54 protein-coding genes (1 of these 54 running past the window's edge) are annotated in these 57,671 nt (G+C 54.8%); 20 read left to right on the top strand and 34 right to left on the bottom strand.

From position 1 onward, the window contains the following. The 6 genes from AC1AY0_RS07380 to AC1AY0_RS07355 form a co-directional block, all read right to left on the bottom strand. Window positions 1-204, bottom strand: partial view of an O-acetylhomoserine aminocarboxypropyltransferase/cysteine synthase family protein gene (locus AC1AY0_RS07380; RefSeq protein WP_476523658.1) — the start only. 1,107 nt of this gene lie to the left of the window's left edge; only the first 204 of its 1,311 coding nucleotides appear in the window; the start codon lies at window positions 202-204; its stop codon lies off the left edge, out of view. A gap of 63 nt (window positions 205-267) precedes the next feature. Next, window positions 268-1,500 (bottom strand): trans-sulfuration enzyme family protein, encoded by a 1,233-nt coding sequence (locus tag AC1AY0_RS07375; protein ID WP_476523659.1) that lies wholly within the window; start codon window positions 1,498-1,500, stop codon window positions 268-270. A 137-nt stretch (window positions 1,501-1,637) separates the two neighbouring features. Then, a complete protein-coding gene (locus AC1AY0_RS07370) occupies window positions 1,638-2,543 on the bottom strand; it encodes a cysteine ABC transporter substrate-binding protein (protein ID WP_476523660.1) in 906 nt (301 codons plus the stop codon). A gap of 124 nt (window positions 2,544-2,667) precedes the next feature. Further along, entirely contained in the window at window positions 2,668-3,522 is an 855-nt protein-coding gene (locus AC1AY0_RS07365) for an amino acid ABC transporter ATP-binding protein (protein ID WP_476523662.1), read from the bottom strand. Continuing rightward, on the bottom strand, window positions 3,515-4,189 hold the full coding sequence (locus tag AC1AY0_RS07360; RefSeq protein ID WP_476523663.1) for an amino acid ABC transporter permease: 675 nt from the start codon (window positions 4,187-4,189) through the stop codon (window positions 3,515-3,517). Before AC1AY0_RS07360 ends, AC1AY0_RS07365 begins: the two co-directional genes overlap by 8 nt. Continuing rightward, on the bottom strand, window positions 4,176-4,835 hold the full coding sequence (locus tag AC1AY0_RS07355) for an amino acid ABC transporter permease (protein ID WP_476523664.1): 660 nt from the start codon (window positions 4,833-4,835) through the stop codon (window positions 4,176-4,178). Before AC1AY0_RS07355 ends, AC1AY0_RS07360 begins: the two co-directional genes overlap by 14 nt. A 212-nt stretch (window positions 4,836-5,047) precedes the next feature. Between AC1AY0_RS07355 and AC1AY0_RS07350 the strand changes: the two genes are divergently transcribed. Then, window positions 5,048-5,698, top strand: coding sequence for an alpha/beta hydrolase (locus tag AC1AY0_RS07350; protein WP_476523666.1), 651 nt, complete (start codon window positions 5,048-5,050; stop codon window positions 5,696-5,698). Here AC1AY0_RS07350 and AC1AY0_RS07345 read toward each other — a convergent pair. After that, on the bottom strand, window positions 5,686-7,890 hold the full coding sequence (locus AC1AY0_RS07345; protein ID WP_476523667.1) for a GTP-binding protein: 2,205 nt from the start codon (window positions 7,888-7,890) through the stop codon (window positions 5,686-5,688). The two genes, AC1AY0_RS07350 and AC1AY0_RS07345, sit on opposite strands and share 13 nt — an antisense overlap. 257 nt (window positions 7,891-8,147) lie before the next feature. Here AC1AY0_RS07345 and AC1AY0_RS07340 point away from each other — a divergent pair, with 257 nt between their 5' ends. Both AC1AY0_RS07340 and AC1AY0_RS07335 read left to right on the top strand, forming a co-directional pair. Then, window positions 8,148-9,515 carry a hypothetical protein gene (locus AC1AY0_RS07340; protein ID WP_476523669.1) on the top strand — a complete coding sequence of 456 codons (1,368 nt, stop codon included), beginning with the start codon at window positions 8,148-8,150 and terminating at the stop codon, window positions 9,513-9,515. Window positions 9,516-9,654: 139 nt separating this feature from the next. Further along, window positions 9,655-10,359, top strand: coding sequence for a 3'-5' exonuclease (locus AC1AY0_RS07335; protein ID WP_476523670.1), 705 nt, complete (start codon window positions 9,655-9,657; stop codon window positions 10,357-10,359). Between the two features lies 1 nt (window position 10,360). On the opposite strand, the gene gmk is transcribed toward AC1AY0_RS07335, so the two are convergent. From gmk to AC1AY0_RS07290, 9 genes are all read right to left on the bottom strand, one after another. After that, entirely contained in the window at window positions 10,361-10,951 is a 591-nt protein-coding gene (gene gmk, locus AC1AY0_RS07330; protein ID WP_476523671.1) for a guanylate kinase, read from the bottom strand. 102 nt (window positions 10,952-11,053) lie between these two features. Continuing rightward, a complete protein-coding gene (pyrF, locus tag AC1AY0_RS07325; protein ID WP_476523673.1) occupies window positions 11,054-11,992 on the bottom strand; it encodes an orotidine-5'-phosphate decarboxylase in 939 nt (312 codons plus the stop codon). Continuing rightward, window positions 11,992-15,375: a carbamoyl-phosphate synthase large subunit gene (carB, locus tag AC1AY0_RS07320; protein ID WP_476523675.1), complete on the bottom strand. Its 3,384-nt coding sequence runs from the start codon at window positions 15,373-15,375 to the stop codon at window positions 11,992-11,994. Before carB ends, pyrF begins: the two co-directional genes overlap by 1 nt. Before the next feature lies 1 nt (window position 15,376). Then, the gene (gene carA, locus AC1AY0_RS07315; protein WP_476523826.1) at window positions 15,377-16,585 is read right to left on the bottom strand and encodes a glutamine-hydrolyzing carbamoyl-phosphate synthase small subunit; all 1,209 of its coding nucleotides are present in this window, start codon (window positions 16,583-16,585) and stop codon (window positions 15,377-15,379) included. Window positions 16,586-16,820: 235 nt separating this feature from the next. Then, on the bottom strand, window positions 16,821-17,336 hold the full coding sequence (gene nusB / locus AC1AY0_RS07310; protein WP_476523677.1) for a transcription antitermination factor NusB: 516 nt from the start codon (window positions 17,334-17,336) through the stop codon (window positions 16,821-16,823). A gap of 56 nt (window positions 17,337-17,392) precedes the next feature. After that, window positions 17,393-17,956 (bottom strand): elongation factor P, encoded by a 564-nt coding sequence (gene efp, locus AC1AY0_RS07305; protein WP_109057339.1) that lies wholly within the window; start codon window positions 17,954-17,956, stop codon window positions 17,393-17,395. A gap of 153 nt (window positions 17,957-18,109) precedes the next feature. After that, the gene (locus tag AC1AY0_RS07300; RefSeq protein ID WP_476526136.1) at window positions 18,110-18,802 is read right to left on the bottom strand and encodes a L,D-transpeptidase; all 693 of its coding nucleotides are present in this window, start codon (window positions 18,800-18,802) and stop codon (window positions 18,110-18,112) included. Window positions 18,803-19,028: 226 nt separating this feature from the next. After that, complete coding sequence (locus tag AC1AY0_RS07295; RefSeq protein WP_476523680.1) at window positions 19,029-21,719, bottom strand: FtsX-like permease family protein; 2,691 nt, start codon at window positions 21,717-21,719, stop codon at window positions 19,029-19,031. 20 nt (window positions 21,720-21,739) lie between these two features. Next, window positions 21,740-22,441 carry an ABC transporter ATP-binding protein gene (locus AC1AY0_RS07290; RefSeq protein WP_476523682.1) on the bottom strand — a complete coding sequence of 234 codons (702 nt, stop codon included), beginning with the start codon at window positions 22,439-22,441 and terminating at the stop codon, window positions 21,740-21,742. Between the two features lie 197 nt (window positions 22,442-22,638). On the opposite strand from AC1AY0_RS07290, the gene AC1AY0_RS07285 reads away from it, so the two are divergent. The 7 genes from AC1AY0_RS07285 to AC1AY0_RS07255 all read left to right on the top strand — a co-directional run bounded on the left by AC1AY0_RS07285 (window position 22,639) and on the right by AC1AY0_RS07255 (window position 30,931). Beyond that, on the top strand, window positions 22,639-23,292 hold the full coding sequence (locus AC1AY0_RS07285; RefSeq protein WP_476523683.1) for a TetR/AcrR family transcriptional regulator: 654 nt from the start codon (window positions 22,639-22,641) through the stop codon (window positions 23,290-23,292). Between the two features lie 19 nt (window positions 23,293-23,311). After that, on the top strand, window positions 23,312-24,175 hold the full coding sequence (locus tag AC1AY0_RS07280; protein WP_476523685.1) for a LysR family transcriptional regulator: 864 nt from the start codon (window positions 23,312-23,314) through the stop codon (window positions 24,173-24,175). 100 nt (window positions 24,176-24,275) lie between these two features. Further along, complete coding sequence (locus tag AC1AY0_RS07275) at window positions 24,276-24,977, top strand: sugar O-acetyltransferase (RefSeq protein WP_476523686.1); 702 nt, start codon at window positions 24,276-24,278, stop codon at window positions 24,975-24,977. Window positions 24,978-25,088: 111 nt separating this feature from the next. Beyond that, entirely contained in the window at window positions 25,089-25,796 is a 708-nt protein-coding gene (locus AC1AY0_RS07270; protein WP_476523687.1) for a LytR/AlgR family response regulator transcription factor, read from the top strand. Beyond that, a complete protein-coding gene (locus AC1AY0_RS07265) occupies window positions 25,793-27,205 on the top strand; it encodes a sensor histidine kinase (protein ID WP_476523828.1) in 1,413 nt (470 codons plus the stop codon). Before AC1AY0_RS07270 ends, AC1AY0_RS07265 begins: the two co-directional genes overlap by 4 nt. A 191-nt stretch (window positions 27,206-27,396) precedes the next feature. After that, window positions 27,397-30,345 (top strand): glycoside hydrolase family 3 protein, encoded by a 2,949-nt coding sequence (locus tag AC1AY0_RS07260; RefSeq protein ID WP_476526134.1) that lies wholly within the window; start codon window positions 27,397-27,399, stop codon window positions 30,343-30,345. Between the two features lie 139 nt (window positions 30,346-30,484). Beyond that, entirely contained in the window at window positions 30,485-30,931 is a 447-nt protein-coding gene (locus tag AC1AY0_RS07255) for a GNAT family N-acetyltransferase (RefSeq protein ID WP_476526132.1), read from the top strand. Between the two features lie 71 nt (window positions 30,932-31,002). On the opposite strand, the gene AC1AY0_RS07250 is transcribed toward AC1AY0_RS07255, so the two are convergent. Beyond that, complete coding sequence (locus AC1AY0_RS07250; RefSeq protein ID WP_476523830.1) at window positions 31,003-33,726, bottom strand: ABC transporter ATP-binding protein/permease; 2,724 nt, start codon at window positions 33,724-33,726, stop codon at window positions 31,003-31,005. A gap of 279 nt (window positions 33,727-34,005) precedes the next feature. On the opposite strand from AC1AY0_RS07250, the gene AC1AY0_RS07245 reads away from it, so the two are divergent. Both AC1AY0_RS07245 and AC1AY0_RS07240 read left to right on the top strand, forming a co-directional pair. Then, the gene (locus AC1AY0_RS07245) at window positions 34,006-34,698 is read left to right on the top strand and encodes a response regulator transcription factor (RefSeq protein ID WP_476523692.1); all 693 of its coding nucleotides are present in this window, start codon (window positions 34,006-34,008) and stop codon (window positions 34,696-34,698) included. After that, a complete protein-coding gene (locus AC1AY0_RS07240; RefSeq protein WP_476523694.1) occupies window positions 34,685-35,776 on the top strand; it encodes a HAMP domain-containing sensor histidine kinase in 1,092 nt (363 codons plus the stop codon). Before AC1AY0_RS07245 ends, AC1AY0_RS07240 begins: the two co-directional genes overlap by 14 nt. A gap of 215 nt (window positions 35,777-35,991) precedes the next feature. Here the strand turns inward: AC1AY0_RS07240 and AC1AY0_RS07235 are convergent, their stop codons facing one another. The 6 genes from AC1AY0_RS07235 to AC1AY0_RS07210 all read right to left on the bottom strand — a co-directional run bounded on the left by AC1AY0_RS07235 (window position 35,992) and on the right by AC1AY0_RS07210 (window position 41,303). After that, entirely contained in the window at window positions 35,992-37,290 is a 1,299-nt protein-coding gene (locus AC1AY0_RS07235; RefSeq protein WP_476523695.1) for a ferric reductase-like transmembrane domain-containing protein, read from the bottom strand. A gap of 56 nt (window positions 37,291-37,346) precedes the next feature. Then, window positions 37,347-37,970 (bottom strand): flavodoxin, encoded by a 624-nt coding sequence (locus AC1AY0_RS07230; protein WP_476523697.1) that lies wholly within the window; start codon window positions 37,968-37,970, stop codon window positions 37,347-37,349. 165 nt (window positions 37,971-38,135) lie between these two features. Beyond that, entirely contained in the window at window positions 38,136-38,858 is a 723-nt protein-coding gene (locus AC1AY0_RS07225) for a hypothetical protein (protein ID WP_476523699.1), read from the bottom strand. Next, a complete protein-coding gene (locus AC1AY0_RS07220) occupies window positions 38,855-39,961 on the bottom strand; it encodes a sensor histidine kinase (RefSeq protein WP_476523701.1) in 1,107 nt (368 codons plus the stop codon). Before AC1AY0_RS07220 ends, AC1AY0_RS07225 begins: the two co-directional genes overlap by 4 nt. Window positions 39,962-40,014: 53 nt before the next feature. Continuing rightward, a complete protein-coding gene (locus AC1AY0_RS07215; RefSeq protein ID WP_476523703.1) occupies window positions 40,015-40,689 on the bottom strand; it encodes a response regulator transcription factor in 675 nt (224 codons plus the stop codon). Between the two features lie 38 nt (window positions 40,690-40,727). Continuing rightward, window positions 40,728-41,303: a hypothetical protein gene (locus AC1AY0_RS07210; RefSeq protein WP_476523705.1), complete on the bottom strand. Its 576-nt coding sequence runs from the start codon at window positions 41,301-41,303 to the stop codon at window positions 40,728-40,730. Between the two features lie 267 nt (window positions 41,304-41,570). Between AC1AY0_RS07210 and AC1AY0_RS07205 the strand changes: the two genes are divergently transcribed. After that, window positions 41,571-41,945 (top strand): hypothetical protein, encoded by a 375-nt coding sequence (locus AC1AY0_RS07205; protein WP_476523706.1) that lies wholly within the window; start codon window positions 41,571-41,573, stop codon window positions 41,943-41,945. Between the two features lie 70 nt (window positions 41,946-42,015). On the opposite strand, the gene AC1AY0_RS07200 is transcribed toward AC1AY0_RS07205, so the two are convergent. From AC1AY0_RS07200 to AC1AY0_RS07190, 3 genes are all read right to left on the bottom strand, one after another. Then, entirely contained in the window at window positions 42,016-42,498 is a 483-nt protein-coding gene (locus AC1AY0_RS07200; protein ID WP_476523707.1) for a flavodoxin, read from the bottom strand. A 71-nt stretch (window positions 42,499-42,569) separates the two neighbouring features. Then, a complete protein-coding gene (locus tag AC1AY0_RS07195; RefSeq protein WP_476523709.1) occupies window positions 42,570-43,562 on the bottom strand; it encodes an aldo/keto reductase in 993 nt (330 codons plus the stop codon). 235 nt (window positions 43,563-43,797) lie between these two features. Beyond that, window positions 43,798-44,124 carry a type II toxin-antitoxin system HicB family antitoxin gene (locus AC1AY0_RS07190; RefSeq protein WP_476523710.1) on the bottom strand — a complete coding sequence of 109 codons (327 nt, stop codon included), beginning with the start codon at window positions 44,122-44,124 and terminating at the stop codon, window positions 43,798-43,800. Between the two features lie 141 nt (window positions 44,125-44,265). On the opposite strand from AC1AY0_RS07190, the gene AC1AY0_RS07185 reads away from it, so the two are divergent. The 4 genes from AC1AY0_RS07185 (at window position 44,266) to AC1AY0_RS07170 (ending at window position 47,012) form a co-directional block, all read left to right on the top strand. Further along, complete coding sequence (locus AC1AY0_RS07185; protein WP_476526130.1) at window positions 44,266-45,501, top strand: hypothetical protein; 1,236 nt, start codon at window positions 44,266-44,268, stop codon at window positions 45,499-45,501. 21 nt (window positions 45,502-45,522) lie between these two features. Then, window positions 45,523-45,777 (top strand): DUF4160 domain-containing protein, encoded by a 255-nt coding sequence (locus AC1AY0_RS07180; RefSeq protein ID WP_476523712.1) that lies wholly within the window; start codon window positions 45,523-45,525, stop codon window positions 45,775-45,777. Then, on the top strand, window positions 45,693-46,043 hold the full coding sequence (locus AC1AY0_RS07175; protein WP_476526128.1) for a DUF2442 domain-containing protein: 351 nt from the start codon (window positions 45,693-45,695) through the stop codon (window positions 46,041-46,043). Before AC1AY0_RS07180 ends, AC1AY0_RS07175 begins: the two co-directional genes overlap by 85 nt. Before the next feature lie 84 nt (window positions 46,044-46,127). Beyond that, complete coding sequence (locus tag AC1AY0_RS07170; RefSeq protein ID WP_476523715.1) at window positions 46,128-47,012, top strand: LysR family transcriptional regulator; 885 nt, start codon at window positions 46,128-46,130, stop codon at window positions 47,010-47,012. A gap of 115 nt (window positions 47,013-47,127) precedes the next feature. Here the strand turns inward: AC1AY0_RS07170 and AC1AY0_RS07165 are convergent, their stop codons facing one another. The 4 genes from AC1AY0_RS07165 to AC1AY0_RS07150 all read right to left on the bottom strand — a co-directional run bounded on the left by AC1AY0_RS07165 (window position 47,128) and on the right by AC1AY0_RS07150 (window position 51,424). Then, entirely contained in the window at window positions 47,128-47,988 is an 861-nt protein-coding gene (locus tag AC1AY0_RS07165; protein ID WP_476523716.1) for an aldo/keto reductase, read from the bottom strand. A 62-nt stretch (window positions 47,989-48,050) separates the two neighbouring features. Then, window positions 48,051-49,034, bottom strand: coding sequence for an aldo/keto reductase (locus AC1AY0_RS07160; protein WP_476523717.1), 984 nt, complete (start codon window positions 49,032-49,034; stop codon window positions 48,051-48,053). Window positions 49,035-49,300: 266 nt separating this feature from the next. Then, window positions 49,301-50,275, bottom strand: coding sequence for an NAD(P)-dependent alcohol dehydrogenase (locus AC1AY0_RS07155; protein ID WP_476523718.1), 975 nt, complete (start codon window positions 50,273-50,275; stop codon window positions 49,301-49,303). Further along, the gene (locus tag AC1AY0_RS07150) at window positions 50,276-51,424 is read right to left on the bottom strand and encodes a lipocalin-like domain-containing protein (protein WP_476523719.1); all 1,149 of its coding nucleotides are present in this window, start codon (window positions 51,422-51,424) and stop codon (window positions 50,276-50,278) included. A gap of 160 nt (window positions 51,425-51,584) precedes the next feature. Here AC1AY0_RS07150 and AC1AY0_RS07145 point away from each other — a divergent pair, with 160 nt between their 5' ends. Continuing rightward, window positions 51,585-52,214 carry a TetR/AcrR family transcriptional regulator gene (locus AC1AY0_RS07145; protein WP_476526126.1) on the top strand — a complete coding sequence of 210 codons (630 nt, stop codon included), beginning with the start codon at window positions 51,585-51,587 and terminating at the stop codon, window positions 52,212-52,214. 49 nt (window positions 52,215-52,263) lie between these two features. Here the strand turns inward: AC1AY0_RS07145 and AC1AY0_RS07140 are convergent, their stop codons facing one another. Further along, window positions 52,264-53,652 carry an MATE family efflux transporter gene (locus AC1AY0_RS07140; RefSeq protein ID WP_476523723.1) on the bottom strand — a complete coding sequence of 463 codons (1,389 nt, stop codon included), beginning with the start codon at window positions 53,650-53,652 and terminating at the stop codon, window positions 52,264-52,266. A gap of 217 nt (window positions 53,653-53,869) precedes the next feature. Between AC1AY0_RS07140 and AC1AY0_RS07135 the strand changes: the two genes are divergently transcribed. Next, on the top strand, window positions 53,870-54,430 hold the full coding sequence (locus AC1AY0_RS07135) for a TetR/AcrR family transcriptional regulator (protein ID WP_476523724.1): 561 nt from the start codon (window positions 53,870-53,872) through the stop codon (window positions 54,428-54,430). A gap of 206 nt (window positions 54,431-54,636) precedes the next feature. Next, on the top strand, window positions 54,637-56,016 hold the full coding sequence (locus AC1AY0_RS07130) for an ATP-binding protein (protein WP_476523725.1): 1,380 nt from the start codon (window positions 54,637-54,639) through the stop codon (window positions 56,014-56,016). A gap of 101 nt (window positions 56,017-56,117) precedes the next feature. On the opposite strand, the gene AC1AY0_RS07125 is transcribed toward AC1AY0_RS07130, so the two are convergent. From AC1AY0_RS07125 to AC1AY0_RS07115, 3 genes are all read right to left on the bottom strand, one after another. Next, entirely contained in the window at window positions 56,118-56,573 is a 456-nt protein-coding gene (locus AC1AY0_RS07125) for a dehydroquinate synthase/iron-containing alcohol dehydrogenase family protein (protein WP_476523726.1), read from the bottom strand. Then, complete coding sequence (locus tag AC1AY0_RS07120; protein ID WP_476523727.1) at window positions 56,506-56,826, bottom strand: iron-containing alcohol dehydrogenase; 321 nt, start codon at window positions 56,824-56,826, stop codon at window positions 56,506-56,508. Before AC1AY0_RS07120 ends, AC1AY0_RS07125 begins: the two co-directional genes overlap by 68 nt. Before the next feature lie 67 nt (window positions 56,827-56,893). After that, window positions 56,894-57,493 (bottom strand): MFS transporter, encoded by a 600-nt coding sequence (locus AC1AY0_RS07115; protein ID WP_476526124.1) that lies wholly within the window; start codon window positions 57,491-57,493, stop codon window positions 56,894-56,896. Between the last annotated feature and the right edge of the window lie 178 nt (window positions 57,494-57,671).

Below are 57,671 nucleotides of genomic sequence, written 5' to 3'. Positions count from 1 at the left end.
GTCAACAGTGGGGTTGGCTACACGTGAATATTCAAATCCGTCGATAAGGCCGCCGGCAAGAGCGTCGCCTCGTACCGCATTCTCCAAGTCGAATGCGGCGGAAGCGTAGATAGGAGGTACCACCGCATGACCGTAGTCTGCGGGAGCATACCCTGCATGAATCGCTCGTGTGGCAAACTCGCCATTCGCGGACGTAAAACTCATATGTCTGTCAACCCCAATTCATGAACGCGGTGACCTGGCAGAACACCGGCAGGTTATATCACGTTAGGCGAATGCTTCTTCCGTCAGCTGCGCGAACACGTCAGAATCGGCATGACGATCGAGGTACCGTTCATACGCAATGTCAAACGCCTGGCCAAGGTCTTCGATCAGATCGGCGGCATCTTCAATACCGAGGGAGAGGCGAACCAGTTCGTCGGTGATGCCGACCTTCAGGCGCTCCTCACGAGGCAGTTCGAAATGCGTCATGCGACATGGCAATTCGGCCAATGATTCAACGGCTCCGAGGGAGACTGCCAAGCGGAAGATATGCAGATTATTGAGCACATCCGCTGGATCCACGCCGGGCACCACTTCAAAGCTCAGCACACCGCCTGCACCCTTCAAACCCTTGGAGGCAAGACGCTGATCACCAGCGCCAGGAAGACCTGGGTAATGCACACATTTCACCAGCGGGTGAGCAAGCAGGTAGCGGCCTACAGCGAGGGCGTTCTCCTGCTGACGGTCCATGCGCAGCGCCAAAGTCTGAATGCCACGGCGCACTGCATCGCATTCGGCAGGTGCCAGAATGCCGCCCAAACGGTTCTGCGCGAAGTAGATGCGGTTGGCAAGGTCCTCGCCGGAAGCCACAACAAGACCAGCATTGACATCGGAATGGCCGGCCAGATATTTGGTGGCGGAGTGAATCACCACGTCCACACCGAGAGCGAGCGGCTTCTGCAGGTATGGGGTCACAAATGTGTTATCCACGATGGTCAATGCGCCAAAACGATGAGCCACAGCGGAAATACCACGTACATCGTTGACTTTGAGCAGCGGATTGGTAATCGTTTCAAAGTAGACGGCTTGTGCTGGCGCGATGCCGTTCGCGGAATCGCCCTGGACTGCTTCAGTCAGAGCGGTCAAGTCTTGGGTATCAACAGTAGTGATCTTCAGACCCCAGCGGGTGAAAAATTCATTGAACTGCGAGTAGGAACCGCCGTAAATATTGTCGCCCACCACAATGCGGTCGCCCGGCTTGAATATGGAGAGAACGGCGTGAATCGCAGCAAGGCCAGAAGCGAAAGCGAATCCGCGCGTGCCTTCTTCGAGCTGTGCGATCTGCTGCTCAAGAAAATCACGGGTCGGATTGCCGCTGCGCGCGTAATCGTAGCGGGGCATCGCGTCGACCCTCTCGAAGGCATATGTCGTGGAGTTGTAGATCGGCGGGTTCACGGCTCCGGTGTTGTTATCGCCAACCGGCAGTCCATGAACGAGCTGAGTGTTGAACCTGGTCATTGCGCACCCCCTTTGAGTTGCTTGGAAGAAGCCATTTGCGCGGAGACCTTCTCCGTGCGGCCCAATTGCGACGATAACGCAAAACGCCGGCGCTTTGGCCGGCGTTGTTATATGCGTTGGTTATGGAAGGCTATGTGTCAGATCTTGCCAGACTCAACCACGATTTCGTCAGGGTTGACTTCGTCGCCGTAGACCGGTTCCAGGGTCTGCTCATAATCCTTGTGGAAGAAGTTTTCTTCGCCGAGCTTGACGATTTCCTCGTTGACGAAGTCGAGCAGTTCGGTGTTGCCCTTCTGCACAGCCGGAGCGATGGTGTCGTCATCGCCCAAGTGAGTGATGCCCACCTTGAAGCCCTTGTTGGCCTTAGCCCATGCGAGCACCTCAGTGTTGTCGGTGGAGAAAGCGTCACCGCGGCCGTCGAGCAGAGCATTGTAGGCATCAGCGTACTGGTCGTACTTCTGCAGCTTGACGTTCGGCGCATTCTTCTCGAACCAGGTTTCAGCGGTGGTGCCCTTGGCGATAATCAGGGTCTTGCCGTCCAGCTGGCTCACATCGGTAATTTCAGCATTCTCCGGAGAGACAACGCCCAGTGCCACCTTCATGTACGGCTTGGCGAAATCAACCTTCTGAGCACGCTCATCGGTCACCGTGAAGTTGGCCAGCACCAAATCCACCTTGTTGGAGGTGAGCACATCCACGCGAGCTGCAGGATCAACGGACGTGTACTCAGGCTCTACGCCAAGATCCTTGGCCAGACGTTCGGCGAAGACCACGTCGTACCCCTGGTACTTGCCGTCCTGATCCACATAGCCGAACGGAGCCTTGTCGGAGAACACGGCGATCTTGATCTTGCCGCTCTTCTTAATCTCATCCAGGCTGCGAGCCTTGGCGTTTGCGCTGGTGCTGGAGGAGCCGGAATCGGAGGATGCGGCATCGCTCGGCGTGCCTGCGGACGGGCCGCAAGCGGCCACGGATACAGCCATCAGCAGGGCTGCTCCAGTAGCGATGATGGTTTTGAGGGTTGCTCCTGCCTTGATAGTCATGGGGATATTCCTCTCTCTTCTCTAGGGTGACTATTCGGGTTGGATTATTGGTTATTCATTGGTTGTTAAGTTATAAGCGTGTGCCTGAGCGCCCCACTCCAGCCGGTGGAATGGATGGGATGGTTTACTCGAATTCGAACGTGTGCAGGAACTGCTGCGCGCGTTCAGTTTGCGGATGGGCGAAGAACGCGTGTGCGTCATGCGATTCCTCCACAATGTGCCCGCCGTCCAGCAGAATCACATGGTCGGCGATGGCGCGTGCGAACTGCATTTCGTGAGTCACAATCAGCATGGTCTGCCCGGCTTTGGCCAATTCGAGTACCACGTCCAACACTTCGCGCACCATTTCCGGATCGAGTGCGGCAGTGATCTCATCCAGCAGCAGTACTTCCGGGTGGAGGATAAGCGCGCGGCAGATGGCAACGCGCTGGCGTTGACCACCGGAAAGCTCATGCGGCCAAGCGTCCTTACGATCCGCCAATCCCACGCGTTCCAGCAGTTTCAGCGCTTCTGCTTCAACTTCCGCCTTGTCACGCTTTTGTACGAGTACCGGTGCCATGGTGATGTTGCCGAGCACGGTTTTGTTCGGGAACAAGTCATAGCTTTGGAACACCATGCCAATGCGAGTGCGCAGCTCACTGGAGCGATTGGAGCGGCCGGCTTTCTCAGTGCCCGGCTTGCCCTCGTCAATCACCTTTTCGTTAATGGAAATAGTGCCGCCCTGAATCGGCTCAAGACCTGCGATGGTGCGCAATAGCGTTGATTTGCCGGAACCGGAAGGTCCAAGCACCACCAGCACTGTGCCATGCTCCACTTTGAAGGAAATATCGTTAAGCACAGGCTTGTCTGCATTCGCATACTGCTTGACCAAATGCTTGACTTCGAAGCCTTTGCAATCGGATACAGCAGACGGACCGGAAGTCTCGAATGCTGCGATCGCTTCGGAATTCGCTGTGTTTGGCTGGTTCTGTTCAGTCATGCGACCACCTCTTTTCCAGACGGCGGGCCACGATGGACAGCGGCCAGCACACAATGAAGTACATGAAGAAAATTGCCCCGTAAATCCACAAGGTTCCAGTGGGGAACTGGAATCGGTTGGCGTCGATAATCTGCTGACCAACCTTGATTACCTCGACCACGCCAAGCAGCACAGCCAACGATGTGGTTTTCACAATGCGCGTAGCCAGGTTCACGCTGGCCGGCAGCAGTCGGCGTACAGCCTGCGGCAGAATCACACGGGAGAACGTCTGCCAAGGGCTCAATCCAAGCACATAGCTGGACTCATATTGCGCCTTGGGAATCGACTGCAATGCGCCACGTACCAGATCGCCCAGTTCAGCGCCGCCCCAGAGAATAAATACGAGCACGCACGCACCAGTAGCGTCCAAGTTCCAGTCGAACCAGCGAGCGAAACCGTAGTATGCGAGGAACAGCAGGGCCAATTGCGGCATGATGCGGATGAAATCAAGGTAAATGCGCATAATCGCACGCACTACCGGATTTTTCAATGTCATCAGCCAGCCGACCAGCAAGCCTACAGGAATCGAAACGCCCACCGATACGCCGGCAATCCAGACCGTAACCCACAAACCTTGCAACAGTCGAGGGAAGACGCCCGGTTGGAGGAGAATTTCAGCGCCGTGCATAATCGAACCTCCTCTCCAGCCAGGTGCCGAAGATGGAAATCGGCAGCAGAATCACCAGATACGCCACAATCAGCATGAACAGGGATTCATAGGTGCTGTAATACATGCCGATCAGATCCTTGGCCATGTACATCACATCGGCGAGCGCGATGGCGGAAACCACGCTGGATTCCTTGAACAGGAAGATCACATTGGCCACAAGTCCAGGCACTGCGGTGGAAATAGCTTGCGGCAATACCACTCGAGTGATGGATTGCAACGGAGTCAGCCCAAGCACGTATGCGGTTTCGCGTTGCACATTCGGCACGGATTCCAATCCGCCGCGCATTGCTTCAGCCATGTAGGAGCCGCCGAGGAATCCCAGGCCGACGATGGCGCAGGTTTCCGCAGACCAGACCACGCCCAGCTTGGGCAGGCCGAAGTACAGGAAGTACAACTGCACCAGTAATGGGGTGTTACGGCTTAGTTCGATGTACACGCGCACAATCTGCCGGGCCACTGGAATACGGGCGATCTCCACGCCGGCGCAAACTAGGCCCACTGCGATGGCAAGCAGAATGCCGAACACCGAAATGAATATGGTCATTAGGGTGCCGTTGACGAAGAAAGGTGCATAACGTTGCACGAACGACCAGTCAAACGCCATAACTGCACCCCTTCCTCTTCAGCTCTTTCATATCGTTGATTCTCATCTCTCATTTGCACAGATACGATTTGGGGGCCAAACGATTCCCGTTGCAGCCCCCGCTGGTAATCGTAAAGTATTTGAACGGCCAACAATACCGTTTGGTTATAGAGGTTGCTTATAGGGTCTTATGGATGTAGCACGAACGATAAGGCTACTAGACTATGGGAAGTATGAAGATCACTAAGGCATTGACCCGTTTGAAGGGTGCTGAAACCGCTCCTGTATTTCTGCTGCTACATGGTTGGGGTTCCAATGAATATGATTTGCCTGATTTATTGAACTATTGCGGTGCAAGTTCCGCTGATTATGCCAGTTTGCAGGCACCTATCGCGTACGGCATGGGATACACATGGTTTGGTTCGTGGGCGCATGAAGGCGTGCCGGAGGGAGATTCCCTCACCAAGCAGGCATTGGAAGCTGCTGAGGCCATCGACGACTGGGTGGCTGACAATATTCCGGCCAACCGCCCTGTGGTGACGATGGGATTCTCACAAGGCGGCCTGCTGGCTTGCCATATGCTGCGTTTCAACCCTGAACGCTATGCGGCTGCAGTGTCGTGTTCCGGATGGCTGGCACCCGGCACCATGCCCGGAGATGCCGAACTGAAGTCGTTGCAGCGCCCGGTGTTCTATGGCCATGGCGCCATCGACGATATTTTCCCAGCTGCCGAGGTAAAAGCCATGAGTAATTTCTGGGCTGAGCACAGCAAGTTGACCGAGCAGATTTACCCGGGTATGGCGCATTCCATCAATATGCCGGAAATGCGTGATATTCAGCGTTTTCTGGAGACGAACGGATTCGTGCGGCCTCAGATTTGGTAGGCGTAGTCGAGGTGCTTGAATTCGGGCACTTTGTACCATTTGACTGGGTAGCCGGCACCGTGAGCGCAGAAGACCGAATCAGGGGTGTTATCCAAATCTGATTCCGGATCGTAATGAGCTTCACGAATCACTTGGTCTTCGTTATGGCAGGGATAGTAACCGCCGAAAGTCGCGGAGAATCGGCCACGGCCATGCGTGTATTGGCTGACTTCCATCGCATAATCGCGCATTTCGGAAACCGGAGCGGAACCGGTGATTGTCGCATACTCGCCGTCATCGGCTGGTGAATCGAAAGTTCCAGCCATGCGCTGAATATCACTCATGGCACGACCAATCATCTCGCTGGGCACTTCCAACCTGAATTGATACCACGGTTCCAGAATGCGGCAATTCCCCGGCCCGCTTGTATCAGGGCGCTCATCTACCGGCGTTTGCGGGCAGCCGCTGACTCCGGCGTGCGCTTCCATCAATCCCTGACGAATCGCACGATAGGTGGCTTGGCGGAAATCACCGCCCTCCGTATGTTTCAAATGCGCCTTGCCGGCCACCAAAGTCATCTTGATATCAGTTAACGGAGCTCCAATCAACGCACCCAAATGCTCTCGTTCAGTCAAATGAGTGAGAATCAACCGCTGCCAATTGCGGTCCAAATCATTTTCAGACAGTGCCGAAGCAACGCTCACGCCACTACCGGGCTTCCCTGGCTCCAGCAGAATATGCGCCTCGGCATAATGGCGAAGCGGCTCGAAATGGCCAACGCCTTCAATCGGAGCCGTGATGGTTTCACGGTACAGAATCGATCCAGAGCCGAACGACACATCTAATCCGAATCGTTCAGCCAATGTTTGCTGAATGATTTCCAGTTGCACAGCGCCCATCAACTGCACATGGATTTCCTGAAGACGCTCCACCCAAACCACATGCAGTAAAGGATCTTCATCCTCAAGTTCTCGCAATGCTGCGAGCACCTTATGCAAGGTCAGATCATCGAACTTTGGCCGCGCCACTGGTTCTGCAGATGATTCTTCCCGAGCATCAGTAGATTCCGTATCAGTATTTTCGGAAGAACTACTGCTGTGCTCCCCCGCCGCTCCAGTGCTCGAGACTGATGGTTTGACTACTTCCTCAGCGCCAGCCGGCAACACTGTGTAGGTCAGGACCGGCTGTAATTCAGGCGCCTCGGCATCAGATTGTGAGCCAAGCCCCGCTCCTGGGAAGGTGTTCGTCAATCCGGTGACCGCGCATACTCCTCCAGCGGGTACCTCAGTCACAGTCTCGAATTTGGCACCGTTATACACACGTACCTGGTCGATTTTCTCCTGCCATCGTGCGGCATCCGAATCCTCAGTTGCACCAGCACTATTGCCGCTCACCATCTCTTTGGCTTTCAGTACGCCTCCGGTTACATGCAACCACGTCATACGATTGTGCTGATTATCGTGCGCGATTTTAAACACCTGAGCGCCGAACGCATCCGGCCAAACGCGTTCACGAGTGAACAGCTCCATACCATCGAGGAATTCTTCCACACCTTCGAGTTTCAACGCCGAGCCGAAATACACTGGGAAAAGCTCACGGGATTGAATCATCTGGCTGACGCGATCAATCGTCAGCTCACCCTGCTCGAGATAATCATTCATCGCCTGCTCATCAAGCGTGGCAATATCCTCAGCATCATCGCCAAAGTCCACAATGTTTGCACTGGTGCCGGAATCAGCCATCTGAGGGAAGGGGAACAATGCGTCACTCAAGCGTTTGCGCAACTGAGTCAGTATTGACTCACGATCGAATCCTGCAGCATCACATTTATTCACAAAAATGAACGTGGGCACATGGTACCGGGCCAGCAAACGCCACAATGTTTCCGTATGCCCTTGCACACCATCAGTACCGGATACCACCAAAATCGCATAATCCAGCACATTCAAAACACGTTCGGTTTCAGCGGCAAAATCCACGTGACCAGGAGTGTCCAGCAGCGTGAGCTTCAGATCGCCGTGCTCCACCAGCGCCTGATGCGCAAAAATAGTGATGCCGCGGGCCTTTTCCAATGCATTCGTATCCAGAAAAGCATCGCCATGATCCACGCGGCCAAGTTTGCGAATCTCACCGGTGCGGTACAGCAATGCCTCAGATAATGTGGTTTTCCCAGCATCCACATGAGCCACAATGCCCGCCACGATTCGCTTCATGTTCCCTGCTTTCCGCCTTGGTTCTGCTTGCCGCATCAACCACACCAATATATCTGAGGTACGTATATCTGAATTACGCCAGAGCACCGACCGTACTTTCAATCAATTGTTTGCATGCATGCCATGCACTGTTTCGCTGAATCGCCTGCTGCCCTCTCTGAAAGCATGCTGAACGGTGATAGTCTGTGTGTACATATCCGCCTATAAGGGGTTTTCAAGTTGGGTTAGGCCGGATATTGAGAGAAAGGACTCTGTTCATGAGCGACGAACACACCAATGACGATGTATCTCAAAACAATGGGCAAATACCATTTGACCAACCGCCTGCTTCACCAGCTTCCGCAACGCCATCCAATGCTGAACAACCATTCGCACTGAATCCACAATCCCCCGCGCAGCCGCTGACCGGCCAAACGCAGCCGATTCCTCCGCAATGGCAGCAGCCTGCCGCATATCAGCCTGTTCAGGGGCAACCTCACCAAGGGCAGCCGGCAGCTCCATGGCAACAGCAGCAAGCGCCATGGGCACAACCTGCGCCTAGTGGGCAACCGCAACAGTATCCTCAATATCAGCCAGTTCAGGGGCAATTCGGCCAGCCTGGACAGCCCGGCCAACCGAATCAGGGACAGCCTAGTCAACCCAATCAGCCTTATCAGGGTCAACCTGGTCAGCCAAATCCTGGCCAAAATATCCCAGCATGGCAGCAGCCAATGCCAGCCCGCCCGGGTGCACCTGTGCCTCCCGGCCATCCGATGCCTGGATATCCGCAGCAGCCGGGCGCTCCAGCACCGAAGAAGAAGTTCTCGCAAAAGGCACTGATTGGCATTATTCTTGGCGCTATTGCCGCCGTTGTCGTCATAGTGCTTCTTGTGGTGTTCGTAGTGAAGCCTGGCTCGCTGACCCAAGATGATTACATTGCCGCGCATAAGCAGACCAGCGAAATGTATACCAAGTACAGCAAAGTTTCCTCCAGCTTGGTTGAGGCTATGTCTACCGCGTACAGTTCCACTTCGCAATTCACCAAGGATGATGCGGCAAAAGTCAAAACCAAGGTGAAGGAATTCGATGATGCGAACGCGCAGTTCTCGCAATCGAAGGTGTATCAGAAAGATGAGAACGTCAAGAAAACATTCGATAAGTATCAGACCAAGGCTAAGAAATTCTCTACATGGGCGAATAATCTTGCCGATACTGCTGTGCCAATGAGCGAAGCGTCCAAGGCTTGCGACAATGCACCGACTGCTTCACTGTACGATAGCGATTTCTACAGCTCATACGACACATATATTTCTGACTGCACAGCCGCTCTCGATAAGCTTGCGGATTCCAAGGTCAGCGGCATTCCGGAATACGCCAAGTCTCTGAAGGATTATTTGACTTCTGTGAGCGATATTCTTCAGCAGATGAAGGCGCTGGGAGATCCGAACAATATCGAATACGGCACTGATGCCTATACCAAGATGAGCGACCTCATCGATAAGTATTACGAGGTGAAGTTCCCGTATGATGCTTCAACCGATCTGAGCGATAAGTTCAGGAGTGAGGAGGAGAGTTCGGACCCATCACAGGAACTGAACGATCTGACTGATCTATTGCAGAACACGATTACGGAACAACTCAAGTAATTGATTCACGCCAAGACCCCGCTAGCGTGTGGCTACTCTGATGCATCAGACCACACCGGCGGGGTCTTGCCATATCCGTTCCGCTACAATAGCCATTCGAGTCATGCGCGAAAGCATGCGAAGAATACGAGGAGCAAACGTGACATATTCCGGCATTTCCGTTTTCGGCAGGCCTTCCCCACTCGATGCCCAGCAAGGTGCAACAATCGAGCTGGATGCGTTAGGTTTTCCTCGTGACTATGTGACGCTTGATTTGGAAACCACTGGGTTTTACCCGAATCGTTGTGCGATTACGGAAATCGGTGCGGTTCGCGTGCGCGATGGGCATATTGTGGATCAGTTCCAGGAACTGGTGAATCCGTTGCGCCCGATTCCACGGCAGATTACCGCGCTGACCGGTATCAATGATGCGATGGTCGCAGATCTTGACCCCATTGATGGTGTGCTGCCGCGATTTATCAACTGGTTGGCCAAGCCGCAATCAGATTCCTTTGAAGAGCCTATTGTGGGCCATAATGTCAGTTTCGACTTGCGTTTCCTCGACTACAACACACGGCATATTGTCGGCGTGCCTTTTGCCTGCACGGATTATGACACGATGCAAATCAGCCGTGTGCTGTTCCCCGCACACAAGCATCATCGCTTGGCTGATCTTATCGTGCGATTCGGGATTGCCGATAATGAGGAGCATCGCGCTCTCAGCGATGCCATCCAGACGCAAGAATGTTTGGAATGGATGCACCAGTACACTGCAGAGCATTGCGAAGCCGATGCCATTGATTGGCGTTCGGTGCCGGCGAAAACCAGCACCGAAATCTTCCATCAGCAACTGGTGCTTCGCTGATTTACAAACCGTATTCCTTGGCGATAATCTCCCAGAGATCTTCCGCAGCCTGATCGACCGTATTATTGACGATGGTGACATCGAATTCGCTTTCGGCGGCCAATTCCACCTTGGCGGTTTCCAGACGGCGAGCCTGCTGCTCCGGAGTTTCGGTACCGCGGCCAATCAAGCGGCGCTTAAGCTCTTCAAAGCTTGGCGGTGCGATGAATACGTACACGACTTCAAGGCTGAGCTCGGCGGCGCGCTGCTTGACACGACGTGCGCCCTGCAAATCAATCTCAAGAATTGTGGGCACACCTTGGGCCAGGTGCTCTTCCACCGGCTTCAGCAGGGTGCCGTAATGTGCCATGCCATGCACCACTGCGGTTTCAAGGAACTCCCCTGCCTGTTCCTTGGCCAGGAATTCTTCTTCACTGAGGAACCAGTAATTCACACCATTGACTTCACCCGGGCGCGGCTGACGCGTCGTGGCGGATACTGACACCCATACCTCCGGGTGGTCGGCACGCAACTTGGCTTCGACAGTGCCTTTGCCGACTGCAGTCGGGCCGGTCAGAACAATAAGACGGCCGGCAGGTGTGTGTTCAGTCATGGTTCCTCCTGTAGAAATAATGAAATATCGGCACACTCGATGCGTATGCCGATATCTGCCGATATTTCATTGCGTGCTGTATATGTCAGTCACGCGAACGAATTACTTGGTTGTTTTGGAGTCTTCAGTTGCCGTGCCTTCAGCAGTGGCCTCCATCAAAGCCTGACGAACATCAAGCGCGATGGATTCAGTGGCCTGGCTCAAGGCTGCGATATCAGGACCGTGGGATGCGATGAAGCGGGACACCGTCACCAGCACATTGCCGCGCGTTCCCTTGAACACCGTCTTCAAATCCTTGGCTTCGGCACCCTGCCAGCCATAACCAGGAGAAAGAATCGGACCGGTGAACTTAGAGGGATCCACACCGGAATCCTGCATCCACTGACCGATAGTGGCACCAATAATCAGGCCCACGGAGCCCATGCCTTCAATGCCTGCATTGTGCTTCTGTGCGGTGGAGGCAATACCGTATGCCACGGTACGGCCCTTGTACTCACCGCTTTGGCGGATGGCGGTCTGCAGGCTCATGCCTTCAGGGTTTGAGGTCAGGGATGCCACGAACACGCCGCGTCCGTTCTCCAAGGCCTCGGAAATAAGGCCGTTCAATGAACGGGCGCCATAGTACGGCAGCAGTGTGATGGCATCGGCCAGCATTGGTGCGCCTGGCTTGAAGTAGGCGTCTGCGATGGCGGAAATCGTGGTGGACAAACCACCATGCAGGCAGTCCACAATGGTGATAACGCCCATCTGGCGGGCTGCATACAGCACACGCTCGAGCGCTTCGAATCCCTTGGATCCGTAACGCTCGAACATGGATGATTGGAATTTGACGGCTGCAGCCCGGCCATTGGCGGCCTGCAGCATACGCATCGAGAAAAGTTCTGCGCCTTCAGCGTCGACGTTGTATCCCCAGTCGGTGAGGAGCTTTCGGTGTGGATCGATGCCCACGCATAGTGGTCCATACTTGGCCATTGAGTTGCTCAATCGTAAACCAAAGTCGGAACGCTGAGCCTTCAGCTCCTCGCCGCTAGAAATAACCATCAGAACTCCTGTCTCTCCAATTCGAACAGCTGCTTCGAATGATCCTGGATGCTCATGATCTGGTAATCATTATGCTTCACGGCCTCGATGGCGAGCAGTGCTGCCTGGAATTCCGTCACCGTAGTGAACTGCGGCAAATCGGCGGCAATAGCGGCCGCACGAATGGAATAACCATCAGAACGGGAGCCTCGAGAGTTCGGCGTGTTGAGAATCATGTCGATCTTGCCGTCCTCGATGAGCTGTACCACGTTCTTGCCCACGGAACCTTCAGCATGATGCACAACCACCGGTGCTTCCGGATCGGAATCCATGCGCGTGCTGATCTTGTCCACGATGTTGGAGTCGATGCCGTAGCGGCGCAGCACGGAGGCAGTGCCTTCGGTGGCCCAGATCTTGAAGCCGAGTTCCACCAGACGTACGGCGAGCAGCGGCAGCTGACGCTTGTCGGTATCGTTCACGGAGATGAACACGTTGCCGGAGGTCGGCAGACCGCCGTCGTATGCGGCGAGCTGGCTCTTGGCGAAGGCGTGCGGGAAGTCACGGTCGAAGCCCATAACCTCACCAGTGGAACGCATCTCAGGTCCGAGCAGAATATCCACGGTCTTGCCAACCGGGGTGCGGAAGCGCTTGAACGGCATCACGGATTCCTTGACTGCCACCTGCTGGCCGCGGTGCATCACACCGCCGTCACCCTTGGGCAGCAGCAGACCGTTCTTGCGCTGGTCGGCAATGGTTTCGCCGGCCATAATGCGGGCGGCGGCCTTGGCCAGTGCCACACCGGTGGCCTTGGATGCGAACGGCACAGTACGGGAAGCGCGCGGGTTGGCTTCGATCACGTACAGCGTGTTGGCCATGAAGGCGTACTGCACGTTGATCAGGCCCTGCACATGGCAGCCCTTGGCGATGGCGTAGGTGCCTTCGCGCAGTCGACGAATCTGATCATCGGACAGCGTGGACGGAGGCAGGGTGCAGGCAGCGTCACCGGAGTGCACGCCAGCTTCCTCGACGTGTTCCATAATGCCGCCGATGTACAGTTCTTCGCCGTCGAACAGCGCGTCAACGTCGATTTCGATAGCGTCCTGGAGGAACTTATCGATGAGCAGCGGGGAAGGCAGACGGCCGGAGACCACGGTATCGGCCTTGGCTTCAGCCAGTGCACGGTCGACGTACTTGGTGAGCTGCTTATCGTCGTAGACGATTTCCATGCCGCGGCCGCCGAGCACGTAGCTCGGGCGCACGAGCACCGGGTAGCCAATGCGGTGGGCAGCATCCATGGCCTCTTCAAGGCTCAGAGCAGTGCCGTAACGCGGAGCGTTCATCTCCGCCTTCTTCAGCACTTCGCCGAAAAGCTCACGGTTTTCAGCCAAGTCGATGGATTCCGGCGTGGTGCCGAGAATCGGTACGCCTGCGGCCTTCAGACGAGCGGCGAGAGACAGCGGGGTCTGGCCGCCGAGCTGCACGATAACGCCCTTGACCGGGCCCATCTTCTTCTCGGCCTCATAGATTTCGAGCACGTCTTCGAAGGTGAGCGGCTCGAAGTAGAGGCGATCGGACATGTCGTAATCGGTGGACACGGTTTCCGGGTTGCAGTTGACCATGATCGTGTCATAGTCCTTGCCGAGCTCCTGCACGGCGTGCACGCAGGTGTAATCGAACTCGATACCCTGGCCGATACGGTTCGGACCGGAGCCGAGGATGATCACGGCTTCGCGCTCACGCGGGCGAAGTTCGGTCTCGTCGGCATAGCAGGAGTAGTAGTACGGCGTGACGGCATCGAACTCGGCAGCGCAGGTATCCACGGTCTTGTACACCGGGCGAATGCCATAGTTCCAACGCAACTCGCGAATAATGTTTTCACCCTCATCGCCGAGACCACGCAGGTGGGCGATCTGCACGTCGGACAGGCCTGCGATCTTGGCCTTCTTGAGCAGCTTCGGAGTCAGGGTTTCCGCAGCGCGAACGGTCATGGCCATGTCGTTGATCAGCGTGATCTGCTTCAGGAACCACGGATCAATCTTGGTGGCTGCGTACAGCTGCTCCACGGTGGCACCACCCCAGATGGCGCGCATAAGCTGCAGATAGCGATGTTCGGTCGGCACATGCACCTTTTCGAGCAGTTCGGCGACTTCTTCGGCGGAAGGCTTCTCGCCATCCCAGTTGAAGCCCATGTGGCGCTTGTCGATGGAGCGCATAGCCTTGCCGAGAGACTCCTGGAAGTTGCCGGCCAGAGCCATGGCTTCGCCCACGGACTTCATCGAAGTGGTCAGGGTCGGGTCAGCGCCCGGGAACTTCTCGAAAGCGAAACGCGGCACCTTGGTGACCACGTAGTCGATGGTCGGCTCGAAGGAGGCCGGCGTGGACTGGGTGATGTCGTTGCGAATCTCATCCAGCGTGTAGCCGAGGGCCAGCTTGGTGGCGATCTTCGCGATCGGGAAGCCGGTGGCCTTGGAAGCCAGTGCGGAAGAGCGGGAAACGCGCGGGTTCATCTCGATAACGATGATGCGGCCCGTATCCGGATGAATAGCGAACTGGATGTTGCAGCCGCCGGTATCCACACCCACACCGCGGATGATGGCAATGCCGATATCACGCAGCTTCTGGTATTCACGGTCGGTCAGGGTGAAGCAGGGAGCCACGGTAATGGAGTCACCGGTGTGCACGCCCACCGGGTCAACGTTTTCAATCGGGCAGACGACCACGACGTTGTCGTTGCGGTCGCGCATGAGCTCGAGCTCGAATTCCTTCCAGCCTTCGATGCCCTCTTCGATCAGGACCTCGTCGGTCGGAGAATAGTGGATACCAGCACCAGCGATGCGGTGCAGTTCCTCTTCGTCATGGGCGATGCCGGAACCCAGACCACCCATGGTGAAGCTCGGGCGCACCACCAGCGGGTAGCCGAGTTCTTCAGCGATACGATCGCATTCCTCAAGGCTGTGAGCGATGCGGGAACGTGCGGATTCGGCACCAGCCTCATCCACAACCTTCTTGAAGAGCTCACGATCCTCACCGCGGTCAATGGCTTCCAGAGAAGCACCAATGAGTTCGACGTTGTACTTCTTGAGCACGCCGGCCTCACCCAATGCCATAGCCGCGTTCAGTGCGGTCTGGCCACCCAGGGTGGGCAGCAGGGCGTCCGGACGTTCCTTGGCAATGATCTGCTCAAGAATCGGGGTGGCAATAGGCTCGATGTAGGTGGCGTCTGCCATCTCGGGGTCGGTCATGATGGTGGCCGGGTTCGAGTTGACGAGGATAACGCGAATGCCTTCCTCGCGAAGAACGCGGCATGCCTGGGTGCCCGAGTAATCGAACTCCGCAGCCTGACCAATCACGATCGGGCCGGAGCCGATGACCATCACGGATTTGATGTCGGTGCGCTTCGGCATATCACTTACCTTCCTTGATGTTGGCGCGAGCATCGCGCGGATTGTTCTTCATAAGTTCGCAGAAACGGTCGAACAGGTAGGCCGCATCGTGCGGGCCTGCGGCCGCCTCCGGGTGGTACTGCACGGAGAATGCGGGGATATCCACGCACTGCAGGCCTTCAACCACGTCATCGTTCAAATCGATGTGGGAAACGAACACCTTGCCGTACTTGCCGTTCTCGAACGGAGCGTCCACGGTCTTGCCAATCGGGGCGTCCACTGCGAAGCCGTGGTTGTGGGCGGTGACTTCCACCTTGCCGGTGGTTACGTCCTTGACCGGCTGGTTGATGCCGCGGTGGCCGAACTTGAGCTTGTACGTGCCGAAGCCGAGGGAACGGCCCAGCAGCTGGTTACCGAAGCAGATGCCGAAGAACGGGTATCCGGCGTCCAGTACCTTGCGCAGCAGTTCGATTTCCGGACCGGCCTGCTCCGGGTCGCCCGGGCCGTTGGAGAAGAAGACACCATCCGGGTTCAAGGCTTCAATCTGCTCGAACGTGGTGGTGGAGGGCACCACATGTACGCGGCAGCCACGTTCGGCCATACGATGCGGGGTCATACCCTTAATGCCAAGATCCACGGCAGCCACGGTGTACAGCGGTTCCTTGCCTTCGAAGTCGCCGCACGGCTCGATGGTGTACATCTCCTTGGTGGAGACTTCGTCGTACAGGCTCAGGCCCTGCATTTGCGGGGTGGCCTTCACGTCGTCGAGCAGGCTGTCGATATCACGCAGCTTGCCGTTCTCCGGGTTAAGCAGAGCCTCACCGGAGAAGATGCCGGCGCGCATCACGCCTGCAGAACGCAGGTGACGTACCAGCTTACGAGTGTCGATGTGGCTCAGCGAAACGATGCCATTCTGCTTCAGATCATCATCCAGGCTGCCTTCAGCACGCCAGTTGCTCACGTTCGGAGAAGGGTCACGCACCACATAGCCGGCAACCCAGATGCGAGAAGACTCAGGGTCTTCGCTGTTCACACCGGTATCGCCGATGTGCGGGAAGGTCTGCACTACGATCTGGCGATCGTAGCTCGGATCGGTGAGCGTCTCCTGGTATCCGGTCATACCGGTGGCGAAGACGATCTCACCGGTCGTCTTGCCCAGGGCGCCATACGGCTCTCCCACATACACCTGTCCGTCTTCCAAAACGAGGACTGCATCGTCCTTGTCATACATCGGAATAGCGATGGTTCCGGACTCGTTCTGGCTCACCAAAACCCCCTTATGCTGTTTCGGGTATTCGTACCAAGGTTAACGGCCAGCTAAGACTCACACGCCGCTTGACGTGAATGCGGTTGTGAGCTGCGCCCTGCTGGCTAGGGCAACCGGTTAGTTCCGGCTTAAAGCGTTGCGGCATTATGCCGCCCGCCCATGAAAAAGCCTCCCCAATGGGGAGGCTTCAATCAAATAACTATTCTTCCGTCTGCTGATCTTCAACGGACGGAGCTGCGGAATCATCGGCATTATCGGAATCAGAATCATCAGATTCATCCTCGCCGGTTTCTTCCTGCGAATCAGTCGGCTCAGCATCCTTTGCGTTGCACACGGCGGAGAGCAGACCGTGGATGAATGACGGAGCATCGTCATCGCACAAAATCTTGGCCAAAGCCAAGGCCTCATCGATGGCTACCTTATCCGGCACCTCATCATTAAACAGAATCTCCCACGTGGCGATACGCAGAATGTTGCGATCAACCACGCCCATGCGTCGAACCTTCCAACCCGTGGAGCAATCATCCAGGGTGTGGTCAATCTGACGACGATGTTCGGCAACGCCACGAACAATCTCAATGGCGTAGTCGGGAAGCGGAGTCTGGGCGCCCGGGTGGGCGATGCGCTCGTCGAGCAGAGACAGGATATCCTGGCTCTTTTCATCTGCCTCATACAGGGTGTTCAGAGCCCTCTTGCGCGCGGTGGAACGTGCCATACTGCTGCTAATCCTCCAATAAGTACCGTGTTATCGGGAAGAATAGTTCTCGAGAATCAGTTCTCGCGGCCGGTGTAGGAGCCGTCTTCGGTGTTGATCTTGACGCGGTCGCCCTCGTTGATGAACAGCGGCACCTGAATCTCAGCGCCGGTCTCAACGGTGGCCGGCTTGGTGCCAGCGTTGGAGCGGTTGCCCTGCAGGCCCGGCTCGGTGTGGGTGATGGTCAGGACCACGGAGCCCGGCAGATCAACGTTCAGCGGGGTGCCGTCGTGGAAGGAAACCAGGCAGTCGGTGCCTTCGAGCAGGAACTTGGCCTTGTCGCCCACGAGGGACTTCGGAACCATGATCTGGTCGTAGGTGGTCATGTCCATGAACACGAAGTTGTCGCCATCCTCGTAGGAGTACTGGAGGGTGCGGTTGTCGACGGTCTCGAATTCCATCTTCATGCCAGCGTTGAAGGTCTTGTCAACGATCTTGCCGGAGAGCACGTTCTTGATGGTGGTGCGCACGAAGGCGGGGCCCTTGCCCGGCTTGACGTGCTGGAACTTCATGACGGTCCACAGCTGGCCGTCCAGGTTCAGGACGGAACCGTTCTTGATGTCATTGGTAGTCTGTGCCACGTTATTCACCTGTTTTCAAATCAAACTTCTAGGGCAATGCCCAAAAATTGCCTTGGTTATTATGCCACAACCGGTATACAGCGCGTGTATTGAGGGTTGCGTCCTAGTTTGCCTAATCAGCCGACAGACTAGCAGACTATCGGCCCAATACCATCAAGCAATGGTAACTGGTGTACCTTCAGGAATCTGGTTATAGAACCACTGGGCATCGGCCACAGACAGTCGAACGCAACCATGAGATGCCGGCTGACCAAGTTTTTCGCCTTCGCTCGCAATATAATCGCCAGCTTCAGGACCCGTTGGCACCGAATGGAATAAGTAGCTTCCGCGGAAGCGTACCCAGTAATCCGCTCCCATACCTTCGGAAGCATTGTAGAAATGAGTACCGCGTTGTTGAATCACATAATTGCCTCGCGGCGTGGCATCATTCATACCGCTGCTCGCAATCATCGTATATATGGTCGTACCATTAGACTTCACATACACCTTTTGTTCGGCAAGGTTCACATCCACGCTTAAGTTGGAATACTGAGACAAATCCGGCTGGGTACCCGTTGGATTAGTCCACCGAGCTCGCGCCGCCTCCTGATCTCGCCGAGCCTGAATTTCCTGATTCGCCTGCGGAACTTGACCACGTTCCATATCCACATAGGTTTCCGCCACCGGATGCTGAACTGTGGTCTGCACCGACATTTCAGGTTGTAAAGCAGTGCCACGAGACCAGTTACCAATCGCGGCATGCGCGCTGAAACCCACCAAAAGAAGCACCAACACAGCGCAGGAGGCAACCATCGCGCGCCGGCGCTTCATGCGTGCTCGTTCCCGCCCATGACGTCCTGCAACCATATCAGCCAACTTCCCTCACAATAATGGCACCTCGCGCACCTATTATATAGGCAGACGAAGTGCCACTATCCATCCGTATGTTCGCGCAATCACGAAGCCTGCGCGAACATACAAACGATTTTGTCCTCTAAATCCTTTGTAAGTTCGCGCACCACTCGTCAGTTGCGCGAACTTACAAAGGTCTTTAAGACCATTTGCCCCAATTCAGCGAGCAAAAGCAAGCCAATCACTCCGGGCTCTTGAGGGCACCAACCATGTCGATGCGGTCGAGGGAACGGTTGGTGGCGCAGCTCACCAGCAGGGTGAAGGCGAATGCCAGCACGGCTGCGGCTACGTAGCAGAACCAGAGCACATTCGGCACCAGATTCATGCCCGGCAAATCAAGCTTGGTCAGCAGCACTCCAAGCAGCGCACGGCCACACGGCATGCCAATGATGATGCCGATGGCGCTCAGCAACATCATCTCCTTGTTCACGTAGCCGCGCACTTCACGCTTGCGGAAGCCCAACACTTTGATAGTAGCGAGTTCGCGCTCACGTTCAGAAATGTTGGTGGAAGCCAGGGTGTACAGCACCACGATGGCGAGGATTGCGGCCATCACCACGATGAAGCCAATCATCACGAAGAAAATCAGGAAGCTCTTCGAGAAGTCTCGCTCCTGCTTGGCGGAGCTGACCACTGAAAGGTACTCGCTGTTTTCCGCCAAGTCATCAGCAAATGCAATCTTCGCATCCGTATCTCCCTTGACGTTAATCAAGTCGGCATTCGGCGTGAAATCAGTATCGAATGCTTTTTCGTATGCGGATTGCGTCATCACGACTAGATTGCCGGTGTAATACTGGGAAACCTCAAACACTGGCATGTCAACAGTATTGGCCATCGCATCAGTGATGTTCACGGTACTGCCGGACTGCAATGCGAGTTTCTTTGCCGCGTTTGCAGTCACGATAACACTGTCATCGCCTGCATCTGCGACTTCAATCCAGGTTCCGTTTGTCGTTTGCAAGTTGATGTAGCCGTCCATTGATTTGCCGTCCGGCACAACCATGAGCTGAGCAGTCAGCTTTGAATCGTCCGCAGAAGACGAACCATCAGCAGAGCCTGCAGATTCAGCAGAGTCCAATGTGACGCTTCCCAGCTGCAACGGCAACGTGGACGATACATCAGCATTGCCGTCAAGCTCGGACTGTGCCTTGTCATGATTGGCGGCGGAAGTCACTGCCATCACATCGTATGGCGCAATCTCACTGTGCTGACGAGGCATCAAAGTCAGCGCGGAACTGCCCATGCCGAAGCCTGCGGTCATCAGCGCAGTACAGCCCAGCACACCGATGATGACCATCAACGCGCGTGATTTGTAGCGGAACAGGTTGCGCGCAGTGACCTTGCCAAGGAAGCTCAGGTGATTCCAGACGAAACCAATGCGCTGCAGCATAATCGTCTTGCCGGCCCTCGGCGCCTTGGGGCGCATCAGCTCCGCCGGTTCCAAGCGCAGAGATCCAGCGCATGCAATCATCGCGGCACCAGTGATGGCGACTACGAACAACAGCACACCGCCCACGGCAAGGCGCCAATCAATCAGCAGCGGATAGCTTGGCAGCACATAGATTTGCGAGATCAATCGGCGAGTGAACACGAACGGCAGGCCCACAATGCCTAACAAGTCGCCCAGCAGACCTCCGAAAAGGCAGGCCGCACCTGAGTAGACCAGGTATTTGAGCATGGTTTCGTGACGCGTGTAGCCAAGTGCCTTATATGTGCCGATAAGCTGACGATCTTCTTCCACCATGCGTGTGATTGCAGTAAGACTGACCAGCAACGCGATAACAAGGAACAGCACCGGGAACATGGTGCCCAAGCGCGCAATCATTTCGCACTGCGTTTTCACATCTTCATAGCTGGTCACGGCACTGCGGTCGCGGATAACCCACTTGGCTTCCGTCATCGCATCCACAGTGCTTTTGACTTCGGCTTCAGCTTCTGCGATCTTCTGCTCGGCAGCGGTTTTGGCCGGCAAACCATCCGGCAGCGCATCGACTTTGGCCTTTTGCTCGTTGATTGACTCCATGGCCTTGCTCAGCGCAGCTTGGTGCACGGCATCGGTTCGCGCCTGTTCGCGGTTGGATTGGATGGATTCGATATTGGATTTGACCGCGTCAACCGCATCCAGATAATCGCTGTCATAAGTGTTCTTTGCCTTGGCACCATCAACCGCGATAACCACTGAAGTATATGGAGTATCCGCATCGTTGAGCGAATCGGTGGACACGAACATCGAATACACGGTTTTAGAACCGGAAACCAGAGCGAGTGGGCCATTCGGATTCACGATATCGTTCGGATCGACTACCGTGCCGACGATGGTGTATGTGCCGTCTGCGAAAGTGCCTTCAGATGCTTCAGAATCAGAAGCAGAATCCGAACTCGATGACGCAGCCGAGGTAAGCGAATCATCCGGCTTGAAGGTCAGGGTATCGCCCAATGACTTGCCGCTATCAGACAAGTACTGCTCGGTGACGGCGATTTCGTGGTCGGTTTTCGGCAATTTGCCTTGGGTAAGGTACGGCTGCTCAATGTTCTGATCATTCAGCGTCACTACAGTCGCCGAGGCCTGCTTACCATCGATGGTGGTGGTCACGCTGGCACTATGTTCGCCGGCAGCTGCTTCCACACCATCGACGTTGCGCAGAGCCGCGATGTCATCGTCATCGAAGCCAAGCGTGGAGACGATGGAAATATCGTGCATGGATGTGGAGTCGAAGAATTCATCCAATCCGGCGCGAATATCCTTGCCAACCGTATTTAGGCCGCCGAGCATCATGACGCCGACTGCCACGATGATGAGAATCGCGGCGAAACGTTTCCCGTTGCTGGCAATAGCGCGCCAAGCGTCTTTCCAAAGCGCTGTTTTCTTCATTGCTATTCCTACCATTCCCCTTACCACTCGATATCCGCGATGGGCATCGGGTTCGGGTTCTGGGTGATTTCAGTCACCTTGCCGGAGCGGAATCGAATCAGACGATCGCCCATCGGAGCGAGTGCAGAGTTGTGGGTGACCAGAGCCACGGTGATACCACGCTGACGGCAAGAATCCTGCAGCAGCTGCAGCACTTCCTTGCCGGTGTTGTAGTCGAGGGCACCGGTTGGCTCATCGCACAGCAAGAGTTTCGGATTCTTGGCCAGTGCGCGGGCGATGGATACGCGCTGCTGCTCGCCGCCGGAAAGCTGGGCGGGGAAGTTGCCGAGGCGTTCACCTAGGCCGACTTTTTCCAGAGTTTCGCGGGCGTCAAGCGCGTTTGGGCAGATTTGGCTGGCGAGTTCCACATTTTCGAGAGCAGTCAGATTGGGGACCAGATTGTAAAACTGGAAGACGAAGCCGACATCGAAACGTCGGTAGTCGGTGAGTTGGGCTTCGTTGGCTTTGGTGATGTCTTTGCCATCAATGATTACGGAGCCTGAGGTTGCTCGGTCCATGCCGCCCAGAATGTTGAGCGTAGTGGATTTGCCGGCGCCTGACGCGCCAAGGATTATGGCAAGTTCGCCTTGTTCGATGTCGAACGTGGCGTGGTTCAACGCCAGCACGGCGGATTGGCCGGAACCATACTGACGTACTACGTCATGGAATTGCAGGAAGGTCATAGCGTATCGTTCCTCTCTTGCGATTGACCTGTTCGTTTGCGCAGCGCTGTTTTGCGATTCCAAGAAATACATCATCGCGTTGGGTAATTAAATCCACGCAATTCCACATTGTGTTGGGTTAGCAATCAAAACTCGCAGTATTCCGCCATAAACACGATACGATGTTGAGTTATTGGATTACGCAGAGAGGAACCACCATGCCAAGACCGCGTGCCGACGAGCAAAGCGCACCAGAAAAAATGCAGGAGGCGTTCTGGCTGTTGCTGGAACAGAAGCCGTACACACAAATCACCATTAGCGATATCACCCGAGCCAGCGGTCTCAACCGCAGTGCGTTCTACTATCATTACGCCAATATTCCGGAGCTCGCGGACGATGCAATCGCCACCATCTATGACCAGCCGGATATCATCACGTTCATCACCAGCATCATCCGGCAAGGCGATGGCATTACGAATATCGATGGCATACGAGCCTTCGCCCTCGCCAGCTTATCCTCGCCACAACGAATCATCGGCATCCACCGACTGTCACTTATCGCCGGACCACATAGCACAGCCGGATTGATGGCTCAGCTCAAAACCCGCGTTATCGAAATCTGGATGAACGCACTGGGACGGGACCCTGACACCTTGGTTCCAGGCCAGCGCATCCTGCTTGAATTCGTGTCAAGCGGCATCCTTGGCGTCCTCGCCAAAGCGCCTACCTTATTCACTGCGGAAAATATTGAATGGCTGACTCATTCCATCATGCCGAATATCATCTCGCAGCTCGTTAATGCGTTGCAGGAAGACAACAGTTCGCCAAACTCCCCTCAGTCAGCTTCTACAATGGATGCATTAATGCAGTGAGTGGCAGAAGGGAATCACCATGGAATTGCGCGTGCTCAGGTATTTTCTGGCAGTAGCCGAAGAGGGCAATATCACTTGGGCTGCGCAATTGTTGCGCATTTCCCAGCCCACGCTGTCCCGCCAGCTGAAGCAGCTGGAAGAGGAGCTGGGCGTCACCCTGTTTGAGCGCGGAAGTCACACGATCACACTGACCGAGGAAGGGCGTCTGCTCCGCGAGCGCGCGCAAACCATTGTCTCCTTGGCAGACAAGGCGGAATACGAACTGAAGCAATCCAAAACAGAATTAAGCGGCGACATCATGGCCGGCTGCGGCGAGGTTCGCGCCATGTCGTTCCTTGCCGAGCGCATGGCCGCATTCCGCACCTTGCATTCCGGCGTACGTTTCCACGTGGTCAGCACCACAGCGGATGTGATCCAGGATCAGCTTGAGCAAGGGTTGCTTGATTTTGGCCTGCTTGCCGACCCGGTAGATACCAGCCGATACGAATACCGACGCACTAACATCACTGAGCATTGGTGCGCGCTAGTGCCGGATGGTCACCCGCTGCAAGAACGCGACCACCTCTCCCCCGCCGATTTGGCGAATGAATCATTACTGCTGCCGTCGCGCGAGCCGGTGCGTCGCGTGGTCTTGAATTGGTTTGGCTCGTACGCTTCGCAGTTGACTATTGCCGGAACCTGCAATCTTCCGGCAAACGGTGCGGCAATGGCTGCGAATGGATTGGGACTGTACATGTGCCTCGATCACAGCACCATCTATCCCGGAGTCCGCGCGGTATGGCTTGACCCAGCGTTGGAAAGTAGTTCCGTACTTGTCTGGAAGAAACAGGGTACCGCCTCACCTGCGGCGGCCGCGTTCGCCCACTTCCTGCAAACGATGTGATTCTATGCCCTGCCGGCATGCTGGCGTATGAATCATAGGTATTAGACAGCGCTAGACGGCGGCGGTTCAATGGTGACAGATTCAATCAAGGAGCACCATTATGACCGCCACCAGCACCATGCCCACAGCCTTCCCCGGCATTACCGTGGCCAGCGATATTGCCGGCATTGCAGCCACCATCGACGCTGACTGCACTACGGAATGCTGCGATGCCAGCACTTCCCCATCGGCACAATCCGCCGCAGAGAAACTGCTTGAGCGAGATCGCAATGGGGAGCCGGTCAACCCTTGCGAACCGGGCTACGACAAGGCCATTGGCTGCATTATCCGCACTACTAAGCGACTGTGCGCCGAACTGAACACCGGATATCACGATTCGAAGGAAGTTCATACGCTGTTTGAACGCATCGTCGGGCATCCAGTAGACCCGTCCTTCCGCTTGAATCCACCGTTCTATACGGATTTCGGGCATAATATCCAGCTCGGTCGAGGCGTATTCATCAACTGGTGCTGCACGCTTATGGACCGCGGCGGCATCACCATCGGTGACGGCACATTCCTTGGCCCGAATGTACAGCTCATCACCATCAACCATGTACGCGACCCGCATCATCGCGCCACCACTGTGAGCCGCCCAATCACCATTGGCAAGAACGTGTGGATTGGCGCGGGCGCGATTGTGCTACAGAACGTGACCATCGGCGACGGTGCAATTATCGGCGCAGGCGCCATCGTGACGCATGACGTGCCGGCTGGCGCGATTGTAGCCGGCAGCCCCGCGCGCGAAATCGGGCATATTTAACGCACATATTCAATTGGCTCTGCTGTCTTCCTGATATCCACTCTCCTTATAAAGAAGACAGCGCTGGTATGGTGAGTATGACAACGTGGTCCAAGACACCGAGGAGTAGCGATGGTTTCGATTGCCATAGTAGATGATGATGCTGAGGCACGTGAACTTCTCGGTGGATATATCACACGATTTGCCGCTGAGCGCGCATTAGATACGCAAATCACCGGATTCACTGACGCTGCCGAATTATTGCATCATTACAAGCCTGACTACGACATCATTTTCCTTGATATCGAGATGGCACAAGTCGATGGCATTCGCGCGGCGAAGGTAATCCGCGAAACAGACCCGGCTACAATCATCGTGTTTGTAACAAACATGGCACAACTTGCCATTAAAGGCTACGAGGTCGAAGCACTTGATTTTGTGGTCAAACCAGTTGATTACTACAGCTTCGCCATGGTAATGCGCAAGGCATTGCAACGAATAGAACGTCGGCAGAATAAAACTATCCGCCTGGTTACACGCGACACGGTGCGTGTGGTGCCACTCGACCGCATTGACTATGTAGATGTTCAGGACCACTACATTACTTATCACACCACAGATGGAGACATCACAGTTAAAGGCACGCTCGGGCAAGCCGAGACGGCACTGGAACACGGGAATTTCATGCGCTGCAACCGTTGGTATCTGGTCAATGTCGACAATATCACCGGCATCGACGGCAACACGATTACCGTAGGCGGAGAGCACATCGAAGTGAGCCGTTCAAAGAAACCGGAGATTCTACGCGCTGTGGCGCTTTCGACAGGAGGCGCTTGGTGATCGACGCAAGCAACTGGCTGGAGTTCCCCAATTACACATTAGGATCCGTGCCCCTCATTGATATATTCAACATGGAGGCGGCCTGCATTGAACTATTAGCAGCACAATGCATGTTCGCGTTGCGCTCCCCCATCCGGAAACCAGGTGCAAAGAACCGCGCGATTGTTGCAGTCATTATTATGACGATATTCGCTGTGGCCTGTACTCAATGTACTGATGGTCTTAAAGCATCCATGCTGCGGTCTCTTATTAATTTTTCATTGGCGTTTGTTATTTCCACAGTTCTGATGCGTCTCATCTGTCGCTGCGACTGGAGATTAGCATGCGGCATTGCAATCTGCGGCTACGCGGTACAACACGTTGCAGCAGCAACAGAGGAAATAATGGAGATACTGCTCGCCAATATCGCATCAATAACAAGCAGTACCGCAATATTGGGTTCTTGGATGGTCAATGAAATCATGCGTATAGCAGTATTTACCTGCATTTACATTGCTTTTTGGTATTGGTATATCCGCCATTTGGATGTATCAAAGGTTCGTTTGAGCTCTCCCCTATCACTTGCAGCATTAACCGCCAGCACATTAGCAGTCACCATAGGGTTAAGTTCCTACGCCTACGCCCAGCAGCTCGATGATTCCACTGAATTTGCCATCCGCGCCATTTCAGCGCTTACTTGCATCATTATTCTTTTGCTGTTCGGAGAGGTAGCGCACAGCCAAGCATTAACCGATGAACTAGCGTTTATACAACGCATGAATGGGCTACGCACCAATTATTATGAGCAGCTTAAAGACACTATTGAAACAACCAATGTGAGATATCACGATCTCAAACATCAGATTTCAAGACTGAGAGCAGCAACATCACACGCTATCGTCAATGAAGATCTCTCCAGTCATACCGAGGCGAATGCGATACTCGACGAAATCACCGATTCAGTGTCCGCCTATGATCATATTGCTAAAACTGGTAATGCAGCATTTGATGTAGTCCTGACCCAGAAAAGCATGGAAGCCGCGCGCAAGAATATACGCTTCACGTATATGGCTGACGCCAGCTGCGTGAGCTGGCTAAGCGATTATGATATTTATTCCTTGTTTGGCAATGCTCTTGATAATGCCATAGAAGCCGTGGAAAAACTGGAGAATCCAGCACAGCGCGTCATCAAACTCACCAGCACTGTACGAGGCAGTCTCATCATCATCCACATTTCAAATTACTATGAGACCATTCGCCACAATGAGTCAGGAGCATTAGTAACTACCAAATCAGATACTGCATCCCATGGTTATGGCATTGCCAGCATGCGCATGATTGCGCAACGACTCGGCGGCGACCTGACCATCACCACTCACGATGGCATATTCGATTTAGGATTATTGCTCCCCAAACCGGCAGACTCATAGCCCTAGATTCAAAAGCATCTATACCATTCCCGTACGCTCATCTCCCTTTCGCGCACACCCACTATCGATATCCCACGCTCCTTTCTTATCGTCAAAACATAAGCAACCCGAGGCGTTGAAGCCTCAAGGCTTATGGCACCGCTCAGCATCACGGAAGAATCGCTGACGGTATGAGATAAGAAGGAGACAACATGCTGGGAATCAATTTCTCAGATGTCATCAGCACCCTGCAATCCATCAGCGCGCAGCTGATTGCCATTGGCATAACGATTGCTGTAGCAGTACTGCTGACAATCGCCATCAATAAGCGAACCGTGCACAATCAGAGCGTTCGCAAACTCGTGCATTCTCAAACTTGGATTGCTGCAGCCATCGCAATTATCGTTGCGCTCAGCATGATGCTGTTCGGCCCACTGAACACTATGCTGTCTCTGCTATCCGGCAGCGGCACTCTTACCGAAGAGACAAGCGCTCAGACCAAAGAACTCGCCACAGATATTGAGCGCGAAGGCATTGTTCTGCTCAAGAACGACAGCAATACTTTGCCGTTGAATACAAAAAACGTGAATGTATTCGGATGGGCTTCCACAAATCCGATTTACGGCGGTACCGGCTCTGGTTCCATGAACGACCAGTATCCGACTACCTCAATCTTGCAGGGTATCGAAGATGCCGGCTTGAAAACCAATACTGAGCTATCTGACTTCTATACTTCTTACCGTGCCGATCGCCCGATCAACGGTGCTGGAACACAGGATTGGACGTTGCCCGAGCCTCCTGCAGACACGTATTCCGATGAACTGATTGCCAATGCAAAGTCGTTCTCCGATACTGCTGTAGTGGTTCTGGCTCGTACTGGCGGCGAATGCTTTGACTTGCCCAACGACATGGCAGATACCGGCAAAAATCGTCAGTTTGGTCCCGCTGAAAGTGCGGTCACAGGACCCAACGAGACCAGTGACGCAGTATCCGTTTACCATAACAATTCTGCCGACTACAACGATTTTGAAGATGGGCAAGACTATCTGGAGCTCTCGCAAAGCGAGCGCAACATGATTGACCTGGTCACTTCGAACTTCGACAATGTGGTTCTGGTCTACAACGGTGCGAATACGCTCAACTTGAGCTTTGTTGATGATTATGCGCAAATCAAGTCTGTGCTGTGGGCTCCGCCGGCCGGACAGACCGGTTTCACAGCTCTTGGCGAAGTGCTGGCCGGAAAGGTCAATCCTTCTGGTCGCACTACTGACACGTTCCTGCGTGATTTCTCCGCCGCTCCTTGGTTCAACAACTTTGGCCAGTTCCAATACAGCAATATGGATGAATTCGCAGTGGATACCGCTTTCGCTGGTCAGGATCTGCATGTAGTGCCAAGCTTTGTCAATTATGTCGAAGATATCTACGTCGGCTATAAATACTACGAAACCGCCGATGATGAAGGAGCTATTGATTACGATGCAGTAGTCCAGTATCCATTCGGCTATGGTTTAAGTTACACAAGCTTTGATCAGTCAATGGGTGACGTGACATACGAAGACGGCACCGTCAGTTTCGACGTAACAGTGACCAACACTGGCGATGCCAAGGGCAAAGACACTGTCGAAGTGTTCTACAATCCGCCCTACACCAATGGAGGCATTGAAAAAGCCAGCGCCAACCTCATTGATTTCGAGAAAACCAAGGAACTTGCACCCGGCGAATCGCAAACCGTGCATATTGAGTTCCAGGATGAGGACATGGCATCTTATGATGCGAATAATGCCCGTGCCTATGTGCTTGAAGCCGGCGATTACGGCATTTCCATCAATGAGAATTCTCATGAAGCGATCGCCGAGCAGACTGTGAACGTTCCAGAAACCATCACCTACTCTGGCGACAATCACCGTTCTTCAGACACCAACGAAGTGACCAACGAGTTTGATGACATCAAGCCGACGTTTGAGACGCTTTCTCGCGCCAATCATTTCGCTAACTTTGCTACTGCTACCGCGGCACCGTCCAGCACTGACATGCCAGAGCAGTACAAGTCCACGTTCATCAACGCCTCGAATTACGAGAACAAGAACGATGACTCCGACACTATGCCCGCTACAGGCGCAAAGAACGGCGTAAGCCTTTACCAACTCTATGGCAAGGATTACGACGATCCGATGTGGGATGACCTGCTGGACGAGATGACTTTTGATGAAATGAATCAGCTCATTGCGTTCGCCGGTTACGGTAACTCCGCGGTTGCTTCTATCAATAAACCGCGCCAGTCGGATGTGGACGGCCCTTCTACCTTGAATAACAACTTCACTGGAGTCGGTTCAATCGGCCTGCCATCCGGAGTTTCAGTGGCAAACACATTCAGTAAGGAATTAGCGCGTAAGTTCGGAGAGACTATCGGAGATATGGCACGCGAAATGAATGTAACCGGCTGGTATGCACCGGCCATGAACATTCATCGCACTCCATACGCCGGCCGTAATTTTGAGTACTTCTCAGAAGATGGTGTGCTTTCCGGCATTATGGCAGCCCAGCAGGTAGCTGGAGCACGTTCCAAGGGTGTGTATCCGTTCATTAAGCACTTTGCCTTAAACGATCAGGAAACCAACCGTGTGGCCATGCTCTGCACTTGGGCTAACGAACAGTCGATGCGAGAAATCTACTTCAAGCCATTCGAACTGGCTGTCAAGGATGGCGGTGCCACCGCTGTCATGGCTTCGTTCAATTACGTAGGCAACAGCTACTCCTCTGCCAATGAGCACATGCTCAATGGCGTGTTGCGCAACGAATGGGGATTCCAAGGTTTCGTGGAGACTGACTACTTCGGCGGCTTTGGATACCAGATTGGTGATCAGGCAATTCGTTCCGGCAACGATGCCATGTTGGCCACCATCGAGGGAACCAACGTGATTACCGATCACTCTGCGACTTCAGTAAAGGCCATGCGTACCGCTTCGCACAATATCCTGTACACGGCGGTAAACAGCTGGCTATACGAGGATGGGCAGCCAAAGGTTGAAACACCAAAGTGGCAGTACGTATACTACGCTGCTGTCGCAGTGTTGGTTCTTCTGCTGATCGGTCTTGAAGTTATTGCCTTCAGGCGCTACTTCAAACGACGCTCCGCCGCAATTAGCACAAATGCCCAGTAGCAGGCATTTGTAGGCAAGTTTCATGGGAAAAGTGGATTCCGCTTTGGCTGGAATCCACTTTTTCGCATTATGGAAGTTATTTCAGGGGTTCTCAGTCAGCCCAATCCGCCTTGCACCGCGCACCCGTATACTGAAACGCATGGAATTGACGGTGAAACGGTTCGAGGAACTGAGCACGGCAGAACTATACGAAATCTATCGGGTACGTGTGGCTGTGTTCGTGGTTGAGCAGGAATGCGCGTATCAAGAGGTTGACGATGCCGACCGGCATTGCTGGCATGTGTTCCTGCATGACGAGTCCGGCATCGCCGCTTACTGCCGCGTAATCGATGCCGGCGTCACATTCGATGAGGTTTCAATCGGCCGTGTGCTATCCACTCGCCGATTCCAGGGGCTGGGCACGCGCATCGTCCAAGCTGGACTAGATGTGGCCCGCGAGCGCGCCGGCGCACAGACAGTGCATATCGAGGCGCAAACTCATGCGCGTGGCCTGTATGAACGGCTCGGCTTCACTCAGGTTTCCGAGGAATTCCTCGAGGACGGCATCCCCCACATCGGCATGATCTGGAGTGCCGACGCGACCTGAAAGCACGTAGCAACGAGATCCGGACCGGCCGCGGCCTTATACACGCCGCGACCGCCATATCAGATTGACCGTCACTCGGTGCGCAGGGCGATGACCGGATCTTGTTTGGCGGCCTTGCGAGCGGGCAGCAGTCCGCCGAGCATGGTGATGAGCACGCTGATCGCCACCAGTACGACTGCATATCTAACCGGCAGCGCGACGGTCAGCGCTCCTGCACCGAGCAGCCGGCTAACCACGGCGTTGGCTGGAATCGTCAGCAACGCGGTGACACCCACACCCAGTAGGCCCGCGCATAGGCCGATGATGGCGGTTTCGGCGTTGAATACCTGTGAAACATTGCGCTTTGAAGCACCCAATGCACGCAATATGCCGATTTCCTTGGTACGTTCGAGCACGGAGATGCGCGTAATGATGCCGATCATGATGCATGAAACGATGAGAGACACCGCGACGAACGCAATGAGCACTGTCGAGATCACGTTGACGATGGTGGTGACCGAGCTGGTCATCAGCGCCACATAATCGGTATAGGTGATTTGTTGATCTTCATCCTTGCCTTGGTTATATGCCTCGATGCAATCGGCTATGGCTTCCTTGCTGTCAAAACTATCGGCGTAAATGCTGATTGACGAGGGTGCGTCGTAACTGACTTTACCGAATGCGGCGAGATTATCTTCGTATGCCTTTTCGATATCGTCGGCAGCGCCGCCATCGGTCTCGTCAGCGAACGCCGTACCGGTGAGCACATCAGTATCCGGCGAGGATTCCTGCGCCGTGATGACCGCACTGTCATCTGCACGTGCGATCAGTTGGTCCGTTAATTGCGAGGTGTACGCGACTGCCGTGGAAATGGTCGCATTCTGCGCGTCGTCAGTGGGCCGAATCACGCCGGATACCGTCAATGTGATGCCACGCGACTGCAACTCATCCCAATTATCGTCGCCGTCGGTCAGATAGGCGAACGTGCCGTCGCCGTTGTCCCGATAGCGATCAGAGGCGCTCACCAAGGTGAATGTGCGTCCGACGAGATCGTCGATATTCCATTCAATGGTCTTCGCATCCTTGCCGTCCGCAATAGCGTCGGCCGCTGCCATATATTCGTCGGCACTGATCAGGCCGAGCTGCAGCAGGGTGCCGGCCGGAAGTGAGTTGTTCTCGTCAAGCACGAGCATCACGTCGCCGGACTGTTCCGCCCAGGAGCCGGACAGCAGATCGTAGCTGTCACGGGTCAAATCGCTGACTGCCTCACCATTCGGCCCGGGCGTCAGTTGAGAGAAGTTCGACGCTTGCGATTCGGCCGCATCCGTCTCCATGCCCGACGCCGAACCGGATGTGATGGAGCCACTGGATGTGCCGGCCGACATCATCGACTCCATACCACTCGCGCCCGTCTGAGGCATTCCCGCACCGCCCACGGTTCCTGCATCATCTAAACCGAGTCCGGCAGCATCATCCGCATTAGTTCCAGTCAAATCGGACACGTCGGTTTCGGTGTTGATAACGTTGCCGTCCGGATTTTCGGCAAGCACCGAGAACGGCACATCGTACGAGTAGACGATGCCGTTGCCGCCCAGATATTGGCGTATGTCGCTATCCGTATCATCAAGATACTGTTTGAATTCGGTCAGATTGTTGGTTTTGACCGCGTTAGACACGACCTCGCTTTGTTCGATGTCGCTGTAGTCGACGTAGGCTTTCTCCCGATCCGTCCGGCGCTGTTCGGACGCGCCCGGCGTACCGGCTGTTCCACCGCCCACCATGGAACCCATGAGCGAGGTCATGTCGACGCTTTGGCTGTTGATCGTGATCGGATACGATGACATCGTGTCTCGCTGCAGATCGGCGATATATGTGTTCACTCCGCTGGAAAGCGCCAGAATCGAGGCGATGCCGATGATGCCGATCGAACCGGCGAACGAGGTGAGGATCGTACGCGCCTTCTTGGTGTTGAGGTTGGCAAAGCTCAATGACATGGATGTAACCCACGACATGCCCACTCGACGCGGGCGATGCACAACGCGCGTCCCACTTACGCTGTTCCGCGAATCCTCAGAATCCTTGCCTGCGGCAGAGGTCACGCACGCGTCCGTCACAGAGTCCGTTACGACATTCGCCGCATCGAACGGCATCGTATCGTCAACGATATGCCCATCAGCCAATCGCACGATGCGCGTCGAATAGCGTTCGGCAAGTTCGGGATTATGGGTGACCATGATGACGAGCCGGTCCTCGGCGACCTCGCGCAGCAGTTCCATGATCTGTATACCTGTGGCGGTGTCAAGTGCGCCGGTCGGCTCGTCCGCGAGCAGGATGTCCGGATTGTTGACCAGCGCACGGGCTATGGCGACGCGCTGCATCTGTCCACCCGACATCTGATTCGGTTTCTTGCGCTCCTGCCCAGCGAGGCCAACCTTAGCGAGTGCAGCAAGAGCCCGTTCGCGCCGTTCGCCGCGTGATACGCCGCCGATGGTCAGCGCAAGCTCGACGTTCGCGAGCACCGACTGGTGGCCGATGAGATTGTAGCTTTGGAACACGAAGCCAATCGTATGGTTGCGGTAAGCGTCCCAATCGGCGTTCCTGTACTGTTTGGTGGATACGCCGTTGATGATCAGATCACCGGAATCGTAACGGTCCAGTCCGCCGATGATGTTGAGCATCGTGGTTTTGCCGGAACCTGATGGGCCGAGAATCGAGACGAATTCACTATCGCGGAATCCCAGCGATACGTCATCCAGCGCCTGTTGGGTCAGGCTACCGGTCACATAGCGTTTCGATACGTGGTCGAGTGCAAGCATCATGGCTCCTTGTTGTACGGGATGCGAGGCTTTCCTCAGCTTGCCGCAATCGATTCAACGCAGTCTCTCGCGTACCTCTCGCCAACCTCAACTGTGAATGCACAACGCTGCGCCAACGGAGTTGCGACGATTGAGGTTCGATTGACTTTCGTGCGCTTACAATGGCCTGTAATCAAGCGGCGGCACGGCTCAGTCTGCGCTCAGCTTGCCGCTCGCCGGAAGTTTCAGTCCTTGACGGTTCGTTTTCATAACGTGGCGTCTCAGAGCAAAGGAGCGGCCATGTCCACCGTGCTTGTGGTCGAGGATGACGAGCAGCTACGCGACCTGTTCTCGGACGTGCTCGCCGAGCATGGATATGCCGTACGCACTGCGGACAATGGCGTCAGCGCATTGGATACGCTGTCGAAGAACGGTGCCGATGTAATCGTCTGTGATGTGATGATGCCACGCATGGATGGGTTCACGATGATCGGACTGCTACGCCAGATGGGCGATACGACGCCGATTCTGGTCATTACCGCACGCAGTGGCATGGCGGATAAGAAATTGGGGTTTGCCAAGGGCGTAGACGATTATATGGTCAAGCCCATCAATGTCAACGAAATGATATGGCGGGTCGACGCGTTGTTGCGCAGGTCGCAAATTGGCGTGCAGCATCGCACACGCATCGGTGGTACTGAATTCGATGCGGATACACTCAGCGTGCGGGTCGAACATGTGGATGGCGGCATGGATGAGGTCCAGCTGCCGCTCAAGGAATTCCAACTGTTGTTCAAGCTCGCCGGCTCGCCCAACCGGTTCTTCACCCGACGGCAGATCATGGAGGATATCTGGGGTTCGGAGGAAACGGCCACGCATACGTTGGACGTGCATATCAGCCGCTTACGGGAACGGTTCCGCAACAATCCCGATTTCGAGATTGTGACAATCCGTGGACTTGGATACAAGGTGGTGCAGCGTGCGAGTAAGTAGCGGATTGAGCGAGCAAGACCGGCACGGTGTCCGACGCGGCCGCTCGGTCAAAACAATGGTCGCATTCTCCGCGATGGTGTTCGTCATCATGTCCGCCACAATGTTGCTTACCGGTGCGGCGATTATTGCGTTGGGACATCTCGGATTCATTGGAGGCGACCCGCGAGGCATCACCATCATGATGTTCGCCGTGGTCAGCGTAATTGTCGGCACACTGCTTTCCAGACTAATCGGAAAGCGACCGGTTAAGTTCATCGTGGATATCAACGAGGCCACCAGGCGAGTTGCTGCAGGAGATTTTAGCGTCACCATTAATGAGGATGACATTCCAGCCACCGAGCTGCGCGAAATGGCTCATAATTTCAATGTGATGACCGACGAACTCGCCAGCATTGAGATTTTGCGCAATGATTTTGTTGAGAATGTCTCACATGAATTCAAAACGCCGATTGCCGCCATTGAAGGATACGCCACATTACTGCAGCGACGTGAGCTCAACGAGGATAAACGATTGGAGTATGCAGAGCGAATTCTAGTCAATGCCACACGGCTCAGCTCACTGACAGGCAATATTCTGTTGCTCTCCCAGTTGGATCATCAGCGTATCGAGAATACACAAGAGCGATTCAGCTTGGACGAGCAGATTCGCGAGACGCTGCTGCTGCTCGAACCACAGTGGAGCGATAAACATATCAATCTTGATGTGGATCTCGACACCGTGGATTATGCAGGCAATGCCGAATTACTAGGTCAGATATGGTTCAATCTCATCGGCAATGCAATCAAGTTCTCCGCGAATGGCGGTGAGGTCAGCGTACGACTCCATATCTTTGGCGAGCAAGTGCAGGTCAAGGTCGCCGATAATGGGCCCGGCATGGATGAGACAACCATACGGCATATCTATGATCGCTTCTATCAAGCAGACACTTCACGCGCGACACTCGGCAACGGACTGGGATTAGCCATCGCCAAACGCATCGTGGACCTGCATCACGGCACGATCGACGTTGACAGCTTCCCCGGTGCCGGCTCGACGTTCATCGTCACGCTGCCGCTGCATGAATCCATCCAGTTATGAACTCCGACCATCACTTCACATTCTGGCCTCGGAATGCGGCAAATCCGGCCAGCATGCGGCTAACACCTTCCCGCATACGCGAGCGCGGGCAGGTCAGGCACAGAATCATCAAAGCGACTCCCCCTGCGAATAACAAAAAACGTCCGCATGCACGCAACGCAACGCAACGAATACGACGACCATATGGACGTCCCAAATACGGTCCAATAACTTCACTACCACGCGAATGGTTCGTAGCAGATGTCCTCGGCGCTGACGCCGGCTTTGTGCAGCGTGCGTTTGACGGCGCGGGTCATGCCGGTCGGGCCTGCAATGAGGTAGACGGCATTCGGAGTGATGGCCGATTGCAACTCTTCTGTGGTGAAACGACCTACTTTGAGGGTTAGTAGGTTGCCAGTGTGCTGGCTCCATTCTTCAAGCTCATCATGGCATAACAAACCAGCGTAATTATGCGCGCAGTACATCATCCGCACCGGCCGGAATCCATCACCGAAGCGGAAGATGACCGGCAATAAGGGAGTGACTCCAATACCACCCGCGAACACGACGATTGGCCGACCGCCACCACGCTCGTCGAGGAATCGCCGGTAGCGACCGAATGGCGGCAACATATCGACGTCCGCGCCAGAGTTAGCCACAGACGGCAACTGCTTGGTGAAATCACCATCACCGCGAATCAGAAATGTGGCCATATCCCCGCTGTTGGGCATGTTGGCCATCGAAAACGGATGATATTCCTTCATGCCAGCGATGCGCGGGAAACGCAGGAACGAAAAATCGCCTTCCTCCCACCCGCGGCTGATGCCGGGCACATGCACAGTCAGCTCGCACACATTCGACGCTGCCATCGTGCAGGAGACAACCCGGCCATGCAGCGCGCCGAACCGTTCATGCCACCGACTGTACGCATACCATGCCAGCACTGTGATGGTTGCCACATCGGACAGCACGATGAACGGCGTGACCGTGACGATGTAACGGATTGCATGAAAGTGCGCGCAAACCAGCACTACAGCAATCAAAATTATTCGGTGCAACCACACGTTGATTTCATGTCGGAATACTCGTTCGAGTTGCCGTTTCAGCCATCCGATTGGCGGAATTGCGTCGGCAATCCACCGTGCCATGAAGATCACGGCCAGCACCACCACGGCAAACAGCAGCCAGAACGCGATATTCCCATAGGTCTTCGCCAAGCCGAACGCCGGCAAATCGGCACGGTGGAACGCCGCCAGCACCAAGGCCAGCATGCCGAGCACGCCGTGCATCATGTAGATGTTCGGCAGGCCGATCAGACGGTCGAGCCAGCGCGGACGGCAACTCAGATACACGGCTTCCAGCATCCACACGTAGGCGATGATGCCCAGAGCAATCGGCGTCATGAACGCTGTGCGGTACACCGGGCGGATGAACACCGCCATCGTCGCGACGAACGGCGCGGGTACGACGGCGAGCGCGATGATCCATGCCGCCGCGAGCCGTGTCGCAATAGGCTTGCCTGATCGTGTCATCATGGGACCTTTCGTTGGAATGGATACTGGATGCTAGCTCCGATTTCAGATTATGCGAGTCAGGCCAATCCGTTGTTACGCAGCCATGCAGTTACGTCATCGGCGGAATTGGCTGCGCTGGAACCGCTGACCTGCAACGGGTCGAGCACCGTCGCATTCGGTTCACGCTCGGTCAGGGAGTCCACGTACTGTGCGCAGGAGGAGCCTCCGGATGTGCAGAACGGCGCGACGGTCTTGCCGGAAAGATCGTAGTCATCTAGGAAAGTGCGAATAATCATCGGTTCCTCATACCACCAGATCGGAGTGCCCAGATAGATAACGTCGTAGTCATCAATATTGTCGATGGTGTCGGCGATGGCTGGGCGAGCGTCGTCCTGCTTCTCCTGCTGGGCTACTTCCAGCAAAGTGTCATAATCATCGGTGTACGGCGTGGCCGGTTCGATGTGGAACTCATCAGCACCGGTTTGCTGCGCGATGATGTCAGCCACGGTTTTCGTATTGCCGGTCTGCGAGAAGTAGGCAACGAGCGCTTTGCCATCCACAGTGACCGATGTTCCAGAATCCGACTGTCGGTCAGCGGAACCCGTGCTGGAATTGGACGAAGCGGAATCCTGCCCGCCACTGCAACCGGCAAGTGCAGTAATCATGGCAATGGATAACACTGCAGTCAGAGCTTTTTTCATAGTAATTCTCCTGAGTTAGAACAATGGGATATGTTGAGGGGAATTACTTGTATTGAACAGGAATCGACGAGAAGAAACCAATGTTTCTGGCGTACAAAGTCGCATGCCCAGAACGTATGGAGCCGGACGTAACCGTGACAACTTTCAGCTTAATGATGTCGGCAATCATGCGAAGCGCATGCGGTGTGCCTTCATCCATATGCCGAGCGTCATCACCACCACACCCAACGCGATGCCGAACAGGGCGGAACTGACGGTCGCGTTCGACGAGCGTTCCGCAAGCAGCAGGACATTTTGCGTGGTGACCAGCGAAAACAATGCATCGACGAGCGACAGGTACTTGACCGACGAGTCGACGGGATCCTTAGTGCGATGGGCGATGACCATGCCGCGAATCGCACCGCCAATCTTCACCGAGGTGATCGTGGCGATGGTGATCGCCACAATCATGTTGGTGCGCGGCTGCCGACCAACGGACAGCATGGCCACGCAGGCTGCACTGTATGTCAATCCGATTATGAACAAGAAGACACCGGTGCGCCGATAGACGCGCGTTTCACTCACGCGCCGCTCGTTCGTATCCGTGATGAGCCGGGTGCGTACATGGGTACGGATTACCGTGGACCTTGCAGCACACAGGACGGCGTAGTAGACGCCGGTGGCGATGAACAACAACGACATGGCCCATATGCCGATTGCGAATTTCATGACCGCGGTCAACATACCGATAGAGGCGGAGACCACCGCTGTCATGATCACGCGGTCGTTGTTCTCCAACGCCCGCCATCGCAGATACCAATGCGCGCCTTTAGCTGGCAACGTTCCCTCGCGGCGCGCCAATCTGTGGGCGAACCGTTCCGTTAATGGTCGTTTATTCTGCTTCATCATGCCTTATCATGCCTCGCTGCGGGAAGTCGCACGGCGATAGTGGTGCCTTGGCCTTTGGTGCTCGCCACGTCGATGAATCCGCGACTCAGGTCCACGGCGCGTTTGACCATCGCGAGCCCCAAGCCATTGCCTTGTGCAGTGTGCGCGGTGTTGCCCTGATAGAACTTGTCGAACATGTGGACGACTTCATCTGGGGTCATGCCGCAGCCGTCGTCGCTGATTTCGACCGACACCATGCCGCCTCGCGAACGTTGGGTGAGACTGACATGACCGCCGGGTTCGGTGTATTTGAGCGCATTGCCGAGAATGTTGCCCCAGATCAGCGTGACGATGCCGGGGTCGGCGTGGACCATCGCCATATCTTCGATGTCACAGTCCAAATCGATGTTTTTTGCGGTGAATAGGTCGTCGAGCGCAAGGATTTCGTCAGTGAGCTGGCGGGTCAAGTCATAATCGACGGCCTCTGAAACGATGGTCTGGTTTTCGAGTTTGTTGAGTTTGAGGATATCGGCCACCAGCGTGTTGAGCCGTTCGGACGCGGAGATGATAGTCTGCGCGCATTTCTCGCGCTGGGCCTTGTCCATGTTCATGTCGCGCATCATGGTCGCGTAGTTCTTGATGACGGCCAATGGATTGCGTATTTCGTGGCTCACGTTGGAGACAAAATCGTTCTTCATCGTTTCGATGCCACCCAATTCAGCGACCATCGTGTTGAAATCGGCGAACATCTGATCAGTCGAATCCCAGTCCCGACTGCCTTCCACATGCCGGGGTGCCACGTATACGGAAAAATCGCCTTTGGCGACCTTGCCGGCCGCCTCTCCAATCTTCTGCATCGGGCGTTCGATACGTTCGTGGATCTGCCGGCCGATCGCCCACGCGAACGCCACGGCCAGCGCCAGCCAGTAGACGATAATCACCACGGCGAGATACCACTGGTCGAATATCGGCAACAGTCGCGGTAGCCAGACAATCAGGGTCATTTGACCTGCGGCAGCCAGAAGGAACGTCACGAACGACCATAGGATGATCCGGCCGGATACGGGACCTAATACCATGCCGCCGTGCTTGGTGAAGCGTGGTGACCGGCCTGTTACGTTCATATCGTTTCCTTATCTCACAGGGCTCCCTCCAAGAGGGGAGCCAGGGGCGGAAATCATTGATTCGGCACGGCTTTGTAACCGAGACCGCGCACTGTCAGGATGCTGAAATACGGGCAGTCCGCCAGCTTGCCACGCAGTCGTGTGATGTATACATCGGTGACGCGCAGGTTGTTGTCCGCGTCCTGCCCCCAGAATTCGTCCATAAGCTGGCCGCGCGAAAACACCTGACGCGGGTAGCTCAGAAGCTTGTACAGGATGTTGAATTCACGCACGGTCAGTTCGATTGGCCTGCCGTCCAGTTGAGCGGACATTTCGGCGGCGTTCATCTCGAACCCGCTGACCTTGAGCAGGTGACTTTCCTCGATGCCCGCCCGCCGCAACAACGCCTCGACGCGCAACACCAGTTCGTCCAGTTCGATCGGCTTGACCATATAGTCGTCCACGCCAGTACGGAACCCATGCTTCTTCGAGGCCATGTCATCGCGCGCGGAAACGAAAATGATTGGCAGGTGATCGTCCATCTGTCGCAGTTTTGCCGCAAACTCGAATCCGTCAGTGCCGGGCATCATGATGTCTGAAATCACGAGGTCGATGATTCGCCCATGCATCACCGCATACGCCTCGTTGACCGACAGACAGCCATACACCGTGTACCCAGCGTCGCGCAGATACATGCACATGATGTCGTTGAGTTCCTTCTCGTCCTCAACCACCACGATGTTGGGCATAGTCCTCTCCTCCATTCCGGGAGTCCGATGATTTCAGGTTACTCCCCCGCTTCGCTCGTCTGTGGCTCGCCCGCCCGTGCGTCACTTATCTGCGAGCCACCGCGCATGAGTAGCGAGTTCGCGCGCCGACATACGTCATAGTTCATGTCATGGAGGTGATCAATCGCCGGCTCATTGCGAACCTCCACAACCCGGCGAACCTTGTGGGCGATTGGAGCCGCGCCCAACCAGCACAGAAATCCAGGAACCGCTAGCACCACCATCAGCACCATGAAACCGCCCAGATAGGAAAACGTGGCACCGCCAAGGAACACGCAGCCAAGCAGCCCCACGCACCAGCCGACCAACGATGATTTATATCCCGGAGCCTTTTCCAAAGAGTCCAGCTCATGCAGGTGCGAGTCGAATTGACGCTGCAGACGGGTCAGTTCCATCTTGTTCAGCAGACTACGGTCGCGCTTGAATCGCAGCATACCGTTGTGCGAACCGTCCGGCAGCCAACCGAAGTTCCGGTAACCGTCCATTACCATCGATTCATGCGCCGCACCCACACGCACGGACGTGTACTCGTAGCCCACAAAATCCGGGGCGATGCTTCCATATTGCGCTTCCATATCTCACTCCTTATTTCGGCGTCTGCCCTCAGCTTGGCAGCCGCACATGGTTCGTATCTGTGCACAAACGTACGAGCGAGCAGCAACGCAATGTTGAACGAATATTAATGATTTATTAAAAGCCAATGAGGCTGCCACATTTAATGATTCGTCAACATTCGATTAGCAATCGGCGGGAAAACGATCCGTAGCTTGTACAGCGTCAACCACAGCGGGAGACGATTCCGCCGACACAATGTACACAGCAATATAAGGAGAGGTCGCATCATGACGAAGAAGAATTTTGTATCCCTGATTCTGGGCACCATCGGCGGCGTGCTGTTCGCCATAGGCATGTGCATGTGCATGCTTCCTGAATGGAACGTGTTCAACCAAGGGGTCATCGTCGGGTCCGCGGGCGCCGTGGTGTTGATTGCCATGCTGCTGGTTCGCCGCAAGATTGAAGGTAAACCCATGCTGATGCCGCTAAGTCTCAGGACCATCGGCATCATCCTACTGGCCATCGTCGGAGCCTTGGCACTCGGCATCGGCATGTGCATGACCATGCTGTGGAACATGCTCGTCTTCGGCATCATCGTCGGACTAATCGGCATCGTGATGCTGCTCGCACTCATCCCGCTATGCAAGGGTCTCAAGGGCTGAAACAGATAAGCAAAAAACGAAGGCCCCTGACCACGTCAGGGGCCTTGATGCGTTCTGAGCCATGTCCTAGCTAGAGACTCAGCCCTTCAACCCACTTAGCGAGCTTGGCTTCGTTTTCGGAAGCGGCGATGCGGCGGCCGTTCACCCAATGGGCAGCGGGCGCGGAATCGTGCAGCTGCACTCCGTCAGCACCTCGCGTGCTGGAACCGGAGGTGGCAAACGTCACGATGGTCTTGCCCGACCAATCGGCGCTCTCGAGGAATGTGCGCACCACGCGCGGCGCGGTTTCCCACCACAGCGGGTAGCCGACAAACACCACGTCGTAGCCGTTCACGTCAACCGGCGCAGCCATGGCGGGGCGCATCTCACGGTGCGTGTGCTCCACACTGGAGCGGCTGGCGGTGTCACGCCAGTTGAGGTCGGCCGCCGTATACGGTTCTGCCGGCACGATCTCCTTGATATCCGCGCCGATCGCATGCGCGAGGCGTTCGGCCACCGTACGGGTGGTGCCGCTGGCGGAGAAATAAGTAACAAGCATACGCTTGCTCATCATGCTTCCTTTCCTTGAAATCCCTCAATATCGTTGTATGTACGTATATCGACTTCGTTGTTCATGATCACGCATCAGTGGTTGAAGGCCATGACGCCGACGAGCTTGTGGGGCACGTATGGCTCTTCGAGATAGGCAATCTCCTCGTCGGTGAGTTTCAAGGCCACGGCGTCGAGCGCACCATCGACGTGATGCGGCTTGGTCACGCCGACCACGGGCGCGGTAACTTTGGTGAGCAGCCAAGCGAGTGAGACAGCGGTCATCGACGTGTCATGACGCTGCGCAATCTCGGCCACACGCTCGATAATCACGTCATCTTGAGTTTCGGTGGCATCGTACTTGGAGTGCGCCACCTGATCCTCCGTGAGGCGCTTGGTGGCAGCCGAGCCAGGCAGACGAGACAGACGGCCAGCGGCGAGCGCACTGTATGGAGTCATAGCAATATTGTCTTCATAACACAGCTTCATCAGTTCACGTTCATCCTCACGGGCGATGAGGTTGTAATGGCTTTGAATGGACACGAACTTGGCCCAGCCGTTGGCTTCAGCCAGATCGTTCATCTTGGCGAGCTGATAGGCGTAGCAGTTGGAGATGCCAATGGCACGCGCCTTGCCGGCCTTGACAGCCTCGTTCATGCCTTCCATAATCTCGGCCATATCAGTGTGGTAATCCCACATGTGGCAGATATAGAGGTCCACATAGTCAAGGCCGAGGTGCTTGAGGCTCGCATCAAGATTATTCTTCACATGCTGCTGGCCACTCACGCCAGCTTCGCGTTCGGCATCCGTGCGCGGCAGGAATTTGGTATCGATCTGATAATCCTCACGCTTGCTTGCGATTGAACGCAGCGCACGGCCCACATATTCCTCGCTGGTACCGTCCGCGTATCCAATGGCCGTGTCATAGAACGTGATGCCGTGATCGAAGCCGTACTTGATGATTTCACGTGATTGATCGGCATCGAGAATCCATGAATGGTGCCCCTTGCTGGCGTCGCCGAATCCCATACAACCCATGCAAATGCGGGACACAGTTACATCGCTGTTGCCCAGTTTGGTGTATTCCATTGCAAGTCTCCTTTGCCATCTCTTGCCGATTCCGCCGCCTTGGCGCGAATCGGCAGCCGCACAAGCGTTCAGCCGCCCGCTTTATTCCACGGTTCATTACACGCCGGCACAGCCATCATGTCCAATAGATGCATTCAATGCCCAGCCATGCCTTATCCGCATGCTTTGCTCCCGTCAGCAGGAGTACAACACATGCCCCATCGAACACGGCAGATATGCTTCCGCCTCATGCAAATTAGGACAGGCGCGCCTGAATCAATCTATTAAGCGATACTCCTTGCTCTGCCGCCTCAATGGATAACCGCCTATGCACCTCAGGAGGCACACGCACCATAAAATGACCCGAATACCGGCGATCCTCAAATGGAACAGGTACCTCAGCACCCTTCTCCATCAACCCAACAACTTCATCATGCGCAGCAATTCGAATACCTGTCAACGCTTCAACATACGACTCAGAAACAAATCTCAGATTTGGCATCTCTGCAACCGTCGCCACAAAACCACCGTCGATATCCGACCAATGAATGCGATACACATATCGATCAATGATGTTTTCCATGTCGCCCCAAGAATTGCTTTGTGGATTTCTCCACCTATTGTAGGCAGACGCCATTCATCTTACGCCACACCAAACTTCTAAATCGAACATATGTGCTATTCTGATATCAATATAGATACTATTTTAAAGAAAGGCGATGCAATGAAGCACCACACCCTCTTTGCCCCGCAGATAGACAACCTGATCAGTTCCCCTAACTCATGGGAACCCGATGTCACACTGCCTTTTAACGACGCAGCCACACAACTGTTTTCCACCCTCGACAACATCAAGCCCACAGGAGCAGACGAATTTCGACTGTTGCGGATTCCCGCCGAACGCGGCCCAATTTCCGCTTTCGGAGATTACGAAGAACTACACGAAGAGGGTGAATATCAAACCCGCCAGGAATTTGAACAATCTTGGTTGGACTGGTATCCGAATGAAACAGTCTGGTATAAAATTACATGCACGAAATATGAGAATTCTCGATACTTATTCATCAATAATCGTTTCTGCATTCACTTTACAAACGATAATTACACCAATAATTATGAATGGTATACCTCTCTGATGAATTGGCTTAATTGCGGAGCACAATACTGCATCACTTTATGTGAAAGCAATTCATACAATGACGTTATTCAGGACAATCTTCCATATGATATGAGAATTGGAACTATTACACGCAATGATATATGGGACATATTCCCCGACAGCAAAAAACAATTTCTTGGTTCAATAGACATTGAGGATATTCAGCGCTTCATCACATTATTCTCAACCTTAGAAGAAGGAACCGTGCTCAATAGCAAACTCCCCAAAATGACATCGGGAGAGTACTTCAGAGCATGCATGCTTGGATACAAGGCAAGCGGATACACAATGCCCAAGAATGACGCCTCGCCACTTGATTGGTGTATTGCATATGCGGACTTTCGCCATCATGGGCTGCGCGATCTCAATCAGAATTCATCCAAAGACTTTGAAACATGGATGAACAGAAAACAATATGAAGGACATACATGGGAAGTCCGCCCGGGGCACGGGTATTCATGGATGCATCTTTTCCCTCTAAAGGATAAAGATGGATGGTCATTTAACGTCTCAGGTGCGAATTATTGGTCATGCATTCAAGCAATTCATTTTGCATTAGCTCTGTACGACAATGATTTACCTGTTTCGGTATATCACGCACGACAAATAGCGAAAATGGCCACCGGAAAAGATCTTATCGGAATAGTCCCCCATTACAGGCTTCCCGTATATTGTAGTGACCTATTTCAGGATGAAGACATCATTGACTACATTCATCTGCCATATGAACACAGAGATGAAATCATCAGAAAAGCAAACTGGGGCGCACCTCCTGCAGTTCATCTTAATACTTCATTATGATGTCAAAGATTGGATTACAATATGCCGGAAATATGTCGTTTTAATGGTATTAGAATAACAATGAATTTTGCAGATCATAGTCCTCCGCATATTCACGCTGAATATGCGGAATATAACGCCACATATGATCTTGATGGCAATTCAATCGGAACTCACCCCTTGCCGAAAAGACAACATACAATGGTAGTCGAATGGATTTCGAGAAGACGCAGCGAACTCCGAGCCGCTTGGCTCGCGGCTGCAAACTACTCAAATCCAGGAACGATAGAACCCTGATGACAATGAGGTGCGCCATGATCATTGACTACTCAATTCGCGTCAACAGCGTGCAGCCTCTCCCCGGACACAGGCTCAAAGTCACTTGCTCCGATGGAGCATCTGGCATTTTCGATATGTCGGAATACCTGGATAAAGGTGTTTTCCGCAAGCTTCACGATCCTGCAGAGTTCGCCAAAGTCAAACTTGTTTCAGGGGTACCCACCTGGCCCGGCAATATTGATATTGCCGCCGAACGCATTCGCAGCGATATGACAACTATCTGATTTTTGACCAGGCCAGCGGGAGCGGCAATGAATATATGTTGATGGCATCGCATGATGCCGCCCGCGCCATGAGAGAGGTTCACGATGGTTGATTTCTTCGAACTGGAACAGCTGGTGGCGTTCTCCGAGGCAGGCACGCTCTCACAAGCGGCAGCACGCCTACACTTATCTCAGCCGTCGCTGACGCGCACCATACAGCGGCTTGAATCCGAGTTTCATGTGCCATTGGTTGACCGAGAGCGTAATCGGGTCGCGCTGAATAGCAATGGAGAGATAGCCGTACGTTATGCACGCCGGATGCTGGAATCGCGTGACGAAATGCTCACGCAAGTGCGCGAATACGACCGAGCGAACCACACCATCGTGATTGAATCCTGTGCGCCTGCGCCATTGTGGCTATTGCTGCCTGAACTGGCAAGCGCATATCCAGATATGACAGTGTCGAGTGCGCTCGTAGAACATATAGACGCACCTGCACGGCTCAAAAACGGTGAAATTCAGTTGGCTATCGACTCCCATGCTGCGGATGCCGGCAATGGATTATTGTCGATTCCGTTCATGCGGGAACAACTGTATTTAGTGGTGCCGCGCAAGCATATGCTGGCTCAACGTGGCAATATTCGATTCGCTGATTTCAATGGTCTTGACCTGCTGCTGCGCCCGGATATCGGTTTTTGGGCCGACGTCTGCCGCACTATGCTGCCGGCATCGCGCCTGTTGTTCCAAGCTGGAGCAGATGAATTTGACGCATTGGCAAAGTCCACTGATCTGCCGTATTTCTGCACGAATATTTCAGTGACTTCCGTTACCGCGATTCCGGAAAACCGTGTGGCGATTCCGGTTACCGATCCGGAGGCGACTGCCATATTCCACTGCATCTGCCGTGATGCGGATAAGGATCGGTACGCGGTGTTCCTGTCCCGCGTCGCGAAGCTTGGCCGCGACGCGGGACTGTTACCGCAGATTTAGTGGAATGTTTTGGCTCCCCTTGTCAGGGGAGCTGCTGAGCATAGCAAAGCTGAGGGGTAGTTCTGAGCAGTCGCAGACTGCGGAAAACACAGTATCGGACGTAGGCCGATACCAATTAGTCGCGGCCTTCGCGTTCCTTGATCAGCTTTACGAAGAAGTCGACTGAGTCAGCGTCACGATGGTCGAAGAACAGACTGGACTTTGAATCAAGCCCACCAATCATGGCCATCTCAGCGTCGGTAAGAGAGAAGTCGAACACGTCGAAGTTCTCGATCATGCGCTCCTTGTGCGTGGACTTGGGCAGAGCAACAATATTGCGCTGAATAAGCCAGCGCAGAATCACCTGCGCAACCGACTTGCCATGAGCCTCACCAATGGCGGCAAGCGTCTCGTTGACGAACATGCCGTTGCGCCCCTCACCGAATGGAGCCCAGGCCTCCTGCACGACGCCGCGCTTGACCATCTGTTCATGCGCATCAATCTGCTGGTCGAACGGATTGGTCTCAACCTGGTTGACCATCGGCGCGATCTCGTTGAACGCGCACAGATCGGCCAGACGGTCCGGGTAGAAGTTGCTCACGCCGATCGCACGCACCACACCATCGCGATACAGCTTTTCCAAGGCACGCCACGAACCGTACACATCCGAGAACGGCTGGTGCAGGAGCAGCAAATCGATGTATCCGGTGCCGAGTTTTTCGAGCGACTTGTCCACCGACTTGAGCGTAGCCTCATACCCGTAGTTGGACAGCCACACCTTGGTGGTGACGAACAGTTCCTTGCGGTCAATACCGCTGGCCTTAATGCCCTCGCCCACTTCAGCCTCGTTGAAGTAAGCCTGCGCGGTATCGATGTGACGGTAACCAACCTCAATGGCCTCACGCACGCAGCGGGCCGTTTCCTCCTTGGGGATTTGGTAAACGCCATATCCGATAATCGGAATGTCGATGCCATTGCTGAGGGTCAGTGATTCCATGATGATTCCTTCCGTTGTTGGTACTGATGTATTGACTTGTTTCCGTATCTGTTAGCAGATCATCAGCGAACCGTGTGCCCGCCGAACACGGCAGACATATCCGTCTCGTCAAGCAGCTGGTCGATGCTCGCGATTTGTTCGGCATCCAGCTGAATATCAGCGGCTCCTGCGTTCTCGGCAAGACGCCGCTCGTTGCGAGTGCCAGGAATCGGCACGATATAAGGCTTCTTGTTGATCACCCACGCCATCGACAGTTGCGCGGGAGCGGCGTTCAGCTCAGCGGAGAGGCGATGCAGCAAATCAATCAGTGCACGGTTTCGTTCCTCATTCGCCGCCGCATACTGCGGCATATCATTGCGGAAATCTCCATCCGCAAACCGCTGCCCAGATTTGAATGCAGTAGACAGGAAGCCGTTGGCCATCGGAGAGAATGCTACGAATCCGATGCCAAGTTCCTCGCAAACCGCAAACAATGGCTCATACCAGCGAGCCATCATCGAATAACGATTCTGAATGGCGGTGACCTTGCAGACAGCGTTCGCACGGCGCAAGTATTCCTCGTTCGCCTCGGAAATGCCCCAGTGCCGAATCTTGCCCGCATCGATAAGCTCGTGCATAACGCCGGCCACAGTCTCCGGCTCGACATTCGGGTCGATGCGATGCTGGTAGTACAGGTCAATCGTTTCGACGCCGAGTCGCTTGAGACTGCCGTCGACGGATTTGCGAATCGTTTCCGGAGTACTGTCGGTCAGCAGTCGATCGCCGAGATGCTTGACGCCGAACTTGCTGGCAATCGTCACCTGATCACGAACCGGAGCAAGCGCCTCGCCCACGACTTCCTCATTGTTGGCAGGAGTGCCGTCCTCATACGTGCCCAGATAACATTCAGCCGTATCGAACAATGTGTATCCCAAGTCCACAGCCTCGCGAATGATGCGAATCGCCTCGCTTTTATCAGTTGCCGGGCCATACGCATGAGACAATCCCATGCAACCGTATCCGACTGCGGATACCGTTAATCCATCACCCAGTTCACGAGAGCGCATTACTGTTCCTTTCGTAATCATTGCAAAGTTTTTCTGATTACGAGCGTATGTCGATACATCAGCACATATCACGGAAAGAACAATAAATCCTATGCTCGATACTGATTAATCCATACGTTAGACGCATACTCAGTATCGTGTTCACATCAACGATTCCCGTATATCAGTGAAGCACAATCGAAGATTACACATATCAAATCAAACTTGACCGCCAGCAGAATGCACGATGACGATAGCGTCTTGACCTTCGAATGCCGTGCTGAACTTCAGTCAAAATCGGTACGAATGACGGTTTTGCCTTGCTCCTTGCCGGCGAGGATGTTCTGAATAGCCAATCGCGTATCGTTGACGGAGTAGGTCCTGCCGATGTTCGGCATGAGGCGTCCGCTCTCTGCAAGTTGTTGGGCGTATTGCAGATAGCCTCGCTCTTTCGATATCGGCCCCGCGACGACGGTGAACTGTCTACTCGTCATGGATGCGATCAGCGCGTCCATACCTTGTCTGGTATCGCCTACTCCGACGAATATGCCGCTAGGCTTGAGCAGCCTGCGGTATGCATTCATGGGATTGTGCCCGTTGATGCCGAGTATCGCATCGTACCGCTCATTGGTGGCCGTGAAATCTTCTCGTAAGTAATCGATGACTGTATCGCATCCCATACGTTTGGCGATGTCCACGTTGCGGGTACTGCATACGCCGGTCACCTGCGCATCGTATGCTTTCGCAAGTTGCACGGCATATAAGCCGACTCCTCCGGATGAACCATAGACCATAACGCGGGAACCCGGCTGAATTTTGGCTTTCTTCACGGCGCTCAAGGCCACGCGCATGGACAATGACATGGTGCTTGCTTCCTCAAACGTGAGGTTATGGGGTTTAATGCATACGTCATCCCGGTTCAGCACGGCGTATTCGGCGAGTCCTCCGGACGAAGCCACACAATCGGTCTGCCCGTAGACTTCATCGCCGACCTTAACATGAGTGACCTTTCGCCCCACTTGTTCGACGATGCCTGACACCTCCGAACCGACCGGCTTGCCGACATACATGGCGCGATTCACGAGCCGCGTGGCAAACGGTATTTCCCCATTCTTGATGCGGAATCGTTCATAGTCGGCGATGTTCAACGCGCACGCCTTCACTCGTATCAACACCTGATTCGGCTTCGGTACGGGACGGGGAAGTTCCCGTATTTGCAAGACATCCACGTCGCCCGCCGCAGTGTAAACCATCGCCTTCATCTAATGCTCCATCTTTTCCTTGACAGTGGCGCCCACGTATACGAATTCGTAGATCATGTCGCCAGTACGGCTGAACGATTGCTTTCCATCGTCATATTCGAGCGTTCCGGTGGCGAAGTTGCGCGACGTGGAAGGATGGAGTCCAATGAGTTTAAGTACAGCCCGCATGGGCTTGGGCAGCCGGGCCGTGGCATCACGAGCCTCAAGTTCGTACCGCTGCGCGATGGTGTATTTGGCTCGTTTGCTACCATCCGTGAATGTGTATGAGATGGTTTTCGGATACATTTTGCCGGAAATCTTCTCCTGATATTCCTCCACGAACCGGCACTGCGGAGTATCGAGATCCTGCATGATGAGATTACCGTCTTTGTCTTCGAGGAACATCATTGGCAGCCGCTGGTATCCGTATTTCTTTTGGGTGCCGATATCGAATACGAGCATCGCGTAATCGCCGAAGTCCTGACGACCCCAAATCCAATGATCCCAGGTGCTGGTGTGTTTCATGTTGCCCCATTGGTGGTCGTGATAACCCGCGCCAGTCACCTGATGTTCCTTACCGTCGTAGTACAAAGTGCCGGTCACGGTGCCGCGCGGCACGGCGCACAGCCAAGTGAAGTATCCTGACTCGTCCTCACCGAAGCAGAACCCGCCCGCGCCCGGGCGCCATGGCTTGGATGTACTGGTCAGGGTCAGATCCGCGGCCACATCGGATGCTATACCGGTGCCACCCGCACCATCCTCCCCGCTTACACCGCCGGTATGGTCGACATGGATGCGGTAGGTTTTCAAGTCGCCTTCCAACCGATGCGGACCGAAAGTCACGTCGCAACGATTCGCGCCGAATCTTGCCGCGGACCCGTCCATCACCACATTGTCCTTGAATTCGCGGCCGTCTGGTGCGGTGATTTTCAGGACGACCGATGGAACGGTGCCGTCCTTGCTGATGGTCTTGTTGTCTTTGGTGTTGAAATGAATGACGGCCTTGGAACCATCGTCCATGATGAAGTCGAAGTACCACCATTCGTACGCACCCGCACGATCATCATCGCGACGGCCATCCTCCCACGCTTCAATGACGCCCTTCTTGGTACCCATACGTTGGTAATCGCGCTCTCGGTCCATCACGCGTACCGGAATCCGCCCAGCCATGATCGTCGTTCCTTCCGTGTCGAATTGCTGTAAGCCCTATACAGTAAGTGAGATGCTTTATATCACCTTGTATCAGAATAGAAGACAGAAACATCACAGAAAGGACTGTTAATGAGTCAATAACAGGGAATCTGGCTCAGACAATTCATATCAGCTAACAATGGTATTATCCAAGACAGAACATTTCCCGGCCATCGAAAGAGGATCAGGCATGAGCCGTGGCTCCATGGAGAACGCTCGCGTGCGCAAACAAATCACCGAGGCACTGTTCGCGCTGATGGAACACAAGCAGTTTTCATCCATCACTGTCACCGACATCATCGAAGAAGCCGGCGTCGCACGCGCATCCTACTACCGCAACTTCGATTCCAAGGAGGCCGTTATCAAGGCATGGATGACCGGCCTGCACGATGAAATCCAGCCGTCCGACACTAAGCCCACGGAATACGACGTGTTTGAGCGCAGCAATATCGTCGAGGGATTCGAGCATTCGCTCACTCGGTTTCTCTCTGTTAAATCCTATGTGCTCACCTTGTATCGCAACGGTTTCTCCAACCTCATCCAAGGCACGATCAACGGATACGCGCGCTCCTTGGTCGGCCGTACCCCAGTAGGCTCCATTGATAAGTACCGCGTTTATTTCATCGCCGGAGCCGTATCCAATGTGCTTATCAACTGGTTAGAGGAAGGGGCAGTCGAATCTCCGCGCGCCATCGCCCAGGCATGCGCTGACTGGCTGATTACAGGCGTTTCTGAAGAGCAGCACAAGCCGGCACATATCAATTATTAAAGGTGCTTTTGTTTGTACTGCATTCGTTCATGGCATTGGCTTTGCATCGTTAGGCCACCTGCAGTAGAGCTGCCTCACCGATTTTTTCACTGGTCTTTCGCCGGAAAGACCGGTACATCGTCAGCGCAATGGCGGCTCCCGCGAATTCCATCATGGGCTGCACCAGCATCAAACCATACATGGGCCAGATCAGGTTCATTAAGGCCATGAGCGGCAGGTCGACTATTCCCTTGCGGAACATGGAAAGAACCAGCGCTTGCCGCGCTCCCCCAACAGCCTGAAACACCGCGATCAGCATGAATTCCACAGTGATGAACGGCAGCGCAATGCATCGAAGCCGCACGAATTCGGTTCCATATGCCACGGTAGCTGGATCATCGATGAAGAACCGAACCAGCACCGGTGCCGCCAATTCGAATATCACAAAGAATGCCAGGGACAGGCGGAAGCCGATTCCTATGGTGAATCTGACCGCCTCTGCCATTCTAGTTCTGTTGTTTGCGGCATAGTTGTATGCGATAAGGGGAAGCGCTCCATCTGAGACGCCCATGATTACTTGGAATGGAATGATGTCAAGCTTCTGCATGATACCCATGCCGGAAACCGCCGTCACCGTATACCCGGACATCAAACGAATCATGACGCTGTTGGAAACGGAAGCCATGATTATGACCAGTGCCGCGGGAATACCGATGGAGAACAGTTCCATCATCTCATTTTTCCGCATACGGCATGGGTACAGCTGCACATGAATCATGCTGGTTCGGCGGTTACGAATCATGTGTTGAACAAGAAACACCAATGACGATGCGTTGGATACAGCAGTGGCGATTGCCGCACCTTCTATGTTCATTTGGAAACCGAACATGAGTGTCGGGCCCAGGATAATGTTCATAAGCGCGCCGACGCAAATGCCTGCACTCGACAAACGCGATTCTCCCTGCGCACGCACAATCGCCGCCACAGTAAGGTTCAATACAGTAGGGATGCCACCCACAACCACGGTCCAGAACAAGTATCGTTCAGCATAGAAGGCGGTTGGCCCATGAACTCCCATCAGCGCCAGCAAAGATATACTGAACATCTGCACAGCAATCGAATATATTCCCGCCGAACATGCCGCTGCCCAAATCATGAACCCGGCAACCATATCAGCCTGTTTGCGCGCTCCACGTCCAAGCAAACGAGAGAGCAAGCTTCCGCCACCGATGCCGAAAACATTAGCGATGGCGTTCAACATCATGAAAATCGGATACGATGCGGCAACGGCGGCCACCTGCGCAGTATCCCCCGTCTGCCCGACCAGCCATGTGTCCGTCATGTTGTAGACCAGCACCACAAGCTGGCTGGCTACGGTGGGAATTGCCAGAGACAGTACCGCCCGCCGCACGGGGAGTGTCTCGAATAGTGCTGTTTTATCAACTGTGTTCGCTGCCATTGTGTTTCTTCTCGTCAGATATTGTTCATTTACGGCTTGACCGCACCTATCACCGACATTTGTGTTCAACACAGGAAATAAGACACTGCAGTTGCTTATCTGTCGATATACTTATGACACCATCACGTCGCGGATTGCACAATGGACGAAAACTTTTGTAACGATGGCTTATGCCACGATTGTGCGCCAGCAGTGGCATAACTCGGAAGGAGGCCGCATGAACAAGGATGATTTGCGCGTCGTCAAAACGCTGGATGCCATCAGAGCTGCTTTTGAGAGTCTGCTTGGAGATATGGATTACGAGGACATCACGGTCACCGAACTGTGCGCCCGGGCCCGCATCAATAAGAAGACTTTCTATCGGCACTATGCCGATCTTGACGATCTGCTCGCGGAATTCCAGTCCGCTATGGCCGCAGAATTCATCGAACGAACCAAGCAATACCAGCTCCCCCGCGATATGTCGAAGGTCACCCGAGAGTTCTACCTGTTCTCAGAAAGCAAAGGCCGATTCTATGAACGAATCACATGTACCACGAGCCTGCACAGTATCCGCGACGGCATGATTGACCAGGTGGAATCGGAACACTGGGTGCGCAGCGGTGCGCTCGACGGCTTGGACAATCAGAAACGCGCGATCATACTGGCTTATGTCGCCACGGTCAGCACAACCGTATACCGGCAATGGATCGCCGGCGGCAAGACCATGCCGCTCGACGACATCATCGATCTCACCTGCGCACTGCTGTCCGGCGGAGTCAACGCCGTGCTCGAATAGCCACAAGGAGCCCAGCCCGATTCATCGCCATGATGCCGAGCACACTTCTCACGAGCATTGCCATAAACCATTTTGCACGGCATTTTGCACCGAAACTGCCATTTCAAACGCGGCATTTTGCACCAAAACACTATTTTGAAATGCGGCATTTTGCACATACATGGCAGAAAATGCTACTCTCGTAAGGGATTACGGAAGGAACAGCCATGCTTGAGCGAAAGATCACGAACGACCTGCTGGAATGGAAGCAGAGCGGCACCGGCAAGGCACTGCTGCTGACCGGTGCCCGCCAGATCGGCAAGAGCTACGCCGTACGTGAGTTCGCCAAGCATGAATACGCTCATTACCTTGAAATCAACCTGTATGAAAACAAGCAGGCGGCCCGAGCGCTCGCATCGGCGAGCGATGCACAAGAATTTATCAGCCGATTGACATTGTTCTCTCCGGCAACGCTCACTCCTGGCAATACGTTGGTCTTCGTCGACGAAGTGCAAGAAGCTCCGGATGTAATGACCATGGTCAAGTTTCTGGTGGCCGATGGCCGTTTTGATTACGTGTTCTCTGGTTCCATGCTCGGTACTGAGTTCAAGGGCGTGCGCTCCTACCCGGTCGGCTCGGTCATCGAAAAAACTATGCGGCCCATGGATTTCGAGGAATTCTGCTGGGCCATCGGCGTACGGAAAACAACGCTCGATACCATCCGGGAATCCTGTCGATTGGCGACTCCAATCGACCCATACGTTCACGATGCGATGATGACGAACTTCCGCACCTATCTGGTGGTCGGAGGCATGCCGGAAGTCGTGCAGCGCTTTCTGGACACCAAGGGCGATCTGGCATCCGTACGCGCAGTGCAGAACGAACTGAACCGGCAGTATCGCCATGATATTTCCCAGTACGCGGGCAGTCGCGCACTGCAAGTTCAAGAGATCTTTGACCAGCTTCCTACCCAGCTTATCGATGGCAACGGCAGATTCGCTGTTTCCTCCATTAGCCCTGGTGCCCGTTATGACCGCAATCAGAAGGATTTCCTCTGGCTCGTCGATGCGGGCGTAGCATTGAAGACCAACTGCGTCACCGAACCAAAGTCACCGTTGAAACGCACGTCGCAATCACCAAAGTTCAAACTGTATCAGTCCGATACTGGTATGCTCATGGCGCGCTATCCGCAGCCGACCGCACAGGCCGCCTATCTCGATGATTCATCTCCGAATCTGGGGGCGATATACGAGAACATGATCGCCCAAGAACTGACCGCACAAGGCATTCCGCTGTACTACTACATGGCGAAGAAACATGGCGAGGTCGACTTCATCGCGGACACGAACAACGATTCCGTGATGCCGTTCGAGGTCAAGTCAGGGCGAAGCTATCGCGCGCACGCCGCCATCGACGCCGTACTGGCCAATGCCGAATACCGTGTTTCACAAGGCGTGGTGTTGTCCCGTTCCAATGTCATACGAGACGGTGGAACGACCTACCTGCCGCTGTACGCCACGTATTGTTTGCAGGATGTCTGCGATCTCGCCTCAACCACGGACGGCACCGAAGCCAACGGCTTCACCCTGACCGCGCGCCCCGTATGACACAGACGTTCTCAATGTACAACGGCGGCTTGGCGATGCATGGAAAAACCGGGCATCGCCAAGCCGTATAACGCCATGCGCATGGAATCAGAAGTTGACCATTAGCCAATCACGGCATCGAGCTCGTTGACGGCTCGCAGTGCAGCGGCGACGTCTGCAGGCGTGACTTCAAAGGGCATGTTGCCCATGGTGTCGGCCGGGTCGCAGGCCAGCTCGCCCACGCGCAGCAGATCCTCGTCGGTGGCGTCGGCGATGCCGATCCCGGCCAATGTGGTGGGCAGGCCGACCGCACGGAAGAATCCATAAGCTTCCTCAAAATCGGCCATGGGTCGGTCTTCGAGCACGAACTGCGTCAGCGTGCCGTAGGCCACCTTCTCGCCATGCAGGTATCGGTGCGTGCCTTCGAGCGCGGTCAGGCCGTTGTGCACGGCATGCGCTGCGGCCAGTCCACTGGATTCAAAGCCGATGCCGCTCAGCAGCGTGTTGGCCTCAATGACCTGCTCGACCGCGGAAGTGCACAGACCCTTGCGCACCGCCGCCGATACTGATGACCACATCGCACTCACCCAGCAATGCCTTATGCCGGTTCACTTCGTTCATCGAGCATTCGCCGCCGAACACCTCATAGTGGTAGGGCGTGGTCGACTCGTCGAAACCGGAGACGATACGCTCGCGGTACATGCGATCGATGAACGAATCGACGATGAGGTACGCGCCGGCAGACCCCAACTCCTTATATTCCTGCGCCAATGATGACAGCGCGCCTTCCTGCTGGATGTAGCTTCCAGGTGAGCACAGTACCTTCCTCATGGGTTTACCTCCTTGTAATGATGGTCGGTTTGTTAGATTGTGTTTGACTTGCTGCCATGCGGTTCGCTCACGCTGCCGCGACATGTGATTGCACCGTCATCCTGTCTTCTTCGAGGCGATGGTGTCCGATGTTTTCCTGCCGCCTGAGCAGCAACAGCACGACCACCGATCCCAGCGCCAGCAGGGCACCGAAGGGCCCAAGCCAACGCATGCCGAGTCCGGACATGACCGCGCCGCCGATCGCCGACCCTAAGGTGATGCCGATGTTGAACGACATGGCGTTCATGGACGAGGCCAGCGTCATTGATTCGGGGAAACGCGTCTCCGCGATGCTGGTGTGCAGGATCTGGGACGGCGAGTTCTGCAGGTACATCAGGCAGGCGAGCAGCAGGATGTCGATGACCCCGACGATGGGCCAAGCACCCGCGAGCGGAAGCGCCAGCAGACCCACGGCCTGCAGCGAATACAGCGGGATCAGTCCGATGATGGGACGCGCGCCGGTACCCCGCGCTGCAAGCTTCCCACTGTATAGGTTGGACCACAGCGCCGCCAATCCGACCACGGTCAGGGCGATGCTCAGATACCGCTCCGGAATCCGGATCTCATCGGTGATGATGGGCGTCAGATAGGTATAGAACGTATAGGTCGCCGCAGCCCCGAACACCACCGCCAGCGCCCCATACCATACGCGAATATCCGTGAACAGGCGGAATTGGGGCAGGAATCTCGTTTTGGGGCCTTTCGCTGTTTATGGTGGGTGGTTTGGGGTGGGGTGATGCCGGTCGGGTAGGTTGGAGGCATGGATACCTCTCACCTGTTCACCGCCGCGCTTCAGTTGCAGTCAC

The organism is Bifidobacterium sp. LH_416, from assembly GCF_056357055.1.
The sequence above is the reverse complement of the archived record's forward strand: the minus strand, read 5'-3'. Positions and strand labels throughout refer to the sequence as shown.

Excerpts from the sequence above, each read along its gene's own strand:
- AC1AY0_RS07185 (WP_476526130.1), top strand. The coding sequence starts at position 44,266 with ATGAAGCACCACACCCTCTTTGCCCCGCAGATAGACAACCTGATCAGT.
- AC1AY0_RS07170 (WP_476523715.1), top strand. The coding sequence starts at position 46,128 with ATGGTTGATTTCTTCGAACTGGAACAGCTGGTGGCGTTCTCCGAGGCA.
- AC1AY0_RS07190 (WP_476523710.1), bottom strand. The coding sequence starts at position 44,124 with ATGGAAAACATCATTGATCGATATGTGTATCGCATTCATTGGTCGGAT.
- AC1AY0_RS07300 (WP_476526136.1), bottom strand. The coding sequence starts at position 18,802 with ATGGTTGCAGGACGTCATGGGCGGGAACGAGCACGCATGAAGCGCCGG.
- AC1AY0_RS07285 (WP_476523683.1), top strand. The coding sequence starts at position 22,639 with ATGCCAAGACCGCGTGCCGACGAGCAAAGCGCACCAGAAAAAATGCAG.
- AC1AY0_RS07290 (WP_476523682.1), bottom strand. The coding sequence starts at position 22,441 with ATGACCTTCCTGCAATTCCATGACGTAGTACGTCAGTATGGTTCCGGC.
- AC1AY0_RS07135 (WP_476523724.1), top strand. The coding sequence starts at position 53,870 with ATGAACAAGGATGATTTGCGCGTCGTCAAAACGCTGGATGCCATCAGA.
- carA (WP_476523826.1), bottom strand. The coding sequence starts at position 16,585 with ATGTATGACAAGGACGATGCAGTCCTCGTTTTGGAAGACGGACAGGTG.
- AC1AY0_RS07355 (WP_476523664.1), bottom strand. The coding sequence starts at position 4,835 with ATGGCGTTTGACTGGTCGTTCGTGCAACGTTATGCACCTTTCTTCGTC.
- AC1AY0_RS07245 (WP_476523692.1), top strand. The coding sequence starts at position 34,006 with ATGTCCACCGTGCTTGTGGTCGAGGATGACGAGCAGCTACGCGACCTG.
- AC1AY0_RS07270 (WP_476523687.1), top strand. The coding sequence starts at position 25,089 with ATGGTTTCGATTGCCATAGTAGATGATGATGCTGAGGCACGTGAACTT.
- AC1AY0_RS07160 (WP_476523717.1), bottom strand. The coding sequence starts at position 49,034 with ATGCGCTCTCGTGAACTGGGTGATGGATTAACGGTATCCGCAGTCGGA.
- carB (WP_476523675.1), bottom strand. The coding sequence starts at position 15,375 with ATGCCGAAGCGCACCGACATCAAATCCGTGATGGTCATCGGCTCCGGC.
- AC1AY0_RS07370 (WP_476523660.1), bottom strand. The coding sequence starts at position 2,543 with ATGACTATCAAGGCAGGAGCAACCCTCAAAACCATCATCGCTACTGGA.
- AC1AY0_RS07210 (WP_476523705.1), bottom strand. The coding sequence starts at position 41,303 with ATGGAAGCGCAATATGGAAGCATCGCCCCGGATTTTGTGGGCTACGAG.
- AC1AY0_RS07215 (WP_476523703.1), bottom strand. The coding sequence starts at position 40,689 with ATGCCCAACATCGTGGTGGTTGAGGACGAGAAGGAACTCAACGACATC.
- AC1AY0_RS07275 (WP_476523686.1), top strand. The coding sequence starts at position 24,276 with ATGACCGCCACCAGCACCATGCCCACAGCCTTCCCCGGCATTACCGTG.
- AC1AY0_RS07145 (WP_476526126.1), top strand. The coding sequence starts at position 51,585 with ATGGTATTATCCAAGACAGAACATTTCCCGGCCATCGAAAGAGGATCA.
- nusB (WP_476523677.1), bottom strand. The coding sequence starts at position 17,336 with ATGGCACGTTCCACCGCGCGCAAGAGGGCTCTGAACACCCTGTATGAG.
- AC1AY0_RS07200 (WP_476523707.1), bottom strand. The coding sequence starts at position 42,498 with ATGATGAGCAAGCGTATGCTTGTTACTTATTTCTCCGCCAGCGGCACC.
- AC1AY0_RS07255 (WP_476526132.1), top strand. The coding sequence starts at position 30,485 with ATGGAATTGACGGTGAAACGGTTCGAGGAACTGAGCACGGCAGAACTA.
- AC1AY0_RS07130 (WP_476523725.1), top strand. The coding sequence starts at position 54,637 with ATGCTTGAGCGAAAGATCACGAACGACCTGCTGGAATGGAAGCAGAGC.
- AC1AY0_RS07220 (WP_476523701.1), bottom strand. The coding sequence starts at position 39,961 with ATGAACGTAACAGGCCGGTCACCACGCTTCACCAAGCACGGCGGCATG.
- AC1AY0_RS07365 (WP_476523662.1), bottom strand. The coding sequence starts at position 3,522 with ATGACTGAACAGAACCAGCCAAACACAGCGAATTCCGAAGCGATCGCA.
- AC1AY0_RS07260 (WP_476526134.1), top strand. The coding sequence starts at position 27,397 with ATGCTGGGAATCAATTTCTCAGATGTCATCAGCACCCTGCAATCCATC.
- AC1AY0_RS07375 (WP_476523659.1), bottom strand. The coding sequence starts at position 1,500 with ATGACCAGGTTCAACACTCAGCTCGTTCATGGACTGCCGGTTGGCGAT.
- AC1AY0_RS07175 (WP_476526128.1), top strand. The coding sequence starts at position 45,693 with ATGGATTTCGAGAAGACGCAGCGAACTCCGAGCCGCTTGGCTCGCGGC.
- AC1AY0_RS07350 (WP_476523666.1), top strand. The coding sequence starts at position 5,048 with ATGAAGATCACTAAGGCATTGACCCGTTTGAAGGGTGCTGAAACCGCT.
- AC1AY0_RS07295 (WP_476523680.1), bottom strand. The coding sequence starts at position 21,719 with ATGAAGAAAACAGCGCTTTGGAAAGACGCTTGGCGCGCTATTGCCAGC.
- AC1AY0_RS07235 (WP_476523695.1), bottom strand. The coding sequence starts at position 37,290 with ATGATGACACGATCAGGCAAGCCTATTGCGACACGGCTCGCGGCGGCA.
- AC1AY0_RS07250 (WP_476523830.1), bottom strand. The coding sequence starts at position 33,726 with ATGCTTGCACTCGACCACGTATCGAAACGCTATGTGACCGGTAGCCTG.
- AC1AY0_RS07150 (WP_476523719.1), bottom strand. The coding sequence starts at position 51,424 with ATGGCTGGGCGGATTCCGGTACGCGTGATGGACCGAGAGCGCGATTAC.
- AC1AY0_RS07180 (WP_476523712.1), top strand. The coding sequence starts at position 45,523 with ATGCCGGAAATATGTCGTTTTAATGGTATTAGAATAACAATGAATTTT.
- AC1AY0_RS07360 (WP_476523663.1), bottom strand. The coding sequence starts at position 4,189 with ATGCACGGCGCTGAAATTCTCCTCCAACCGGGCGTCTTCCCTCGACTG.
- AC1AY0_RS07225 (WP_476523699.1), bottom strand. The coding sequence starts at position 38,858 with ATGATGAAGCAGAATAAACGACCATTAACGGAACGGTTCGCCCACAGA.
- AC1AY0_RS07155 (WP_476523718.1), bottom strand. The coding sequence starts at position 50,275 with ATGAAGGCGATGGTTTACACTGCGGCGGGCGACGTGGATGTCTTGCAA.
- AC1AY0_RS07165 (WP_476523716.1), bottom strand. The coding sequence starts at position 47,988 with ATGGAATCACTGACCCTCAGCAATGGCATCGACATTCCGATTATCGGA.
- AC1AY0_RS07120 (WP_476523727.1), bottom strand. The coding sequence starts at position 56,826 with ATGAGGAAGGTACTGTGCTCACCTGGAAGCTACATCCAGCAGGAAGGC.
- AC1AY0_RS07280 (WP_476523685.1), top strand. The coding sequence starts at position 23,312 with ATGGAATTGCGCGTGCTCAGGTATTTTCTGGCAGTAGCCGAAGAGGGC.
- AC1AY0_RS07195 (WP_476523709.1), bottom strand. The coding sequence starts at position 43,562 with ATGGAATACACCAAACTGGGCAACAGCGATGTAACTGTGTCCCGCATT.
- AC1AY0_RS07205 (WP_476523706.1), top strand. The coding sequence starts at position 41,571 with ATGACGAAGAAGAATTTTGTATCCCTGATTCTGGGCACCATCGGCGGC.
- AC1AY0_RS07125 (WP_476523726.1), bottom strand. The coding sequence starts at position 56,573 with ATGTGGTCATCAGTATCGGCGGCGGTGCGCAAGGGTCTGTGCACTTCC.
- AC1AY0_RS07230 (WP_476523697.1), bottom strand. The coding sequence starts at position 37,970 with ATGAAAAAAGCTCTGACTGCAGTGTTATCCATTGCCATGATTACTGCA.
- AC1AY0_RS07140 (WP_476523723.1), bottom strand. The coding sequence starts at position 53,652 with ATGGCAGCGAACACAGTTGATAAAACAGCACTATTCGAGACACTCCCC.
- gmk (WP_476523671.1), bottom strand. The coding sequence starts at position 10,951 with ATGACTGAACACACACCTGCCGGCCGTCTTATTGTTCTGACCGGCCCG.
- AC1AY0_RS07345 (WP_476523667.1), bottom strand. The coding sequence starts at position 7,890 with ATGAAGCGAATCGTGGCGGGCATTGTGGCTCATGTGGATGCTGGGAAA.
- pyrF (WP_476523673.1), bottom strand. The coding sequence starts at position 11,992 with ATGGTTATTTCTAGCGGCGAGGAGCTGAAGGCTCAGCGTTCCGACTTT.
- AC1AY0_RS07340 (WP_476523669.1), top strand. The coding sequence starts at position 8,148 with ATGAGCGACGAACACACCAATGACGATGTATCTCAAAACAATGGGCAA.